Below are 57,671 nucleotides of genomic sequence, written 5' to 3'. Positions count from 1 at the left end.
ATCGTCGCCGCAGCGGCCAATGCCGGCCACTGGGCCGAACTCGCCGGTGGTGGCCAGGTCACCGAGGACATCTTCAGCCGCAACATCGCCAAGCTGACCGATCTCCTCGAGCCCGGCCGCGAAGCACAGTTCAACGCGCTGTTCCTCGACCCGTACCTGTGGAAACTGCAGCTCGGCGGCAAGCGTCTGGTGCAGAAGGCCCGCGCGCAGGGCGCACCGATCGACGGTGTGATCGTCTCTGCCGGTATCCCCGAACTCGAGGACGCCGTGGCGCTCGTCGACGAATTCGTCGAGGCGGGACTGCGTTTCGTGGCGTTCAAGCCCGGCACCGTCGAGCAGATCCGCTCGGTCGTGCGGATCGCCGCCGAAGTTCCGCACCACCCGGTCATCGTGCAGATCGAGGGTGGACGCGCGGGCGGCCACCACTCGTGGGAGGACCTCGACGACCTGCTGCTCGCCACTTACGGCGAACTTCGTGCGCGCCCCAACGTCGTCGTCTGTGTCGGCGGCGGTATCGGAACCCCGGAGCGGGCCAGCGAATACCTGACCGGTGAGTGGTCGAAGGCCTACGGGTATCCGACGATGCCGATGGACGGCATCCTGATCGGAACCGCGGCCATGGCGACGCTCGAGGCGACCACCACGCCCGAGGTCAAGCAGCTGCTCGTCGACACCGAGGGCTGCGACGCCTGGATCGGTGCCGGCCGCGCGAACGCTGGAATGGCTTCGGGCCGTTCGCAACTCGGTGCCGACATCCACGAGGTCGACAACACGGCCTCGCAGTGCGGCCGGCTGCTCGACGAGGTCGCCGGGGACGCCGATGCGGTCGCGCAGCGACGTGACGAGATCATCGCCGCGATGGTCGACACCGCCAAGCCCTACTTCGGCGACGTGCCCGACATGACCTACCGCGCATGGCTCGACCGCTACGCCCAACTCGCCGTCGGCGACGCGTCTGCCGACCGTCTGCCCTGGGCCGACATCACCTGGCAGCAGCGGTTCATCGACATGCTGCAGCGCACCGAGGCGCGGATGAATCCGCAAGACACCGGCGAGATCCCGACGATGTTCGCCGAGCCTTCCTCCTCCGACGATCCGCATGCAGCGATCGACGCGCTGGGCAGTGTGTACCCGTCGATCGACACCGACATCCTGCACCCGGCCGACGTGGCGTTCTTCCTCGAACTGTGCCGCACCCCCGGCAAGCCGGTGAACTTCGTTCCCGTCATCGACAAGGACGTTCGTCGTTGGTGGCGCAGCGACTCCCTGTGGCAGGCACACGATCCCCGCTACGGCGCCGACGCCGTCTGCATCATCCCCGGCCCGGTCGCGGTGGCCGGTATCACCCGGGTCGACGAGCCGGTCGGCGAACTGCTCGACCGCTTCGAGGCGCAGGTCGTGGCCGATTTGAGTGCCATCGGCGTATCGCCGGTCGGCGTGGATGCGCGCAAGCGCGCCGGACTCGTGGAGTCCGCCGGTTCCCTGAGCGCCGTCATCGAGGCCGACGACGTCGACTGGGCCGGTCGAATCGTGCCGAACCCTGTTGTGCTGCTGGGGGATCGCGACAGCTGGTCGGTGGTGAGCGGTGATCGTGCCGAGCACGCACCCTCCGGTTCGGTCCTCGAGCGAGTCGACGAGAACCGATTCGACTTGGTGGTGCCGATCTCGCAGGCATCCGTCCGCATCCCGCTCCATGTCTCGCCGGCACTGCTCGACGGCGGCAACCCGCTCGTCGGACTGGACGAGGCGTCCGGTGCGATGCGCGAGATCCTCGCCGTCGCCGCGGGTGGCGGCCTCGCCGACGTCGCCGATGGCGCGTCGGTGACCACCGTTGCCTGGCAGCCGGATTCGGTCGCCGACCACGCGGCTGTCACCGGCTTCTCGCTGCCGGCGAACCTCCGCCCGACCACCCCCACCGAGCCCGGCGGCTTCGCTGTGCCCGACACCCTGGTCGGCGCCTCCTGGCCCAGCGTCTTCAGTGTGATCGGTGCCGCGCGTACCGAATCCGGCGACCCCGTCGTCGAGGGGCTGCTCGACCTGGTGCACCTCGACCACGCCGTTGCGCTCATCGGAGCAATCCCGGCCGAACCGGCCGAACTGACGATCACCGCGCGTACCGGCGCCGTGCACGACACCGAGGTCGGCCGCGTTGTCGAGGTGTCGGTGAATGTCGCGGGCCCGGCCGGTCCGATCGCGACCCTCGAGGAGCGCTTCGCCATCCGCGGACGCCTGGGCGCTGACGAATTGACCGATCCCGCGCGTGCCGGCGGTGCCCTCTCCGACGAGCAGTCGGCGACGCGGAAGCTGTTGCGGCAGGCCAAGATCACCGCACCTGCCCGGATGCACGGCTTTGCCGTGGTGTCGGGCGACCGTAACCCGATCCACACCGACGCCTCGGCCGCCAAGCTGGCCGGCCTCGGCGAGCCGATCGTGCACGGCATGTGGCTGTCGGCGGCTGCACAGCAGGTCGTCACCGCGACCGACGCCAAGAATCCGATCCCGTCGCCGCGGCCGCTGATCGGCTGGACTGCGCGCTACCTGGGCATGGTCCGCACCGGTGACGTCATCACCGTCCGGGTCGATCGCGTCGGCCTCGACCATGGCCGCGAGGTCGTGGAGGTCAGCTGCAAGGTGGGCGACGACCTGGTCATGAGTGCGACCGGTCTGCTGGCCGCGCCGACGACCGTGTACGCCTTCCCGGGTCAGGGCATCCAGAGCAAGGGGATGGGCCTCGACGCCCGGTCCCGCTCGAAGGCGGCCCGCAAGATCTGGGACCGCGCCGACAAGCACACCCGCCAGGCACTCGGGTTCTCGATCCTCGCGGTGGTCCGCGACAACCCGACCACCCTGGTGGCCAATGGAACCACCTACAACCACCCCGACGGCGTGCTCTACCTGACCCAGTTCACGCAGGTCGCGATGGCGACCCTGGGTGTCGCACAGATCGCCGAACTCAAGGAGGCCGGTGGCTTCGTCGAGGGTGCGATCACCTGCGGCCACTCGGTGGGCGAGTACAACGCGCTGGCGGCATGTGCCGGCGTGCTCCCGCTGGAGGCCGTCCTGGAGGTCGTGTTCCAGCGTGGCGAGGCGATGCACCATCTGGTTCCGCGAGATGAGCTGGGACGCAGCGACTATCGGATGGCGGCGATCCGCCCGAGCCAGTTCGGTCTGGCCGACGACGAGGTCACCGACTTCGTCGCGGGCATCGGCGCCGAGATCGGCGAATTCCTCGAGGTCGTGAACCTGAATCTGCTGGGCTCGCAGTACGCGATCGCCGGCACGGTCCGTGGTCTCGAACATCTCGAGGCCGAGATCGACCGTCGCCGTGCCGAATTCGGCGGCAAGCGCTCGTTCATCCTGGTGCCCGGCATCGACGTCCCGTTCCACTCGACGGTGCTGCGTGCGGGTGTGCCGGAGTTCCGTTCGAAGCTCGAGGGTCTCCTGCCCGAGCACATCGATCCCGACATCCTGGTCGGTCGCTACATCCCGAACCTGGTTCCGCGCCTGTTCAATCTGGATCGCTCCTACATCGAGGAGATCGCCGCCCTGGTTCCCTCGGATCCGCTCGACGCGGTTCTCGCCGACTGGGACAGCTGGGCCGACAAGCCGAGTCAGCTTGTCCGCGTGGTGTTGATCGAGCTCCTGGCCTGGCAGTTCGCCAGCCCGGTGCGGTGGATCGAAACCCAGGAACTGCTGTTCGCCGGTCCCGAGCGCAGCGGCCTCGCGGTGCAGCGCTTTGTCGAGATCGGTCTCAAGGGCGCCCCGACGCTGGCCGGCCTGGCGTCGAACACGCTCAAGCTCGACGACTATGCCGCGGCGACCACCGAGGTGGTCAACGTCGAACGCGACAGCGACGTCATCCTGGCCAAGGACGCCGGCTCGGAGCCCGACGACGAGGACGACGCCGATGAGGCCCCTGCAGCCGAGGCGTCTGCGCCGGTCGAGTCGGCCCCCGCGGCTCCGGCCGCACCCGCCGCTCCGGCCGCACCCGCCGGCGGACCTCGCCCCGACGACATCACCTTCGGCCCCGCCGACGCGGTGAAGTCGGTGATCGCGCTGTGGACCAAGATGCGCGTCGACCAGATCGGTTCGGCCGACACCATCGAGGCGCTGTGTGACGGAGTGTCGTCGCGCCGCAACCAGTTGCTGCTCGACATCGGTGGCGAACTCGGACTCGGTGCCATCGACGGCGCTGCCGAGGCCGACATGGTCGCGCTCTCGTCCACGGTGTCGACGCTGGCCCGCGGCTACCGCCCGCTGGGTTCGGTGCTGACCGATGCTGTCTCCGACCAGGTCCGCAAGGTGCTCGGGCCAGTGGGCAAGCGGCAGAACTACATCACCGATCGCGTCACCAACACCTGGCAGCTCGGGCCCGGTTGGGCCTTGCACACCACCGTCGCACTCGCGCTGGGCACCCGTGACGGTGCCAGCGTGCGCGGCGAGGACCTGGGCAACCTGCTCGACGGTCCGCTGACGAGCCCGGATGCACTGGACGGTCTGATCGACCGGGCGGTTGCCGCGGTCGGTGCCACCAAGGGCATCTCGGTCAGCCTGCCCGCCGCCGAAAGCGGTGGCGGTGCAACGGTCGACGCGGCCGCGCTCGGTGAGTTCACCGAGCAGATCACCGGCCGTTCGGGGGCTCTCGCGTCGGCCGCCTACACGGTGCTCGAGAAGTTGGGGCTGGCCGAGGTGACCGATACCGCCGAGGCGGTCGAGGACGAGAACGCGGTGGTCGCGCAGCGCGTCAGCGCAGAGCTCGGCTCGGATTGGGCGCGCACCGTCGCGCCGGCCTTCGACGAGGCGAAAGTTGTTCTCGTCGACGATCGTTGGGCCACCAGCCGAGAGGATCTGGTTCGGATCTGGCTCACCGACGAGCTGGACCTCGACGTCGATTTCGAGCGAGTCGTCAATCGGTTCGAAGGCGCGGGCCACACGGTCGCGCAGCATGCCACCTGGTGGCAGGGCAAGGCGCTGGCCAACGGCAACGGCGTGCACGCACGGACCTTCGAGGCGATCGCCACGGCCGCCGAGAGCTCGGGCGTCGGAGCCTTCGCGGGTGAACTCGCGGTGGTGACCGGTGCGTCCAAGAACTCGATCGCGGCCGGTGTGGTCGCGGGTCTGCTCGCCGGTGGTGCGACGGTGATCGCCACCACCTCGCGGCTGGACTCTGACCGGCTCGGCTTCTACAAGAAGCTCTACCGGGAGAACGCTCGCTGTGGCGCGGCGCTGTGGGTCGCCCCGGCGAACATGGCGTCCTACACCGACGTCGACGACCTCGTCGAGTGGATCGGTGCCGAGCAGACCGAGAACCTCGGCGGCACAACGGCAGTGGTGAAGCCGGCGATGAAGCCGACGCTGCTCTTCCCGTTCGCGGCACCTCGGGTCGCCGGTGATCTGACCGACGCCGGTGGCCGGGCCGAACTGGAGATGAAGGTCCTGCTCTGGTCGGTCGAGCGGATGATCGCCGGACTGAGCGATCTGCACTCTGACCACGACATCGCCGCCCGACTGCACGTCGTGCTCCCGGGTTCGCCCAACCGCGGCATGTTCGGCGGTGACGGCGCGTACGGCGAGTCCAAGGCCGCGCTCGACGCTCTGGTGCAGCGCTGGTCGGCCGAAGAGTCGTGGGGCGCCAAGACCACGCTCGCGCACGCCCTCATCGGGTGGGTGCGCGGCACCGGTCTGATGGGACACAACGACGGGATGGTCACCGCAGTCGAAGCAGCAGGTGTGCGCACCTGGAGCACCGAGGAGATGGCCGGCGAGTTGCTCGGCCTGTGCACTCCGGAGAAGAAGGAGCAGGCGCGGTCGGCTGCGATCCTGGCCGACTTCACCGGCGGCCTGGACCCGGCGACGATCGATCTCAAGGCGCTGGCCGCGGTCGCGGCCGACGCCGCGGACACCGACGAGGAGGCCGACGCCGACGAGGTCGTGACCGTGGCTGCGCTACCGGCACCCGCACGTGCGCCAGAGGGTATGCGGCCGCAGTGGCCGACGCTGGATGCGCGACCGGAGGATCTGGTTGTCATCGTCGGTGCGGGTGAGCTCGGACCGTACGGTTCGGCACGCACCCGCTTCGAGATGGAGGTCGACGAGAAGCTCTCGGCGGCAGGCGTTCTCGAGCTCGCCTGGAACACCGGGCTGGTGCACTGGGACACCGCACCCAAGCCGGGTTGGTACGACACCGAGTCGGGTGACCCGGTGCCGGAGAGCGAGATCGCCGAGCGCTACCACGACGAGGTCGTCGCCCGTTGCGGCATCCGTCGCTACGCCGACGAGGGCGCGATGGTCGACAACACCTCGCCGCTGCTGACCTCGGTGTTCCTCGACGAGGACCTGACCTTCACGGTGAACTCGGAGGCCGAGGCGCGTGCGTTCGCGTCGGCGAATCCCGAGAAGACGCGAGTGGCGCAGAACGCCGACTCCGGCGACTGGCAGGTCACCCGCCTGGCCGGCACCGAGATCCGCGTTCCCCGTCAGTTCGCGCTCAGCCGCACGGTCGGCGGTCAGATCCCGACCGGCTTCGACCCCACCCGCTGGGGCGTGACGCCGGACATGGCGGAATCCATCGACCGGGTCGCGCTGTGGAATCTGGTGGCGACGGTCGACGCCTTCCTGTCGTCGGGCTTCACGCCGAGTGAACTGATGCGCTGGGTGCACCCCGGTCTCGTGGCCAACACGCAGGGCACCGGCATGGGCGGCATGACCTCCATGCGCGAGCTGTACATCAACACCTTGCTCGGTGAGGCGAAGGCCAACGACATCCTGCAGGAAGCCCTGCCGAATATCGTTGCGGCGCATGTCGTCCAGTCGTATGTCGGTAGCTACGGCGCGATGATCCACCCGGTCGCCGCTTGTGCGACCGCGGCGGTGTCGGTCGAGGAGGGCACCGACAAGATCCGTCTGGGCAAGGCGCTGTTCGCGGTCGCCGGTGGCTTCGACGATCTCGGCATCGAGGGGATCGTCGGATTCGGCGACATGTCCGCAACCGCGGAGTCGGCCAAGATGTCGGCGCGCGGGATCGACGATCGCCGGTTCTCCCGGGCCAACGATCGCCGACGCGGCGGCTTCGTCGAATCCGCCGGTGGCGGAACGATTCTGCTGGCTCGTGGCGACGTGGCCGCACAGATGGGCCTGCCGGTCCTCGGTGTGGTGGCCTGGGCCCAGAGCTTCGGCGACGGTGTCCACACCTCCATCCCGGCACCGGGTCTCGGTGCGCTGGGTGCCGCTCGTGGCGCGCAGAGCTCGCCCTTGGCCAACGCGCTGAATTCGCTGGGCGTCAGCGCCGACGACGTCGCGGTGGTGTCCAAGCACGACACATCCACGCGGGCAAACGATCCCAACGAGTCCGAGCTGCACGAGCGGCTGGCCGAGGCGATCGGTCGGGGTGATGGGGCACCGCTGTTCGTGGTGTCGCAGAAGTCGCTGACCGGTCACGCCAAGGGCGGCGCCGCGGCCTTCCAGCTGATCGGCCTGTGCCAGGTGCTCCGCGACGGCGTCATCCCGCCGAACCGCAGCCTCGATTGCGTCGACGACAAGATGCAGGAGTACCCGCACCTGGTGTGGGCGCGTGAGACGCTGCACCTCGGTGAGCGGTTCCCGCTCAAGGCCGGTCTGCTGACCAGCCTCGGCTTCGGTCACGTGTCGGGTCTCATCGCCGTCGTGCATCCGGAGGCGTTTGTCGCCACCCTCGACGAGGCCGACCGCGACGAGTACCGCCGCCGTGCCGCCGACCGGCTCCGCCTGGGCAACCAGCGCTTCCTGGAGTCGATGTGTGGGGGAGAGCCGGCTTATCGTCGGCCTGCCAACCGCCGGTTCGACGAGGCTGTCGACGAGCACGACGCCGAGGCCGGCCTGCTGCTCGATCCGGCAGTCCGCCTCGACGCGGCCGACACCTACGGCAACGTCCGGTGAGCGTGTTGGGAGTCGGGATCGACATCGTGTCGATCCCGGAGTTCGGCGAGCAACTGAAACAGCCCGGCACGACGTTCGCCGACCGGTTCACGGTCGGTGAGCGTCGGGACTCCTCCGCCGGAACCGGTGACGATGCACGCCATCTCGCGGCCCGGTGGGCGGCCAAGGAGGCCGTCGTGAAGGCGTGGTCGGTGAGCCGCTTCTCGCGCTCGCCGCTGTTGCCGCTCATCCGGCACAGCGACATCGAGGTGGTCACCGACAACTGGGGACGGCCGGCGATCCGCCTCGGCGGCGAGATCGGCGAACTGTTAGCCGAAGCCACTGTGCACGTGTCGTTGACCCACGACGGCGACACCGCCGCCGCGGTGGCGATCCTCGAGGGCAACTGATCCGAAGAGTTCGGTGGCTAGCGCTCTGACCTGCGCGTAAGCGTGCACCACCCCACCGCTCTCTGAGGTGCCCGAGGCGCCGGCCGAGGGATGCCTCGAAGGGCAGGCGAACGGGCCACGTCAGCGAGCCACCGGACCACTGAAAGTAGGGGAAGGTTCTTCCCCTACTTTCTGCCCCTGCTTGTTGAGTCGTCCGCGAGAAAATTCGCGGGGAGGACTCCAGGGGTAGGGGACGAGTTTCTTCCCCTATTTTTCGTGGATCATCGTCGCCGCGTCGCGCTCCATAGCCCTCTTCCCGCCTCCACGATCGCCGCCGCAGGCGGCGGGTGGGTCGCTGACTCGAAGAGTTAGGTGACCACCGCGCTGAACTGGGGAAATGCAGCATGCAGCGGAGGCGCTCCGGGACACTCTGTGTCCTGTTGGAGAATCTGTGTGCTGCAGCACACAGGTGAGCCGATTCGGCACAGGGTGTGGCCTGAGGGCACCCAGGGCGCATCACCGAGCGGGTCGGGTGCGGCTTGGGCTTGTGTCTGGTCACGCCCCTGGTCGAGCGGCGAGAACTCGAGTTGAGTTGGAGAACGCGAGTGCTGCAGCACTCGCGTTCTCCAACTCGGCACCGGTTGTCGCGGTGTTGGCACGCGGAAGCTCCCAGCCGCATGGGTGGCCACGTTCTTCCCGCTTCCATGAGCGCCGCCGCGGGCGACGGGTGGATCGCTGATCCGACGAACTGGGTGACCACCGCGGCGACCTGCGGAAATCTGTACCTGGGAGGCTGGCCACGTGCACAGTGCACGTGGTCGGGTTGAGGCGTAGAGATATCCGACGGGGTTACTTCGCGTCGAACATCAAGCGTCGCTGGTGGATTCCTCGAGTAAGAGGTAGCCGGCGAGCATGCGCTTGAGTTCGGCGACCGTCTCGTCGTGGTCGTGACCGTCTTGGACCGAGAAGCTGAGCAGCGAATAGGCGGTGTGCACCAGAACCTGCGACATCATTTCGCGGCGTTCGCGCTGCGACGGGGTGAGTGGGGCGATGATGCGTGCCACTTGCTCGGCGAGGACACGTTCGTTCAGCGAGGCGGTTGCCCGGGTGGCCGGAGTGGATTGCACGGCGAGCCACACGGCGCGACGCGACGGATCGGTCCGCCAGAGGGCGGCGAGGTGGTCGAGGAACTTCTCCAGCAGACTCGGCCACTCGAGTGAGGGCACTTCGGTGGAGAAGGCGGTCAGCTCCTCACGCACGTCGACGGTGTCCTGCCGGTCGAGCTCGCACACGATCACGTACTTGTTCGCGAAGTACTGATAGAGAGTGCCGATCGGAACCTCGGCGCGCGTCGCGATCTCCTCGCAGGTGAGCGATTCGAAACCCACGTCGATGAGTAGATCTCGGGCGGCCACCAGCATCGCCTCGAACTTGCGTTTGCTGCGTTCCTGCGTGGGCCGCTTGCGGGGCGTTAGTGGCTGCGGCATTTCCCTGAGTCCGGACTCTCGGTGAACAGACCTCTTGCGAGAGACCTTGGAGGCGGACAACTCGGACATGTCGGGGCCGTCTACACCGACAGATCGCGCCGGAGTTTTGCGACGTGGCCGGTTGCCCGAACGTTGTACTGGGCCAGCGCGATGATGCCGTCCTCGTCGACCAGGAAGGTCGAACGGATCACACCGGTGACTGTCTTGCCGTACATCTTCTTCTCGCCGAACGCGCCCCACTCGGCGAGGACCTTCTTGTCCGGGTCGCTCAGCAACGGGAAGGTCAGACCCTCGGCGTCGACGAATTTCTGCAGTTTCGTTGGCTTGTCGGGGGAGATGCCGATGACGGCGATGCCGGAACCCTCCAGTTCGGCGAGGTTGTCGCGAAAATCACACGCCTGCTTGGTGCACCCCGGCGTCGACGCGGCGGGATAGAAGTACACGATGACCTTGCGACCGGCGTAGTCGGAGAGGGAGACCGGCGACTCTTGCGCGTCGGGCAAGGTGAATGCCGGTGCCTTGTCGCCCACGGCCAGCCGGTTGTTCCCCGTTTGGGTGCTAGCAGACATGAGGCCAGGCTAGTCGATGACCAGCGCCACACGGGGCGAGCGTAGCGACGGGGGATTGCACGGGGCGAGCGTAGCGACGGGGGATTGCACGGGGCGAGCGTAGCGACGGGGGATTGCACGGGGCGAGCGTAGCGACGGGGGATTACACGGCACGGGCGAGCGCAACGCGCCGATCGATGCCGTAGCATCTAAGCGTTGTCGTTCGTGCGGCCGGGTTGTCCGGCGCCGACGGCCACAGTCATGGACGTCGAGACACTGCCGGGAGGGCCGCGTGGCCGGGGATACCGAACGTATCGAGCAGGAAATCGCGAAGGCTCGCGAAGACCTGGCCAGCACCCTGGACGCGCTGGCCGAGCGGACAAGTCCTCAGCGGCTGGCCGACGACGCCAAGACCACCGCCTTGGCCACTCTCAATCGCCCCGCGGTCAAGTACACGCTCGCCGGTGTCGGCGCACTCGTGCTCGTCCTCGTGATCCGCAAGGTAGTCGTCAGTTGAGCGCCGGTCGTCGCCGCTCCGTCCGCGGCGCGACCGCCGCAGCCTCCATCATCGCTCTGGTGTCCGTATTGTCTGGATGCTCAAGCGATCCCACGTATTCCGACGCGATCACCGATGCGCCGGCCGCGTCCACCTTGGGCCATCCGACCATCTCGGTCACCGGTTGGGGGCAGCGTCCGATGAAGGACGAAGCGGTCGGCGTGATGCCGGGAGCGCGAATCACGGTCACGCCACACTTCGGCAATCTGACCTCCGTCGTGGTTTCCGGGCCCAACGGCAAGGTCGACGGCCGCATCGCGCCCAACGGCATCGACTGGGTCACCGACGAGGCACTCGACTACGGCGCTCGGTACACGCTGACCGCGGCTGCCAGAGGCGTCGAAGGCGATGGCGCCCGGCAGGTGAAATTCAGCACCGCGTCGGCCGATTCCTTCGCATCGGTGTCCACGATCACCGGCGACGGTGAGAACGTCGGCGTCGGCCAGCCGGTGGTGATCAACTTCGATACCCCGGTGACCAACAAACTCAACGCGCAGCGTGCCATCTCGGTGACCACCAACCCACCTGTCGACGGTGCGTTCTACTGGGTCAACGACAGCATGCTGCGGTGGCGGCCGGAGCATTTCTGGGCGCCCGGAACCAAGGTGCGGGTCTCGGCACGGCTCAAGGGAATCGACCTGGGCGGCGGTGTGTTCGGCAGCAACGACCTCAACACCTCGTTCAAGGTAGGCCGGCGCTTTGTGGCGATCGCCGACGACAAGACCAAGATCATCACGGTGTACGTCAACAACAAGGTCGTCAAGACGATGCCGACCTCGATGGGCAAGGACTCGACGCCCACCAACAACGGCATCTACATCGTCGCCGAACGGGACCCGAGCGTGATCATGGACTCCTCGACCTACGGTGTCCCGGTCAGTTCGCCGGGTGGCTACCGTGAGGTGGTCTACGACGCGACCCGTATCTCCTTCAGCGGCATCTACGTTCACTCGGCGCCGTGGTCGCTCGGTGACCAGGGCAACTCGGACGTCAGCAACGGATGCCTCAACGTCAGTCCCGACAACGCCGAATGGTTCCTGAACCACGCGCTCCGGGGTGACATCGTGATCGCGAAAAACACTGTCGGGCCGCCGCTTCCGGGCGACGACGGACTCGGTGACTGGAACGTCCCGTGGTCGGTGTGGAAACGCGGGAACGCGAGCTGACCGGTCGTAGCAGGCGATTTCACTTCTGCGACGCGGGCATGTAAGGTTCCATCTCGCAACGGCACGCGCCATTAGCTCAATTGGCAGAGCAGCTGACTCTTAATCAGCGGGTTCGGGGTTCGAGTCCCTGATGGCGCACTCCATGACAAGACGCCCCAAGATTTCGGGGCGTCTTGTCGCGTCTGTGCCGTACCCCACACGGCGCATCGGACGAATGGCCGACTCGGACAATTCGGATGTCCGGGGTTTCTCGTACAATCGGTGCGAGAGCGGCGCTGGTGGCCGTTTTTGTCAGTTGGCAGGGCGACTCCGGGTGGGCACCGGGTCGGTAGAGACAGGTTGGTAAACGATGGGGATCGGTCGAAGCCGGCGGACGTCGCTGGTGGTCAGTGGAGTGCTGCTCGCAGTGGTGGCCCTGTTGACGTCATGCACAACCAAGGACCCCTCATACTCCGACGACGTGTCGAGCTCGAGTCTGCTCGGGGACATGCTCGTACCCGGGCTGGCATTCAGCGGGATTGCCGACAAGCCGCTCGGTGACAAGTCCGTGGGCATCCAGCCGGGCGCACCGATCACCGTTCGCTCCAGCGAGGGCACGCTGACGAATGTGGTCATCAAGAAGTCCAACGGCCAGCCGGTGCGTGGCGAGTTCAGCGCGGATCGCACCGAGTGGGTCAGTGGCGAGGTGCTCGGCTTCAACCGGACCTACACCCTGCAGGCCAACGCGACCGGCGTGGGCGGCGCCAGCACCAAGCAGGTGTCCTTCACGACCAGCGCACCGAGCAACCTGACGCAGGCATACGTGACGCCGACCGCAGAGGATCGGGTGGTCGGCATCGGTCAGCCGGTCTCCGTGAAGTTCGACGAGCCGATCCCGGACCGGATGGCCGCGCAGCGTGCCATCAAGGTCACCGCAAATCCGCCCGTCGACGGCGCGTTCTACTGGATCAGCGACACCGAGGTTCGCTGGCGTCCGCAGCACTTCTGGAAGCCGGGCACCAAGGTGACGGTCGCGGTGAACACCGAGGGCATCGACCTCGGCAACGGACTGTTCGGGCAGCAGAACGTCAAGCGTCAGTTCACCATCGGCCGGTCGATGATCATCACCGCCGACGACAACAACAAGCAGGTCGTCGTCAGGCGCGACGGTCGGGTCGTCAAGACGATGCCCACCTCGATGGGTAAGCCCGGCGACGAGACCGACAACGGCTGGTATCTGGTCGCCGACAAGCACGACAACATCATCATGGATTCGTCCACCTACGGTGTGCCGGTGAACTCGTCGAACGGCTATCGCACGCCCGTGGACTACGCGACCCGGATGTCCTACAGCGGCATCTTCTTCCACTCGGCTCCGTGGTCGGTGTGGGCGCAGGGCAATACCAACACCAGCCACGGCTGCCTCAATCTGAGCCCCGACAACGCACTGTGGATCATGAACAACACCCTCAAGGGTGATCCGGTGCTGGTGAAGAACACCACCGGCGGCACCCTGCCCGGGACGGATGGCCTGGGTGACTGGAACATCAAGTGGGCCGAATGGAAGGCCGGTAACGCCAACGGCTGATTTCTCCACACAGAGACCTCACTTCTGGTCAGAGACCGTCGGGATTGCCGACGGTCCGTGACTGCAGGTGAGGTCTCTGTCGTCGGCGGGTGGGTCGGCCCGCTCCCGGCGCCCGGTGCAACTCTGCCACTCATCACTGTTACGATCGCGGCTGACAATAACGCCGACGATGAGGGTGTACAACCATGGCTGATCGCTCTTCCTGGGAAACCGACGACCTGACTGCTCTGCGTGATCTTGCCCGCAGCTTCTGCGAGAAGGAGATCAAGCCGAACATCGGGAAGTTCATCGAGCAGCATCACGTCGACCGGGACCTGTGGAACAAGGCAGGCGAACTCGGGCTGCTCTGTATGTCGATCCCCGAGGAGTACGGCGGTGGCGGCGGGACCTTCGCGCACGAGGCGGTGTTGATCGAGGAGCAGGCCCGGATCGTCGATTCATCGTGGGGCGGAAGCCTGCACAACGGGATCATCGCGCACTACCTGCTCGCATACGGCACCGAAGAGCAGAAGAAGACCTGGCTGCCGAAGATGGCCAGCGGCGAGGTGGTCGGTGCGATTGCGATGACCGAGCCCGGCACCGGGTCGGACCTGCAGAACGTCAAGACCAAGGCGATCCGTCAGGGCGACGAGTACGTGATCGACGGCTCCAAGACGTTCATCACCAACGGGGGACAGGCCGACCTCATCATCGTCGTGGCCAAGACCGACACCGCCGAGGGCGCGAAGGGGATCTCGCTGGTCCTCGTCGAAGCCGACCGTGAGGGATTCCGGCGTGGCCGCGTGCTCGACAAGGTGGGGCAGCGCGGGCAGGACACCTCGGAACTCTTCTTCGACGGTGTGCGGGTGCCGGTGTCGAACCTGTTGTCCGCCGATGGGCAGGAGGGCCAGGGATTCGTCCAGCTGATGCAGCAACTCCCGCAGGAACGGCTCATCATCGCGGTCGCCTCCGTCGCCGGCATGGAAACCGCAGTTGCCCAGACGATCACCTACACCAAGGAGCGCACCGCGTTCGGTCGCCCCATCTTCGGGTTCCAGAACACCAAGTTCAAACTTGCCGAGGCAGCTACCGAGACCCGCATTGCACGTGTGTTCGTCGACGACTGCATCACCAAGCACCTCGAGGGCAAGCTCGACATCCCGACCGTCGCGATGGCGAAGTGGTGGACCAGCGACCGGGCGATGGTGGTGGCCGACGAGTGTCTTCAGCTGTTCGGTGGATACGGCTACATGAACGAATACCCGATCTCTCGCATGTGGGCCGACGGCCGCGTGCAGAAGATCTACGCCGGTACCAACGAGATCATGAAGGAGATCATCGCTCGCACGCTCTGAGCGGCTGCGATGATAGATTCCTCGTGATCGCGTGCGGTGCGCGATCACGAGGAGGGGACCGATGGCCGGCGATTGGGTGTACCGCGGTCTTGCGCCGATCTGCGCCGCGATGCTGGTCGCGGGTACGGCGTCGGTGGTCGGTGCAAGCCAGGCGTCGGGCGCACCCGAACGGCAACTACCGAGCTCCGGATGTGAGAACGATCTGCCGCCCAAGCCCAAGGGTGGTCCGTTCGATCCGCGCAGCCTCATCCCCAAACTGCCCGACCGCATCGGTATACCGCTTCCGTACCCGCGGATTCTCCCGGTCCCGGAGCCGGCGCCGCAGGTGAAGCCGGTGCGGATTCCCTCGCAGCTGCCGCCGCACGATCCGTGTTCGGATCCGTGCCCTGACATCACCGATCCGAAGAAGCCCAAGCCCAATGGGCCGGCGCTGAGTATCGAGTTCCCGAAGATCACGCTCGACCCGCGCCCGATCAACATCCCGATTCCCGTACCCAACCCGAATCCGCCGACCTTCCCGCCACCACCACCGGCCAAGGCGCCCGGATTCGAAGCCGGACCGGTGGCCCCGAAACCGACCCCGCCGCGGGTGACACGGGTGAATTTCGTCTCCACGCTCACCGGCAAGGGCTCGACGAGTCGCACGGACAAGCGCTGGCAGATCCAGGGCACCGATCTCGGCATCATGTGGGAGTCCAAGCCGGGGCAGGTCGCGATCGTGTTCGGCGACACGTTCGGCAAGGGCTTCAAGCCGCCGGGCGCGAACGGCGGAGACTGGCGGAGCAACGTGCTCGGATTCTCCTCCGACACCCATCTCGCCGACGGTATGTCGATCGACACGATGGTGCAGGACAGCCGATGCCATGCCGTACAGGTGCTCGATTCGCGCCACATCAACTACTACGAGATGACGACGATCCCCACGTCCGGGTTCGCCATCGGTGACCGCCAGTACATGAGTTACATGTCGGTGCGGTGGTGGGCACCGCTTCCCGGGGTGTGGCTCACCAACTACGGCGGGCTGGCCTACTCCGACGATGGCGGGTCCACCTGGGTCAAGGATCGATATGCGCGGTGGGACAACATCTTCGGGACAAGCCAGTTCCAGGTCTCCTCGATGGTTCCGCACGGCGACTACGTCTACATGTTCGGCACGCCCAACTCGCGGATCGGATCGGTCGGTCTCGCGCGGGTGCTCAAGTCGGACGTTCTGAACAAGACCGCATACCAGTATTGGCGCGACGGCCGCTGGGTGCCCGCCCGCAACGGGAACGTCGCGTCGGTGCTGTTCTTCGGTGTCGCCGGTGAGTTGTCGGCACGCTTCGACGACGAGACCCAGCGGTGGCAGCTGAGCTACCTCGACGCGCTTCGCGGCTCCATAGTCCTGCGCAAGGCGCGTGCGCCGCAGGGGCTGTGGTCGGAGCCGACAGAGCTGGTGCATTCCCAGCGCTACGCCCAGCTCTACGGCGGATTCCTGCACCCGTGGTCGCGCGGCAACGATCTGTACTTCACCATGTCGACATGGGCGCAGTACAACGTGTCGCTCATGCGGGCGCGCGTGTACTGATCTCCACCTCGTTGACCGTGCGTCGAAATTCGTTGACCGTGCGTCGAAATGCCCAGTCAACGATTTGGGACGCACGCTCAACGGGATGCGGTGGTCAGCCGACGCGGAACTCTCTTGACACGCCACTGAATTCGTGGATCTTTCCCTGCGCGTCTTTGCTGTTTCCGAAGTAGCGCACGCGGTAGGTTCCCGAAACCTCGGCCGGGCTCTTCCAGGTGATACGCACCTTGGAGGTGTCCGACGAGCCCGCCGGCCTCGACCAATGGAATTCGGTGGACCAGTCGTTGTCGTCGGCGACGACCTGCCAGCGCAGACCGTCGCGCCGTTGGATCTCGAGATATGTTCGGCCATGCCGGAAATCGTTGTTGGGATGAGCTCCGACGAACTCGGCCGACACCAATTGGCCTGGCCGGTATCGATTTCGGGGCTGCGTGAGAACGTCGCCGTAGCGGTGTCCGGGAATCGGACGATCCGGCGGTACCGCAGGCAGAAGGTCGGGCTGCAGTCCCGCCTTGTCCAGCGGCGCGGGTCCGCGGCCCAGGGTGCGGCCGGACGCCATGGCCGCGGCGAGACGGGCGAACTCTTGCATGTAGGCCGACAGGGTCCACCGGCCGTACTGGGTTTCGCCGCCCTCGTACTGCTGGGCGTCGTACTCCTCCGGCGTGGTCACGTACTGGGTGTAGGCATTCGAATAGCCTTGGATCAGAACGTCATCGATGTCCACGTGCAGAGCGTCGGCGACGACTCGTCGTAGTCGCAGACCGGCGACGATGGTCACCTCGGCGGGAATCGCGACCAGGACGAGTTCACCGATGCGCATGATCTGCAGCGGCACCACGTGTGGAATCCACGGAGACGGCGGAAGCAGACCGAGGGGGAACAGCGTCAGCTTGGGTGCCTGCATGTCGCGCATCCACGGGGCGATCGGTGGGTGCTTGTCACCGCCGAAAGCTGTCACGAGCGGATTGGTGACACCCTCTTTCAGAAATCCCAGCTGCGAGTAGTAGTTGTCCTCGGTGCTTGTCGCGGCAGCGGCGGCGCCCATCATCGCCGGCGTGGTGCGTGCCGGCCGCCCTTCCGGGGTGAATGCCGGATTGATGCTGACTGCCGACATGTCGACGTAGCGCACCGCCGAATCGACGCCGCCGCGTCGCATACCCTGCGCTCCGGCGAACGCGACACGGCCCGCTTGATACTGGCGTTCGCCGATGATCGCGCAGTTGAGGCGGTTGTCGTCGGTGGGCCCGCTCGGACGCATCTTTCTCAGTTTGAGGTTGGGCGTCATGTCGCCCGAGTTGGTCTGTGGGAACGCTGCGACGATGCCGGGTTCGTCGCGCTCCCAGCGATAACTGGCATACCCCTTGTTGTCGCCGGCGATCAAGTGATTCTTGTCGGTCAGTGACGTGCCGTGGGTGGAGAACCAGGTGATCGCTCCGACGTCCTTGGCGCCCTGGCGGAATCGCAGGACCGTGACGGCGGGGTCGATGGCATGCGGGAAGTGGCGACGGTCGGCGCGGGGATTGAGGTCGAAGGCGACCTTGGACCGGTTGGCGCTCGCGTTGTGCAGTTCGGACCGACCGAGGCCGATGGAGCCGGGCGCGAGGTTCTCGTGCGCGCGCACGATCGCGTTGAACAGTCCGTCGAGTTCGGCTTGGTAGGAGTTCTTCTTGAACCCGTAGGCGGCCAGCGAGTAGGCGTAGTCCCAGGCCGTCCCGCCACAGGACGCATGGGTGTGCGTCGCATTGAGGTTGACGTTTCGTTCGGTGTACAGCGCGCCGAATCGCTTGCGCAACTTGGGCATCAGGCCCATGTGATGGGACTGGAACAGGCACGCGATGTCGGCGGTGAGGAAGACGATGCGTTCGCCGGTGGACTGGTCGACGACGATGTAGGCCCGGGCCCAACAGCGTTGGAGCAGCCCCTCGGCGACCTGATTGGCGTCGGAATAGCCCATCATTCCCTGACCGGCGATGGCGCCGGTCATGTCGGCGATTCCGCACCCGACCAGATAGTTCGTGCTGTCCTCGCGAGCGGGTGTGGCCCCGCTCGGTGTCGCGCTGACTGTGGTTCCCACGGCCAGCGCGACACCGCCCCCGACTGCGGACGCAGCTGTGGTCTGAAGTAGTTTTCTACGGCTGATGTCCATGTAGATCTCCCCCTGAGTCGACCTCGTCGACGATGTGTGTCATCAACAGTGATGTGGTCGCCATTGCGATCGTGTCGCAGACCGAACGGTCGCGAATGTTGAGGTAGGCGAGCGTGATTCCGTCCGTGGCGGCAACCACCAGTGGGGAGAGCTCGCGTACCGGACGGTCCCACGTCACGCCCGCCATTGCTGCGGCCGCCGCGAGGCCGTTCGCGATGGCGTCGTAGTACGAGTGATACATCTGGGCCCCGAACGCACGAAGGCCGTCGGTCTGGCGCGCGTACTGATTGAGCGCGATCATCGCCTGCTCGCGATCGGGATCGGCTTCCACACCGTCGATATAGGCCGTTAGCGCGCCACTCAACATCAGCCCGACGCCGCGTCGCCCACGCGACCCGACGGTTGCGCCCTGCCCGAGTGCAGATGCCATCGCCTCGAGTTCCATCTCGATGCCGCGGTGCACGAGCGCGGCGAGCAATGCCTCGCGCGAGTCGAAGACGTAGTGGAAGGTGGAGAGCGTGACACCCGCTTCGGCGCAGATTGCACGCGTCGTTGCGCCGTCGACGCCGTTACGAGCGATGACGTGAAAGGCAGAGTCCAGCAACAGTTCTCGTCGGGTCTCGACGGGCATTCTCATTGCTGGTGTCCTCCGGTCACAGGGCCCCGAGAACTTCGCGGGCCGCGCGCTTGCCGGAACGAACGGCACCGTCCATGTATCCGGTCCAATAGTCGGCGGTCTCGGTCCCTGCCCAGTGGATGGGGCCCACCGGAGCGCGCAGCGCCGGCCCGAATCGGGTGAGGGTACCCGGTGAACTCACCGCGACCGGACCACCACGAGACCAGGGCTCGAGATCCCATTTGAAGATGCCGTAGTCGATGAAGTCGCGTGCCTCCGGACCGAAGTAGTCGACGAAGTTCCCGATGCACTCGCGTACGATCTGGTGCGCGGGTGCACGGTCGAGGCGACGCATCGCATCCGCGGAGATGAACCCCATGAGGATGTGCCGGTCCTCGGCATAGCTCTCGAACGTGACGTCGATCGGTCGGCCGTCGCCATATACCTGGCCGGACAGGCCCTTCTCGCGCCAGAACGGTCGCCGATACAGCGCCGCGAACTTGCTCACCGCACCCATGTGGTAGCCGCGTGTCAATCCCACGCGGGACGCGGGAAGACCTGGGCGGTAATCGATCTGGTCGCTGATGGCCGGCGACATCGCGACGATGACCTTCCGTCCGCGGAAGGTGCCCGCGTCGCTGGTGACGGTCGCGATGCCGCCCGAGGTCGCGATCGTGCGGACCGGTGCGTTGTAGACCATGCGACGACCGAGTGCCTTGGCCATGCGCAACGGGATGAGCGCGGCACCACCCTCGAAGAGTTTCTCCTGCGCGCCGCCATCGGTGCTCAGGAGGCGAATCAGGGTGCCGGGATTGTTCTCGTCGCCGGAGGCCGCGATGTAGTTGAGGAAGTACAGAGCCGAGACCTCGTCGGGACGGACGGACAGCGGCGCCGACATCGCGACCTGCATCAGGTCGCGAGCGGTCTGCGTGCTGACCATCTGGTCGGTGTACTGCTTCCAGGTGAGCGAATCGAGGTGGCGGGCGTTCGGGTGTTTCCACGGTTCGCCGACCGGGAATCCGGCCAGGGCATCGGCCGACGCCCGCGCGAGTGCCGGCCCTGCCTCCCCGATGTCCGGAACGAGGGGAAGCGGCACCGCTGCGGACATGCGTTGTGCGCGTCCGTCATTGAAGAAGATGCTGTCGCCGACGTTGTAGGTGCGCAGGGTGCGGACGTCGTACTCGCGCGCGAGGGCGGCGATGTGGTTCTGCGTCGGTCCGATGAATTCCGCACCTGCGTCGAGCGTGGCGCCGAGTCGAGGCGACTTGATGTTGTGGACGCGGCCGCCCGGCCGATCGCGTGCCTCCAGGACGACGACCGACGCGCCGCCCTCGCTGAGTGTCTTGGCTGCGGCCAGGCCCGAGAGGCCGGCACCGACGACGATCGCGTCGACCACGCCGTCGCGGGGTGCCGCGTTGGCCGGGTGATGCCCGAGCGCGAGCACTCCCGCCGTGGTCCCCGCTACCGCAGCGCTGCCGGCAAGGAACTGGCGGCGCGACACATTGCTACTCATGAAACCCCCGTTCGTCGACGCACCCCTGCGTCGTGATCACGAAACGAAACTACCGGCGACATGTTTAGGTCATTTGACCTGAAGTTACGCCAAGGTAACGAGATGGCGGGGCGAATTGGCCGAAAACGGGGAAGACCAGAGCCGCACAGTCGGGCAGGATGACGGTGGCGGCGGGTATCTGATCGAGTGAAACGGAGCGAGCATGCAGCAGACGGCGATCATCACCGGGGGAACCGGCGGCATGGGATTGGCGACCGCAAGGATCATCGGCGTCGATCACCGGATCGTGCTCGCCGACGTCGACGGCGGCCGACTCGATCGCGCCGTGGACGAGTTGACCGCTGCCGGTATCGAGGCGTCGGGCACAGTGTGCGACATCACCGACCGTGCCTCGGTCGATGCGCTGATCGACGATGCCGAGCGGGGTGGTCACGTCCGCGCATTGATCCACACCGCGGGGGTGAGTCCACAGATGGGCGACGCCAGGTTCATCGCGCGAATCAACGCGGTGGGTACGGTCAACGTCGTCGAGTCCTATCTTCGGGTCGCGGGCGAAGGCGACGCGATCGTGAACGTCGCGTCGATCGCCGGCCATATGAGTCCGCGGCTTCTCCAGCCCACCCGCGCATTCCGGTTGGCACGCAAGGACGTTGGCGCGATGGAACGCAAGTTGGTGGGTAGCACCCGAGTCTTGCCTGCCTCCGCGCGCGCTGGTGCCGCGTACAGCACCAGCAAGGCCTTCGTGATCTGGTACACCCGCGAGATGGCCGCCGACTTCGGTGCGAAAGGTGCACGCATCGTGTCGGTGTCGCCGGGCAGCTTCGACACCGCGATGGGCAGGCTGGAAGAGAAGAGCGGGTCGGCCAAGCTCCTCGACTACGCGGCGCTCAAGCGATTCGGTAAACCCGACGAGGTCGCGGAGATCCTCGCCTTCGTGGCGAGCACGAAACCCGGGTATCTCACCGGCACCGACATCCTGGTGGATGGCGGCACCAAGGCGGGCCTCGACCTGAAGGGCATGATCGCGATGGCGCGCGGCAACTGACTCAGCGCACGTTGATCGCGAAGGCGGCCAGCCGCGTCGACACCTGTTCCGGGCGGCCGTTGTTCTGGCGCGCGGCAGCGGTCAGGACGTCGATGTGGTTGTAGCCGGGCAAGCGGACGACGATGCCACGCGGATTGGCCGCCGGGGTGGGTTGCACACCGCCCGCGGCGATGAACGTCACCATCGGTGCGCGATTGGCGGCGCCGGGATAGAACCGGTGACGAGCCGCCGCGCCGCCGTTGCGGTTCGACAGTTCGGCAGGCAGCGCGGTGGGGAAGTACCACTCGGTGAAGTCGAGCGGCGGTTCGGACAGGTTACGCGCGAGTTCGTGGATCGAGGTGACCTCGTTGCTGGGCGTCGTGTATCGGTACAGGGATGGATCGATCTGGTCGTAGTCGCGCCAGGTATAGACGATGTCGGGCGCGAACCCGCTCGGTGCATACTTCGGTGCGTCGCCGAAAGAAGTGAGCGACAGGGGAATCCGCTTCGCCACGGCGTCCGGCAAGGGGAATGACTTCGGGACGACCGGACCGGAGCCGATGAACCCGACACTGGTCTGCAGGAAGCCGAAGGGTTGTGAGTTGTCGTCGAGGATGGCGCCGAGGACAGCGGTGTTGGTGGCGTGCAGGGTGTGGATGTCGGGTTGGCCGGTGAGGAACATCGGGTAGTCCTTGGCCAGCAGCGTGCGCAGCGTCATGTCGACGTTGAGGTTCTTGGGCAAGTGGGTGATGACGTCGTCGACGCCGTCGGGGTCGAGTCGGGCGGCGAGGCCGGTGAGGGCGAGCAGGTTCATCGTCTCCGGATTGATGACCGCGGGCAGCGCCAGCACCGGCAGTGCGGTGTCGACGATTCCGAGTGCGGCGTCGAGCACGGTGCCCACCGGTGCGGGGATGTCCGGAATGCGAACGCTGGTAGGAAGATTCAGCCCACCGGTGAGTGCGGTGAGGTCGGAGGTGATACCGGTGTCGAGCGCGACGTATCCCGCGCACTGATTGAACCCGGCGTCCTGCGTGGTCCGTCGATCGCCGTCGAAGTCCCACTCGGCGAAGAACCCGGTGATGAAGCCGCCGAGCGAATGGCCGCCGCAGATCACCTTCTGCTTGCGGAGTCGCTGGTCGGGAAGCTCAGCGCGGAGAAGGTCGTATTCGTCGCGGAGGGTCTGCTCGACACCCTGGTGCCGCAACCAGGCGTACTGCGGGCCGTTCGCCGGGAAGTCGGGGAATCCAGCGAATCGGCGACCATTGACGGTCTTCCCGGACACGTAGTAACCGGCTGCGGTCTCGAAGGAGCCAGACTTCAGCGCGGCGTCGATGCCGGTGTGGTCTTCCATGCAGTTGGACCGACGGTCGAGGGCCCAGAACTCGATCGACGACCCGGCCCGCGCAGCGGCGGCCACCGTGTTGCGCGCAACGCTTTCGAATGCGCCTGCGCCCTCGAAGATCCCCGGTTGAGCCACCACGATGCGATCGGCGTCGGCCGACCGTACTGGGCCGGCGGAGGATCGGAAACGCAAGTACGACAACCAGTCACACGCCTCGGGGTGTCTTCCGGCGGTCGGCGGCAACGGTATGCGTACCCGAACGACGGTCGCGACGACCCACGACACCGCGGACGTGGAGGCGTAGGTGGTCTCCGATCGAGCGGGCGCGGCCTCCGACGTCGGTGCGCCGGTCCACGTCAGCGCCAACGCTGTCGACAACACCATGGCCACCACGACACTTCTCCGACGCGCCACCATCGCATGACCCCCCAAGTTGTGACCGACGACACTTTCGCCAGAGGCTACTCGTCCGGGAGATCCACGATGCGCGGTTCGGCGTCATGCGCAAGCGCTGCCGCGGTGCGGCATCATCGGACGATGAGTTCGTGGTGTGGTGACGTGCGATGATCGCGCGGCTCGTCTTCTTTCATGGCCCGATGGGTGCGGGCAAGTCGACCTTTGCCCTGCAGACGCACTTCAACCAGAGTCGGCAGGGGCGCCGTGGCGTTCTGGTCAGCACTCTGGACCGGTCGGGTGCGCCAATGGTGACGAGCCGGATCGGTCTGACTGCCACCGCGGTCATCGTCGGGCCGGGCGATGACGTGTTCGCCGCTGCCATGGACGACGGATCGGCAGGCGAACTCGACTACGTGGTGTGCGACGAGGCGCAGTTCCTGACGCCGTCACAGGTGGAGGCCCTGGTGCGTCTCGTCGACGAGGCGGGGGTGGATGTGCTCGCGTTCGGTCTGCTCACGGACTTTCAGGCGCGGCTGTTCCCGGGGTCGGCACGGCTCATCGAAGTCGCCGACGAGGTGCACCGCATGCAGGCGATCGTGCTGTGCTGGTGTGGTCGCCCGGCCACGCACAATGCCCGCGTGGCCGACGGTGTGGTGGTGCGCTCGGGTGATCGCGTGGCCGTCGGGGATGTGGTTGTGGGGGAGATTGCTTCAGGCGATACACAGGTCCACTACCAGGCACTATGTCGGCTTCACCATCGGCAGGGCCGGCTCGGGTGATTGGATCGGAGCATGATCGATCGGATCGTGAGTGCGCAACGTGTCATCCATGCACCCGCGGCGGTGATTTTCGAGTTGATCGCCGATCCGGCGCGGCAACCCGAATGGGACGGCAATGACAATCTCGCCACGGCGGCTCCTGAACAACGGGTGCGCGCGGTGGGTGACGTGTTCGCGATGACCCTCACCACGGGTGCCGTCCGGGAGAATCACGTCGAGGAATTCGACGAGGGCCGTCTGATTGCGTGGCGTCCGTCGGAGCCGGGCGGTCCGCCTCCCGGACATCTGTGGCGATGGGAACTCGAACCCGCCAACGATCAGGTGCTGGTGACCCACACCTACGACTGGACAAGGCTCACCGATGAGAAGAGGCTTCCGCGTGCACGGGCGACCACGTCGGAGAAGTTGAGCGCGTCTTTGGACCGCTTGGCCGCGGTCGCGGAAGCATCTGTGTGACAGTCAGTTTCGGCTGCGGAGATCAGCTGTCGAGGCCGCGGGCGACTTCTGCGACGTGGTCGAACGGTATTGGGTGCACGAGAGCGTCTGCGTGGCGGTGGATGATCTGCCAGCCGTCGGCGTGACGTCGGAACACCAGCGTGAGGCGCAGCGACCAGTCTTGCGGTTCTCGACCGTCGATCACTCCGCTTTGGCGTTCCACACCGACCAGCACGACCATGTCGCCCGACACATACGTGGCCTCCGTGACCCAGGTCGCTTCGCCAGGGCCGGCGAAGAAGGCGCTGACCGCGTCGATCGCCTCGTCGGTTCCTTCGGATCCGTGGATTGTTGGCCCTCCGCCCGGCGGCATCAACGTGTAGTCGTCGGAGTGCTCGAGCAGGGCCAGATATGTGCGGGCATCACCTCGAATGAAGGCGGCCGCGGCCTCGTCCACGCGGGCGATGAGCTCCGCGAGGTCGGCGTCGGTGATCGGGTCATTCTGGCCGGTGGCCATGGTGTGAATATACGCCCGCGGCGACGGTCGGCCCAGGTCGTGATTGGTGGGCGAAAGCAGAAGGTCGGAGGGCGAAAACGCCCTCCGACCTGCTAGGGGTGGATGACGGGACTCGAACCCGCGACAGCCAGGATCACAACCTGGTGCTCTACCAACTGAACTACATCCACCATCGGCGTCGGAAACCCAGGTGTGATGCGCCGGGTCCCAGAGCCAAGGTCATACTCTAGCGGGTGGCCGCCATCCAACACCAATCGGTTGATGACCAGCGCGTTCAGGCGGGGCCGAGTTCCTCGACGATGGCGGTGAGGGCGTCGGCGTCGGGGCCCGGCTGCGGAACAAACGCGGCCGCACGGTAGTAGCGCAGCTCGCGGATCGATTCCTTGATGTCGGCGAGGGCGCGGTGGGCCAGACCTTTCTCCGGCTGCCCGAAGTAGATGCGTGGATACCAGCGGCGGCACAGTTCCTTGATGGAGCTGACGTCGACCATGCGGTAGTGCAGGTAGGCGTCGAGTTCGGCCATGTCCCGGGAGATGAACCCGCGGTCGGTGGCGATGGAGTTGCCGGCGAGTGGAACCGCTCCGGCGGTGGTCACGTGCTTGCGGATGTACTCGAGCACGCGATTCTCGGCTTCGGCCAAGGTGACCGTGGATGCGCGCACTTCCTCGGTGAGCCCAGACGCCGCATGCATCTTGGTGACAACGTCGGGCATGCCGGCCAGAGCGTCGTCGTCGGCGTGGATCACGATGTCCACACCCTCGCCGAGAACGTTGAGGTCACCGTCGGTGACCAGAGCAGCGATCTCGATGAGCTTGTCGGACCCCAAATCCAGGCCGGTCATCTCACAATCGATCCACACCAGTTTGTCCTGCACGCATCGAGCTTAACCAACAGGTGTCGATCGCTATTGTTGCTCTCGAGGATGCTCGTCGACGAGAGGACGCCCGTGACCGACGCCAATGGCCCAGACCAGAGCACGAATCCGCCTGCCGAACCCAGCCCGGCCCAGAAGATCGCCGCCGGGTACGCGTTCGGGTCGACGTCGCTGGAACTGGGGACGGTGTCGGTCGACGGCCAGGTCGACCCCGCAGCCAGGGTGCGCATCCCGCTCGCGATGATGAATCGGCACGGTCTCGTCGCGGGTGCGACCGGCACCGGTAAGACAAAGTCGCTGCAGCTCATCGCCGAGCAACTCTCGGCCAACGGGGTGCCGGTCGTGATGGCCGACATCAAGGGTGACCTGTCGGGCCTCAGCCAACCGGGGGTGACCAATGACAAGATCACGGCGCGTGCGCAGCAGACCGGCGATGACTGGCAGCCGTCTGCATATCCGGTCGAGTTCGTGTCGCTCGGCTCGACAGGTATCGGTGTGCCGATCCGCGCAACGATCACCTCTTTCGGGCCGATTCTGTTGAGCAAGGTGTTGGGGCTCAACGAAACCCAGGAATCCACGTTGGGACTGATCTTCCACTGGGCGGATCAGAAGGGTCTGCCGCTGCTGGATCTGAAAGACCTGCGCTCGGTCATTGCCCACCTCACCAGCGACGAGGGCAAACCGGAGTTGAAGGCGATCGGCGGTGTCTCGACGCAGACGGCCGGGGTGATCCTGCGCGCCCTCACGAATCTGGAGGCCGACGGTGGCGACACCTTCTTCGGCGAACCGGAGGTCGAGCCGGCCGACCTGCTCCGACTGGCGCCGGACGGCCGCGGCATCGTGACGCTCTTCGAACTGGGTGCGCAGGCCGCGCGACCGGCGCTGTTCTCCACCTTCCTGATGTGGATTCTGGCCGACCTGTTCGAGTTCCTGCCGGAGGTCGGCGACATCGACAAGCCCAAACTGGTGTTCATCTTCGACGAGTCCCATCTGCTGTTCGACGACGCGTCGAAGGCCTTTGTCGACCAGGTGGTGCAGACCGTCAAACTCATTCGCTCCAAGGGGGTCGGCGTGTTCTTCTGTTCGCAGCTGCCGACCGACATCCCCAACGAGGTCTTGTCGCAGCTCGGCGCTCGAATTCAACACGCGCTGCGCGCATTCACGCCCGACGACCAGAAGGCGCTCAGCAAGACCGTCAAGACCTACCCCGTCTCCGATGTCTACAAGCTCGACCAGGCGCTGACCTCGTTGGGCACCGGCGAGGCCGTCGTCACCGTGCTGTCGGAGAAGGGTGCACCGACCCCGGTTGCGTGGACGGTCATGCGTCCGCCGCGTTCATCGATGGAAGCCGTTGGCGCCGAGGGTATTACCGCTGCAGCCAAGGCGAGCTCGTTGTACGCCAAGTACGGTCAGTCGATCGATCGGGAATCGGCATACGAGAAGCTGACCGCAAAGGTGTTGGCCCCGAACGAATCACCGGACGCACCACCGCCGCCGCCCGCACCCGCGCCGGCTCCTGCGCCCAAGCCAGCGCCTGAGGAGCCCGGAGTGCTCACCGAGGTGCTCACCAGCAAGCCGATGCAGAGTTTCCTGCGATCGGCGGCCAGTGCTGCGGGGCGAGAGTTCAGTCGCGCGATCTTCGGGACGGGTAGGCGACGGAGGTAGAGCCACCCCCCGCTGATCGAGCCGGTACCGAGCCGCTAGGCGAGGCACCGTGTCGAGATCACCTAACGCGACCCGCGCTAACCGAGTCCGAGATGTCCTTCGAGTAACCCGACGAATCGACGCTCGATCACCGACTCCGGGTTCGATCAGTGTTCGTCGTTACCGAGCTTCTTGTAGAAGGAGCCGACAATCGGCGCGACGATTGCCCGCGGGCTGTAGCCGCCGGCCACCGACATGGCCTTGGACAGGGTGCCGGGGACGACGCGCATCTTGTTGTGCGCCAAGGCATCCAGACTCATCTCGGCAACCTTGGTGCTCGAGTGCCAGAGGAAGTCGGGCACCATCCGGTCGACGATCGACGCGTCGTCGGCCGATGGTGTCTCGGTACGCACGGGTCCTGGGGCCAGCAAGGTTACGTGCACGCCCTGCCCGGCCACCTCGCCGCGCACCGACTCGCTGAACGTGTTCACGAAGGCCTTGGTGGCGGCGTAGGTGGCGTTGTTGGGAATCGGCATGTTGCCCGCGGCAGACCCGACCATCAAGATGCCCCCCGATCCACGCTGGACCATCTGGGGGAGAACCGCGAGGGTCAGGTCGTGAACCGCGTTGACGTTCAAGAGAACCTGCGCACGCTCATATGCGGGGTCGAGCTCGCTCACGGCGCCGAACGTGGCGATCCCGGCGTTGTTGCACAAGATCGAGATCTCTCGGTCGGCGAACTCGGCGACCAGAACCTCGACAGCGGGCGGCTCGGAGAGATCCACCGCGCGAACTTCGGCAACAACGCCGTGCCGATCCTGCAGCTCGCCGGCGAGGTCTTCGAGAATGTCGCCGCGGCGGGCGACCAGGATCAGCGAATGGCCACGCGCAGCCAGTGCGCGCGCCAGTTCCATGCCGATCCCGGATGATGCCCCGGTGACGACGGCTCGAGCGGATTCGGTGGGTGACGGCAACGGCATGGCGGCCATCGTAGCCGCCAGCCGTATCGGGCCCGGTCAGCCGATGCCCGCCGCCACCTCGGTACCCTGCCGGATGGCCCGTTTGGCGTCGAGTTCGGCGGCCAGGTCGGCACCGCCGATCACGTGCGTGGTGACGCCGGCGAGGGTGAGCGGGTCGATCAGCTCGCGCACCGATTCCTGGCCCGCACACACGACGACGTTGTCCACCTCGAGAATCCGGGTATCGGTGACATTGCCTTCCTCGTCACGGAAACTCAGGTGCAGTCCGGCGTCGTCGATCTTGTCGTAATGGGCACCCGAGATCTGCTCGACGCCCTTCATCTTGATCGTCGCGCGGTGCACCCAGCCCGTGGTCTTGCCGAGCGTCTTGCCCTGCTTGCCGGACTTGCGCTGCACGAGGTACACCTCGCGGATGGCCGGCAGCGGCCGCGGCTTGGTGACGAAGCCGGGTTTGGAGCCGTCCTCGGTGACGCCCCATTCCTGTTCCCACTCTTTGAGATTCAGCGACGGCGACTCGTCGGTGGTGAGGAATTCACTGACGTCGAAGCCGATGCCGCCGGCACCGATGACGGCCACCCGCTTGCCGATCTCGCGGCGTCCGAGCACGGCGTCGGCGTAGGACATCACCATCGGGTGGTCGACGCCCGGGATGCTCGGGATTCTGGGTGTGACGCCGGTCGCGACGATTACGTCGTCGTACTTCGCGTCGATGATCTCATCGGCGGTGACTCGCTTGTTCAGCAAGACGTTGACGTTGTTGATCTCGAGTTGCCGGGTGAAGTAGCGGATGGTCTCCCGGAACTCTTCCTTACCCGGGATGCGCGACGCGATCGAGAACTGGCCGCCGATGCTGGGTCCGCCTTCGTACAGGTCGACCTTGTGGCCACGCTTGGCCGCGGCGACCGCGGCAGACAAGCCGGCCGGTCCTGCGCCGATGACCGCCACCCGCTTGGCCCGACGCGTCGGACCGAGAAGCAATGTGGTCTCGCGTCCGGCCTGCGGATTGACAAGGCACGAAACGTGTTTGCCGACGAAGGCGTGATCGAGGCACGCCTGGTTGCAGCCGATGCAGGTGTTGATCTCGTCGGAACGTCCCTCTTGTGCCTTGATCGCGAGTTGCGGATCCGCGAGGAACGGGCGAGCCATCTGGATGGCGTCGACGCGGCCACGCTCGAGGACTTCCTCGGCCAGTTCCGCGGTATTGATGCGGTTGGCGGCGATGAGGGGGATGGACACCTGGTCGCGGAGTCGTTCGGTGAACTTCACAAACGCGCCGCGGGGCACCGAGGTGACGATTGTCGGGACCTGCGCCTCATGCCAGCCGATGTCGGTGTTGATGGCGTCGACGCCATGCTCCTCGGCCTTGCGCGCCATGAGCGCGACCTCGTCCCACGTCTGGCCCTTGCGGATCAGGTCGGCGATGGACTGGCGCAGGATGATCGGGAAATCGCGCGGCACCTGGCGACGCATCTCCTTGATGACCTCCACCAGGAAGCGTTGCCGATTCTCGGTGGTTCCGCCCCACTTGTCGGTGCGGTCGTTGGTGTGCGGGCACAGGAACTGGTTGATGAGATAGCCTTCGCCGCCCATGATCTCGACGGCGTCGTACCCAGCTTGACGCGCCAGTTTGGCCGAGCGGCCGAAGGTACGGATGACGTGCCAGATGATCGGCTCGGTCATCTTCAGATGCTTGAACGGGTGGATGGGCGACGGTTCGGACCCGGCGGCGACCTTGAACGGGTTGTAGCCGTAGCGACCGGCGTGGATCAGCTGCATCGCGATCTTGCCGCCCTCGTCGTGCACGGCCTGGGTCACCTTCTTGTGACGCTTGACCTCGAGGACGTTGGTCAGCTTGCCGCCGGCCGGGGAGAGCACGCCCGTGCGGCTGGTGGCGAAGCCGCCGGTGATGATCAGACCCGCACCGCCTTTCGCGCGCTCGGCGAAGTACGCGGCGAGCTTGTCGGCGTCCCACACCCGGTCTTCGAGTCCCGTGTGCATCGACCCCATGACCAGGCGGTTCTTGATGGTCATGCCGCCGATCTGCAGCGGCTCGAAAAGGTGGGGGAAGTGCGGATTGCGCTCGGCCGTGTGGGCTGACATGGCGTTGCCTTTCATCTCAGGGGATTGATCGGTCGGGTGGTGGTCAGGATGAGAGTTCGCGTTCGAGGGCCTCGATGACCTCGTCGCACCAATCGACAAAGCTCTGCTCCTGGCGAAGGCCGCCGCGGAGCACCAAGTACTGGTGCAGCTTTCGTCCGGTCAACGACGTCGGGTCGGGGTAGTAGTCGGCGGCAAAGCCTTGGTAGATGGCCAACTGGGCGAGATGCTCGTCCCGATGCGCCTTGAGTTCGCCGATGATGGCAGCCAGATCGCCGAACTCGGCGGCCCGGAGCTTGACCCCGAGGTCGCTGTGCAGTGGTTGCAGGGGTGTGGGGCTCATCGCCCAGTCCGCCAACACCTTTCGGCCGTCGTCGGAGATGGTGTAGAGCTTCTTGTCCGGCCGTCCGTTCTGGGCCACCGACTCGAAGCTGACGAGTCCGTCGGTGTGCAGCTTCTTCAGGGTTCGGTAGATCTGCTGATGGGTTGCCGACCAGAAGTAGCCGATCGACCGGTCGAACTGCTGACCGATCTCGTACCCCGTGCCGGGGCGTTCGGCCAGGGATACGAGGATCGCATGCTCGAGCGCCATGATCCGACGCTAACACTGCAACAGCGCACTATGCAACTGTGTGTATATAAACTCGGGTGCATATAGGTGTCCGTACGCATCGCGTTCGGACAGCTCAGTGTCGCGGCCCTGTGGGTGCCCTCAGGCCACACCCTGTGCCGAATCGGCTCACCTGTGTGCTGCAGCACACAGATTCTCCAACAGGACACAGAGTGTCCGGAGCGCCTCCGCTGCGGGCTGCATTTCCCCAGGTAAGCGCGGTGGTCACCCAACTCGACGGATGGACGCGGGAAGGGCCACCCCACGCTGCCTGAGGCGCCGCCCAGAGGAGCGAGCTTGCGAGCCTCGACGGCCGGGCGAGCTGACAATGTCCTCTCACCAGCTCTTCGAGCCACTCGGCTGGCGCCTCGGGCACCTCAGGGAGCGGAGTGGCCGAACGCGTTACCGCAGGTCAGAAGCCCTGGTCGCCGAGCTCTTCGAGTCAGCGTCCATTCGACGGCGTCGCCGACGATCGTGGAGGCGGGAATAGGGCTGTGGAGCGCGGCGCGGCGACGATGATCCACGAAAAATAGGGGAAGAAACTCTTCCCCTACTCCTGGAGTCCTCCCCGCGAATCTTCTCGCGGGCGACTCAACAAGCAGGGGCAGAAAGTAGGGGAAGAACCTTCCCCTACTTTCAGTGGTCCGGTGGCTCGCTGACGTGGCCCATTCGCCTACCCTTCGGGGCCATCCCTCGGCTGGCGCCTCGGGCACCTCCGGGAGCGGAGTGGACGAACGCGTTACCGCAGGTCAGAATCCTGGTCGCCGAGCTCTTCGAGTCAGCTGGCGGCAAGCACTGCCATTCCCAACCACAGCAGCGCGATGACCTTGACGACCTCGAGGGCGACGTAGGCGAGGTGTGCCCGGCTGCGCGGTGCTTCCTCTCCGGCCAGGATGTGGTCGGACCGTCGAGTGAGAACGGGCCGCACCCCGACCAGCTGCAGGGCCAGTGCACCGCACGCCACACCGGCGGCGATCGGGACGGTGACTCCGGCCCACGATCCGATGGCGACGGCCACGATGACGAGTACCGCCCACACCAGCTCGGCCGCGTTCAGTGCCCGGAAGACGATCCGGCCGATTCCCAGCCCGAGTGGCACGGTCACGCCGGGCGCGCGGAATTTGAGCGGTGCCTCCATGAAGGAGATCGCAAGGACCATGCCGAGCCAGACGAACGTCGCTGCGACGACGATCGCGCCTGAGGAGCTCATCGCGCGCCGGCCCGAAGGAGTTCGGGCCCAAAGGTCTCGTAGTGAATGCGCGCCTCGGTGAAATCGCGATCGAGCAGCTCGTCACGGACCGACGCCATGAATCCGGTAGGGCCGCAGAGCATCACATGCGATGTCGGATCGACGTCGATCCCGCTCAGTGACATCTGACCGACGCGGATCTGCTCGGAAGTCAGATGACCCGCACCGTGCTCGTACCACTGGATCAGCCGGCCGTTGGGCAGCGATTCGACCAGAGCGGCGAGCTGCCCTCGATGCGGTTGCCGATTGCGCGAGCGGTCGGCGTGGAGCACCGTTATCGGCCGTGTATCACGGTCGGCGCTCATCGAGGTCAACAAGCCGATCACCGGTGTGCATCCTATGCCGGCCGACGCCATCACGATCGGCGAATCATCCTCGGGGAGAACCAGATCGCCGAATGGCGTGCTCACGCGGAGGATGTCGCCTTCGAAGACCTGCTCGTGCAGTTGGCCGGACACCTCACCCGCGAGCTTGACGCTGAACGTCCAGGTGGTCGCGTCGGGCGAGCCCGTGAGGCTGTACTGACGGATCTGGTGGGCGCCGTCTGCGAGTTCGACCTGGACCGAGATATATTGACCCGGACGGAATGTCGGTAGCGGCTCGACACCCGCGACGGTGAATGCGATGGTGTCCGGTGCAACCTGTGTCCGCTCGACGACCCGCGCGTCGCGCCATACCGCGCCGGACTCGACCCCGGCGCCGGCGTACAGATCGGCCTCGGCGGTGATGAGGAGATCGGCCATGTCCCAATACAATTGGTCCCACGCGTCGGCGACGGGCGGCGTCACTGCCGAACCCAGTACCTCGACGATCGCGGCAAACAGATGCTCGTGCACCACGTCGTACTGCTCGCGGGTCACACCGAGCGAGGCGTGTTTGTGCGCGATGCGGTCAATGATGAACCGTTGGCGTCGCACGTCGGGCTCGAGTTGAAGTGCGGCGAAGGCGGCGATCGAGCCGGCCAGCGCTTGTGGTTGTTCTCCCGTCTTCTGGTGCGTCCGGTTGAACAGGTTGTCGAGCAACCCGGGGTGCGCGGCGAAGAGCCGTCGATAGAACGTGGGCGTGATGTCGCCGAGCGCGCCTTGGACCGCGGGCAGGGTGGCGGCGAGGGTTTCGCGTTGAGAATCGGTGAGCACTGCTGTCTCCGTTCCATCTGGCCCGTCCACGGTGGATCGGGTCGAGTCTCGTTGTGGGTGCGGGCGTCAGTCTGCGGTGTGGTCCCGCGCTCGCGCGGCGGTGTGGTCTGGGGTCACTTGGGGTGCGCGCAGCGCGAGCAGTACTGCGCCGGTGGGGTCGGCGACGAGGTCGGCGATGACCTGATCGTCGAGGCTTCGAAAGAAGGCTGTCCGCGCCTGCGCCAATGCCCCACGCAGGCGACAGGCACCGCGTAGCGGGCATGGTTCGGGGCTGTTGCAGTCGACCACCTCACCCGGACCCTCCAGGGTTTCCGCGAGCCATCCGACCCGGGCGTCGCGCCCCAGCTCGGTGATCATCAGACCGCCGCTGCGGCCGCGCCGCGAATGCACGACGCCCATCTCCGACAGCCGGCTGACCACCTTGGCGACATGTGTGTACGGCACCGACAGCTCGGTGGCGAGATCACGCGTGGTGAGAGTTCTTCTGTCGGAATGCTTCTTGGAATCCGCACGGTCGGCAGCCGCGAGGCGCATGACGACCCGGAGTCCGATGTCGGTGAACCGGGTCAGCTGCATGATGCGAGTCAACCATAATTGGAATCTGAAATGCATATTTAACTCAGGTGATCCCGGTCACTCCATGACGTTCTGCGCAGACGCGGCGTAACGGACGGCGATACCGCAGACTGAGGCGATGAGCGATGGCCCAGGGCAGTTCTTCCGGTGGCAGCGGATAGACGAGATCGGGGTGGGGAAGGTGGTGGGGCCGGGGGAGCGGCTCAGCTGGCCGCGGACGGTCGGGATCGGATTGCAGCACGTCGTGGCCATGTTCGGCGCGACCTTCCTGGTGCCGGTGCTCACCGGATTCCCGCCGTCGACAACGCTGCTGTTCTCCGGTATCGGCACCGTGCTGTTCCTCGTCATCACGCGAAACCGGTTGCCGAGCTACCTCGGCTCGAGTTTCGCGATCATCGCGCCGGTCGGTGCCGCCACGGCGTCGCACGGTCAGTCGTCGGCACTCGGCGGAATCGTCTTCGTCGGAGCATCTCTCGTGATCATCGGCGTCGTCAGCCATGTCGCCGGCACCGGCTGGATCGAAGTGCTGATGCCGCCGATCGTCACCGGCACCATCGTCGCCCTCATCGGACTCAACCTCGCGCCGAGTGCAAAGAACAATTATGCGCAGGACGCGGTCACGGCGACCGTGGTGCTCGTCTTGCTGATCTTGTGCGTCGTCTTGTTCCGTGGCCTGATCGGTCGTCTGGCGATCTTCGCGAGCGTCGTTCTCGGCTATCTGTTCGCGCTCGCGCGCGGTGAGGTGGACACCGCTCCCATCGGCGCCGCGTCGTGGGTTGGGTTGCCGGACTTCCAGACTCCGACCTTTCACCTCTCGGTGGTCCCGTTGTTCTTGCCGGTGGTGTTGGTGCTCGTGGTGGAGAACATCGGCCACGTGAAGTCGGTCGGCATGATGACCGGTGTCGACTACGACCGCCGCATCGGGCGTGCGCTGGCGGCCGACGGTCTGGCCACCATGCTCGCCGGCAGTGGCGGCGGATCGGCCACCACCACCTACGCGGAGAACATCGGCGTGATGGCGGCAACCAAGATCTACTCGACGGCGGCCTATTGGGTTGCCGGTCTCGCGGCCATTCTCCTCGGGCTGTCGCCCAAGGTCGGTGCCGTCATCAACTCGATTCCGGCCGGTGTGCTCGGTGGGGTCACCACGGCGCTCTATGGTCTCGTCGGCGTGATCGGTGTGCACATCTGGGTGACGAACCGAGTCGACTTCGGTCTGCCGATCAACCAGTTCACCGCAGCAATCCCGCTGGTCATCGGTATCGCCGACTTCCAGTGGAAGATCGGTGATCTCGAGTTCGGCGGGATCGCGCTCGGTTCGATCGCCGCACTCGTCATCTATCACGTCATGCACCAGATCGGCGGGTGGCGTGGCACCGCGGGCGTCAGCGTTCGGAAGACCTGAGCAGCCTCGACCATTCGGGACTGAGCAATCCGTACGCGGTGTCGCGTCCGTTCAGGACATCGAGCAGCTTGTCGACGGGGTTGAGCACGTCATGCCCCAACCGTTGCGGGGTGACGGTGTCGGGCTCCCGGTAGATGTAGAGATCCGGCTGCTGCCCGGTGATGACCTTCACCATGTTGCGGAACGCGGTGGAATTCGGATCGTCCCAGTAGTCGCCGTGTGCCCGTGCTCCCGAGTCGTGGGTTACGCCGTCACGTTCATACGTGCCGGTGTCGAGTCGTGTGATGCCCGGGGCCGAATCAGGGTCGGCGCCATGGGGATTGCCGGGCAGTGATTGCACGTGATGGATGAAATCCCCGGGAAACGTCAGCGAGAATCTATGCGTATCAGGACTTGTCGGATTGCCGTCGTAGAGCCCGGTGCCCGCCGACGATGCGTAGATGATGTTGTCGGCGCGCAATCCGAGTTGGTCGGCAGTACCCACGATCGACCCGCCGTACGAATGCCCGATGTAGGTGGTCTTGGCGCCCGGTGCATGCTCGGCCAGTTCGACGTCGAGCTCGTGGCCGAAGGAGACCAGCCGTGGTGCCATGTCCGCGGCGAAGTGCGGGTCGACGGCGCTGCCGGACAGACCTGCCGTGGCGTGCAGAAGGGCTTGTCCGGCGCCGAGTTGCGGGACGGCGGCCACTGAGGAGCCCAGACCCTTTCGCAGGGAATCCAGAAGGTGTTCGTGGCCGATGCGCTGCGGGAGGTCGCCGTCCATGTACACGATGACCGGGCCGCCCGTTTGGTGTGCGAGGTTCCACGCGGCCTTCCGGTTGCTCCGGTCCGGCGATGCCACGCCGCTGAGGTTGCTTCCGGTCCCCGGCACGTACACGGTGGCGTTGCGCGTGCCTGGTCGTAGGGCGCCGATCATCTCGACGACCCGGCCGTTCGCGGTGTTCTCGAACACGAGGAACTGGCGCTCCGATGTCCCGTCCGTGCCCGTCGGGTACGGGTCCGCGGTTTGTTCCAGCATCTTGCGGAGTTGATCCGCGCGGCGTCCGGTGCCGCGTCCGGCCTGGATCTCGTTCGCGAGCGCGTTGCGAATGTTGGTCTCGTTGGCCGTGATTCGATACTCGAATCCGACGCCGTCCATGTTCCCCATCGCCTCGGGGTCGGCCTGGATCACTCGACGAATGTCGGTCGGGCTCATCTGGCGCAGGATCGCCCGACGCTGATCCGGCGTCAGATGGCGCAACATGTCCACCACTTGATCGGGGTCGAGCCTCTCGCCGCCCGGAATGGTCACATCGGGCTGGCCGTTCACCATGGCGGCGAGATCGCTTGCAAGGTCGGAGATCTGACGTCCGTACGCGGTGTCGGACTTCTCGAGCGAGTCGAGTCCACCGCTGATCGCGGTGGCGAACTGCTCGGTGTCGGTGGTGGTCGAACCGTCGGGCAGGGCGACGTCGCCCGCGTCGGACACGCGGTAGCCGAGGAATTCGGCGATCTGCACGTTGCCCAGCACGTGGTCACGCATGTGAGCGAGATCTGTGCAGGCATCGGCGGCCGAGTCGGCAATCTGCTGGAGAACGTTACGCACCTCGTGAGCGTGGTCCTGTTCTTGGGTCACGCGAGTAGACGCTGCGCGTTGCGTGGCACCGAACCACAAGCGGGCGTCATCCATCGACCGCACGACCGTGTCGAGCGAGGTGTCGAGGGCGAACGCGGCATTGCCCGCAGCGGCGGCAGCTCTGCCGATCGAGTTCGTATCCCATTGCTGGAGCTGAGAAATGGTCGGCCGCATCAGCGTGTCCGGAGTTGGTCGAATCCGGCTGCGGCACGTGCGTCGGAATCGGTCGCCTCGACGTTGAACGCCCGCAACAGACCGCTCATGTCCCCGAGCCGTTTGCCGATCGACGCCGTGGCGCTCGCCGCCGGCTGCCGCGCGGCACCCAGAGCGTCGACAACGGCGCTCGACGGACCGACGCACGATCCGAATGCCTCGAAGCTGATGGCGTGCACCGCCACGTGCTGACGATGCCAGGTGTCGGCGATCTCGGTGATCTCCTGCTGATCGATGCCGAAGTGGAATATCGAAGTGAACGGGCTCATGAATGCTCCATCGAGACGTCGGAAGGTGGAGACGTCGCCGGGTATCCGGCTATGTCAGTTCGACGCTTGCGAGTGGCCATCCGGTTCCACCGTCGATTCACAAGGGGAACGGCCGTGGCCGGAACTGTCTACGGCGCGCCCGCGTGAATCTCTTTCAAACGACACAGTGGGCGCACACCGGCCGGAGGCCGGCAAGGGTGTCACGGTGCCCCCGGCAGGACTCGAACCTGCGACCTAGGGATTAGAAGGCCCTTGCTCTATCCACCTGAGCTACGGAGGCGAGGCCGGGGGACCCGGCCGCCGTCCGGTGGCAGGCCGGACGAGCAGTTGGAGTCTACGACATCGGTGAGCGGATCAGCGCAGGCCGGGCGGCAGAGTCGCGCACGGATGGACCTACAGTTGAGGGATGACCCGCACGAGCCCGACAGTCCAGGCGGACGCGGCTCGCGACGCGATGCGCGAGCCGCGTGGCGTGGTCGCCGGGATTCTCTGGGCGGCGACCTGGATCGCCGCGATCGTGGCGATTGCGGTCACGGGGGTGTCTGCCGCGTCCGCGCTGCGCCTGACCGGCGTGCCCGACCCGGGGGCGCTGACCACCTACGGCCTGCCCGCGGTCACCGCGATCGGGGAGGTCGCCGCAGCCGTCGCGCTGGGGTGTGCGGTGTTCGCCGCCTTCTTCGTGCCGCCGCAAGGCGACGGGGTGCTCGACGTCGGAGGCTTCCGCGCGATTCGGATCGCGTCGACCGCCGCATTGATCTGGTCGATCAGCGCGTTGCTGCTCATGCCGCTGTCGGTGTCCGACGTGAGTGGACAGCCGCTGTCGACCACGATCAGGCCCGCCAACCTCATTCGGGTCTACGGCCAGGTCGCCGACGTTCGGACCTGGTTCTGGACCGCGGTGTTCGCGCTGGTGGCGGCCGTCATCGCGCGGGTCACCCTGCGCTGGGGTTTCACCTTCGCCACCGTACTGTTCGTGCTGCTCAGCCTGATGCCGCCGGCGCTGGCAGGGCACTCGTCGACCGGCGGTAACCACGACGTCGCGACCAACAGTCTGATCCTGCACATCGTCGGCGCGACGTTGTGGCTCGGCGGTCTGGTCGCGGTGGTGTGCTACGCGCTCGCCGACGGACGCTGGCGCACCCTTGCGGTGCGGCGGTATTCGCGTGTCGCGTTCTGGTGCATCGTCGTGGTCGGAGTGAGCGGCGTCGTCAATGCGCTTGTTCGGGTGCCGATCGGCGATCTGTTCACCGACACCTACGGACGACTCGTGTTGTTGAAGACCGCAGCACTGGTGGTGCTCGGCGCGTTGGGCGCGTGGCATCGGCGGTCGACCATCGCGCGGCTCGAGACCGAGTCGGGCAGCCGGTCGACGTTTGTCCGCTTCGGACTCGCCGAGATCGTGGTGTTCGCGGTCACGTTCGGCCTCGCGGTCGGGTTGTCGCGAACCCCGCCGCCAGATCTTGCCAATCCCGACATCAGCGTGGTCGAGAGCGAGATCGGGTACCGCCTCGACGAGCCGCCTTCCTTCGCGCGGATATTCACCGACTGGCGGTTCGACCTGATCTTCGGCACGCTCGCGATCGTCCTCGCGGTGGTGTATTTGCGCGGGGTGTGGCGGCTGCGGCGGCGTGGCGACGAGTGGCCGATCGGCCGGACCGTGGCCTGGCTGCTGGGGTGCGTGCTGCTGCTGTTCGCGACGTCGTCGGGTCTGGGGCGCTATGGACCGGCGATGTTCAGCGTCCACATGATCGCGCACATGTTGTTGTCGATGATGATCCCGGTGCTGTTGGTGCTCGGCGGCCCCGTGACCTTGGCTTTGCGCGCATTGCGGCCCGCCGGGCGTGGCAATCCACCCGGTCCGCGGGAATGGATTCAGTCGGCCATCCACAGCCCGGTTTCGCGGTTCCTCACCCACCCGGGGATCGCCGCGGTGATGTTCGTCGGCAGTTTCTACCTGCTCTACCTCGGGGGATTGTTCGAAGCGGTGGTGCCCTTCCACGCCGCGCACCTGTTGATGAACCTGCACTTCCTGCTAAGCGGGTATCTCTTCTACTGGTTGGTCATCGGTATCGATCCCGCACCCAGGCAGGTGTCACCGGTGGCCAAACTCGGAATCGTCTGGGGCTCTTTACCGTTCCACGCATTCTTCGGGGTGGCGTTGATGATGACGAGCGCCGTCATCGCCGAGTCCTACTACCGCGGACTCAACCTGCCGTGGCACGACGACTTGTATGCAGACCAACGTGTCGGCGGCGGAATCGCTTGGGCTGCAGGCGAAATACCGCTCGTCGTCATCATGCTGGCGCTGCTCGTGCAGTGGCGTCGGTCCGACGACAAGCAGGCCCGGCGCTACGACCGTCGTGCCGAACGTGACCACGACGCCGAACTCACCGATTACAACGACATGCTGAAGGAACTCAACAGCCGACGTTGACTGTGCGGTTCGCGGCGTGAGTTGTCCACAGATCCACGCGGATCGGCGTAGATGGTGAACTGATGGCCGATGCTGTTGTGCAGCCGCAGATCGCGGCTCCCACAACTCAGGAGACCGGCCATGTACGAGACCTACACGACAGTAATCGGAACCGTGGTGTCGGAGCCGAGGCGGCGCCAGACCACCACCGGTGAGGACGTGATCTCGTTCCGGGTCGCGTGCACGTCACGTCGTGTGGACAAGCAGACGCAGGAGTGGGTGGACGGGCCGACGCTGTATCTCACCGTCAGCTGCTGGCGACGCCTGCTCGCGGGTGTGGGTCAGGCGATCGCGAAGGGACGTCCGATCATCGCGCACGGACAGATCAAGACGAACGAATTCGAGGCTGCCGACGGGTCGCGGCGCAGCGACCTGGAGATGACCGCGGTGTCGGTCGGGCTCGACCTCAGCAGGTGCGTGGTCGAGTACCGGGGCGTTGCCGCTCACCCACGGTCGGTGTCCGAGAACACGCGAACAGTCATCGAGCACCCCCGCCGCGACGCGACCGCCTCGACCCACCGTCGTCCGGCGGCCTGATTCCCGGTCGTCTCATTGGTGGCGGGTCACTGCGGGAAGATCGACTGCACGACACCGACGACGACGTTGCCGACGAAGAAGCGTGCTCCTGTACCAAATGCTCCGGCGAGCAGGATGCCGAGCGCGCTGTCGAAGGGCGCCGGCTCGACCACGGTTGAGACGAGCCCCGCCATTCGCAGTTCGTCCGACCACTCGACGCCGATATGGTTGTCGGTGCTGGTGAAGACGCCGATCTCGTTGCGTCCGCCGTACTTCGACCCCGAGACGAGACGATGGCCCGTCGAACTCGACGGCGTGAAAAGCCTTGTGTTGCCGAGGCCTTCGACACGGACTCCATAAGATCGTCGGGACAGCTGACCGGGGGAGGGCACTATGTCGCATTCGACGTCGTCGACGAAGAGTCGAAGGCGCTCGGGATCGCGAGTGCCGATCGGGACGTCCGTACGGGATGGCTGCGCTCCCGAGCGGACCAGGCGAGCAATCGGAACGTGATCGCCGGAGGCGGTCAAGGTGACGTCGTCGTCGGTGTGTCGCCACGTCAGCGTGATGTCGCCGAAGACAGGGTCGACGACCGACTGATCATGGTCGCCTGCGTCGGACCCGTTATCCAACGCGGGTCATCGTCGCCCGGGTGACCGGTACGCCGTACGAGTAGGTCGTCACGTCATAACCAGAGGTGTTCTTGCGGTACACCTTTCGGCCATTCTCGGCCCCGAGGACGGCAAACGCCCGGTACCCGCCGGTCGGGGTCGAGACGAATGCGCCATACCCTCCGTGGCTGGTGTCTGCGGCAAGGAATGCTTGCGCAGTCGCGGTCGTGCACTGTGGCCCGGCGCCGGGGGCAACGGGGAACGTCATGCACTGGCGATAGGTGCCCGGATTCAGAGCAGCGCTTGCGTGACCCGCGCCGAGCACGGTTCCGGACGAGATGATTGCGACACTGGCTCCTGCGATGGCCAGACCCCCGACGAGTCGAATTTTCATGCCACCGATGCTAAGCACACCGTCGTTCCAAAGCCAGGAAAGTCGATCATCTGTGCACGGTCAACGGTTTGGGACGCACGGTCAACGGGGCGCACGGTCAGGACGGGCTACCCAGGATCGACCGGGCGCGGCGCTCGACGAGGAGCGGGACGTAGTCGCGAATGCGCACCCCGTCGAAATGAGTCACGCACTCGTCGATCGTCGCCTGAACGTCGGCGGTCGGATGGTCGCGGTAGTCGGCCTGCAACTGGCTACCGACTTCGGCAAGGAGGCGAGCTTCGTCGGTGTTCTTCACAACTACGATGGTACGTCGGTTCGAATCCGTCCCATCGGGCACAAATACCTGATCAGGCTGTGATTTGCGCAACCGCGAAGGTGTCGCCGACCCCCACTCCCGAGGCCGCGGGCGCGGTCATCGGGGACTCGGCGACCGGAGTCCCTCGCCGACCACTAGGCTGGTTGGGAGTCAGACGGCGCCCATGTGCCCATCCGCGGATGCGCCCACGAGGCGATGAGATCAGAGCCTGAAGGAGATTTCGTAAGTGGCTGAGTTCATCTACACCATGAAGAAGGTGCGTAAGGCGCACGGCGACAAGGTGATTCTCGATGACGTCACGATGTCCTTCTTCCCCGGCGCCAAGATCGGCGTGGTCGGTCCGAACGGCGCGGGTAAGTCGTCGATCCTCAAGATCATGGCCGGCATCGACCAGCCGTCGAATGGCGAGGCCTTCCTCGACCCCGACGCGACGGTCGGCATCCTGCTGCAGGAGCCGCCGCTGAACGAGGAGAAGACGGTCAAGGAGAACGTCGAGGAGGGGATGGGCGAGATCAAGGTCAAGCTCGATCGCTTCAACGAGGTGGCCGAGTTGATGGCCACCGACTACTCCGACGAGCTCATGGAAGAGATGGGCAAGCTCCAGGAGGACCTCGACAACGCCGACGCCTGGGACCTCGACTCCCAACTCGAGCAGGCGATGGATGCGCTGCGTTGCCCGCCCGGCGATTCGCCGGTCACCCACCTCTCCGGCGGCGAGCGGCGCCGCGTGGCGTTGTGCAAGCTGCTGCTGGCCAAGCCCGACCTGCTGCTGCTCGACGAGCCGACCAACCACCTCGACGCCGAGAGCGTTCTGTGGCTCGAGCAGTTCCTGGCGTCGTACCCGGGCGCCGTCCTCGCCGTCACCCACGACCGCTACTTCCTCGACCACGTCGCGGAATGGATCTGCGAGGTCGACCGCGGAAAGCTGATCCCCTACGAGGGCAACTACTCCACCTACCTGGAGAAGAAGGCCGAGCGTCTCGAGGTCCAGGGCAAGAAGGACCAGAAGCTGCAGAAGCGGCTCAAGGAAGAACTCGCCTGGGTCCGGTCGGGTGCCAAGGCCCGCCAGACCAAGAACAAGGCGCGTCTGGCCCGCTACGAGGAGATGGCGACCGAGGCGGAGAAGACCCGCAAGCTCGACTTCGAGGAGATCCAGATCCCGACGCCGCCGCGCCTCGGTGACGTCGTCGTCGAGGTCAGTCATCTCGACAAGGGCTTCGAGGGTCGCGTGCTGATCAAGGACCTCTCGTTCACCCTGCCGCGAAACGGCATCGTCGGCGTCATCGGACCCAACGGCGTCGGAAAAACGACCCTGTTCAAGACCATCGTGGGCCTCGAGCAGCCGGATTCCGGAACCGTCAAGGTCGGCGAGACGGTCAAGCTCAGCTACGTCGACCAGGGGCGCGCCAACATCGACCCCAAGAAGACGGTGTGGGAGGTCGTCTCCGACGGCCTCGACTACATCGAGGTCGGACAGAACGAGATGCCGTCGCGCGCGTACGTCAGCGCCTTCGGCTTCAAGGGCCCCGATCAGCAGAAGCGGTCCGAGGTGCTGTCCGGCGGTGAGCGCAACCGCCTCAACCTCGCGCTGACCCTGAAAGAGGGCGGCAACCTGATCCTGCTCGACGAGCCGACCAACGACCTCGACGTCGAGACACTCGGATCGCTGGAGAACGCGCTGGAGAAGTTCCCCGGCTGCGCCGTGGTGATCAGCCACGACCGCTGGTTCCTCGACCGCACCTGTACCCACATCCTGGCGTGGGAGGGCAACGTCGAGGAGGGCCAGTGGTTCTGGTTCGAGGGCAACTTCGAGGCCTACGAGGCCAACAAGGTGGACCGACTCGGTGCCGACGCGGCCCGGCCGCATCGCGTGACACACCGCAAACTGACCCGCGACTGAAACTCGCCCGCGATGGGGTAGGTCTCGCGGCGCGCGGTCGATAGCATCGAAAGCGTGACGTCGCTCGTGCCGGATGCGGTGAATCGCTACTTCAAACAACGTGCCGATGGGTCGGCGGCCGCCTACGACCAGGATGCCGAACAGGTGTTGCGCCATCTCGAGGTCGCGCAGGTGCGGCGGCCCGGGGAGGCGCTGGTCGAGGTGACCGTCGGCGACAGCGGCGGCATCGACATCGTCGTGGTCAACGACGACATGCCGCACCTGGTCGAGGCCGTCCTCGCGACCGTGGAAGCGCACGATCTCACCGTTGACCGGATGGACCATCCGGTGATGCCGGTGCAGCGCGACAATGGGCGTCTCGTCGCGATCGACGACGTCACCGGGGCCGTCTGGGAGTCGTGGATCTTCGTCGGTGGGCTGGGCCGCCACCAGGACATCGACGCGCAGGCGCTACGAGCCGACCTGCTCGAGGTGGTCGGGCGCGTTGCCGATGTGGAGCGCGACGCGGCGGACATGCGTGCAAGCCTGAGCCGATGCGCGACCGAGGTGTCGCTCGCTCCGGTGCGCGAATCGACCGGTATCCGCGCGACCGATCGCTACGAGTATTCGAAGCTGCTGGAATGGTTCGCCGGCAACCACTTTCACCCGCTCGGCTACGCCCGGGTGGGCAACGACGACACCTTGGAGCAGCGTCGAGGAGTGTGGCGGACCGATGCGGTGAGCAGCGAGTTTCCTGCCGTCGTGGATTCTCCGTTGTTGCCCAGGGTGTGTCGTGTGCACATGGAGACCGGCATTCAGCGGTCGAACTTTCCGGTGCTGCTGCAGGTCCCCGCCTTCGATCGGCAGGGCAACTACGACGGCGAACACCGATTCCTCGGCGTCTTCACCTCGTCGGGACTGCACCAAACGGTGCTCGACGTTCCCGTGCTGCGCGTCAAGGTGCACGACGTGCTCCAGCACGCGGGTGTCGACGAGGACTCGTTCGCCGGTCAGTCGATGATCGAACTGCTGCAGAACTACCCGCTGGTGGAGATGTTCTCCTCGACGGAAGCCGAGCTGGGCCGGCGGGTCAGCGAGATGCTCGACGCCGTCGCCACACGGTCGCTGCGGCTGTTCGTCCGCGCCAACCCGGCCGGGCATACCGCGGTCGCGCTCATCTACCTGCCGCGCGATCGCTATAACACCCAGTCCCGACTCGCTCTGGAGAACGCCCTGGTGGACACGCTCGGGGGCAGCGACCTCGAGTACACGGCGCGGGTCAGCGAGATGCCACTCGCGCTGCTGCAGGTGCTGGTTCGGGTCGACGCGGACACCGCCCGGGAACTGGGGCCGCTCGATACCGGATCGGCCACCCACGCACGAATGCAGGCAGCGCTGACGTACGCGATCCGGGGCTGGGACGAACGGGTCCGCGAGATCGCCACCGACCCCGAGCTCTCCGGCGTGGCCGGGGCCGACGCCGACCTCGTGCTGCGTCAGCTCCCTGCCCTCGCCGGCGACTACAAGGAGCAGCGCGCACCGCGCGACGCGGTCGACGACCTGATCAATGTGCTCGGGCTCGAGCCGGGACAGACGGCGGTCACCCTGCGATCGGACCGCGACGGCGACCACATCGTGGACAGTCGTTGGTCGTTCACCCTGTATCTGTGCGATGAGTCCGCGACGCTCACCGATGTGCTGCCCGTCCTGCACAGCCTGGGACTCGAGGTGCTCGACGAACATCCCTACGAGATCAGCCGGGCCGACGGAACGGTCTGCTGGGCTTACGAATTCGGGGTGACGCTCGCGACCGGGATGACCGTCGACACCGAGGCCGTCGATGATCTGGATGCCCGATTCACCGACGCCTTCCGGCAGATCTGGGCTGCGGGCGCCGAGGTGGACGCCTTCAACGAATTGGTCATCCGCTGTGGGCTGGACTGGCGGGCCGCAGCCATGCTCCGGGCCTACGGCCGCTACCTTCGGCAATGCGGATTTGCCTACAGCGCAACCCATGTGGCACGCGTTCTGGGTGAGTATCGGGATGTGACACGAGGTCTGGTGGCGGCGTTCGGCGCCTCCTTCGACCCGGCCAGCGCGGACGAATCGGCGCGTGCACGGGCGCTTTCGCAACTCGAGACCGACATCGGCGCGGTGCTGAGCCTCGACGCCGACCGGATCGTGTCGGCATTCGCATCGGTGATCACCGGAACCTCGCGGACCAACTACTTCGTCGCCGACGAGAACGGCGATCATCAACCGGTGATGTCGTTCAAGCTGCGTCCGCGCGACATCCCGCAGGCCCCCAAACCTCGTCCGCTGCACGAGATCTTCGTCTACTCACCCCGAGTCGAAGGTGTGCATCTGCGCTTCGGTGCCGTCGCGCGCGGCGGTCTGCGCTGGTCGGATCGTCGGGAGGACTTCCGCACCGAGATCCTCGGCCTCGTCAAGGCTCAGGCCGTGAAGAACGCCGTGATCGTCCCGGTCGGCGCCAAGGGTGGATTCGTCGTCAAACGACCGCCCACACCGACCGGTGACCCGGCCGCCGACCGGGATGCCCAGCGCGCGGAGGGAATCGCGTGCTATCGGCAGTTCATCGCCGGCCTGCTCGACGTCACCGACAACATCGACCGTCAGTCGGGAGAGGTGGTCCCCGCTCGGTCCGTCGTTCGGCGCGACGGTGACGACAGCTACCTGGTGGTCGCCGCGGACAAGGGGACCGCGGCGTTCTCCGACATCGCCAATGATGTTGCGGCACAGTATGGATTCTGGCTCGGAGATGCCTTCGCCTCGGGCGGGTCGGCGGGATACGACCACAAGGCGATGGGCATCACCGCCCGCGGAGCCTGGGAGTCGGTCAAGCGGCATTTCCGGGAGATCGGCGTCGACACCCAGTCGCAGGACTTCACCGTCGTCGGCATCGGTGACATGAGCGGTGACGTCTTCGGTAACGGAATGCTGCTCTCCGAACACATCCGGCTGGTTGCAGCGTTTGATCATCGCCACATCTTTGTCGATCCCGACCCCGATGCCGCGTCGTCCTTCGCGGAGCGCACTCGGCTGTTCGAGTTGCCGCGGTCATCCTGGGCCGACTACGACGCAGACCTGATCAGTGCGGGTGGTGGGGTGTGGGCCCGGGATCGCAAGAGCATTCCGATCAGCGCCGAGATGACATCGGCGCTCGGCCTTCCCGACGACACGACGGAGTTGTCGCCGCCCGAACTGATCCACGCCATCCTGCAGGCGCCGGTGGATCTGCTCTGGAACGGTGGCATCGGAACCTATGTGAAATCCAGCGCCGAGTCCGACGCGGATGTGGGGGACAAGTCCAACGACGCCATCCGGGTCAACGGAGATCAGGTGCGCGCCAAGGTCATCGGTGAAGGCGGCAATCTGGGTGTCACCGAGCGGGGGCGTATCGAGTTCGACCTTTCCGGTGGTCGGGTCAACACCGACGCCCTGGACAATTCGGCGGGCGTCGACTGCTCCGACCACGAGGTGAACATCAAGATCCTGCTCGACTCGGTGGTGTCGAACGGACAGTTGCCCGCCGACCAGCGGAATCCGTTGTTGGAGTCGATGACCGACGAGGTGGCCGACCTCGTTCTGGCAGACAACATCTCACAGAATGCCGAGTTGGGGTTCAGCCGCACCTTCGAACATGAGCGCCTCGAAGTGCACGCGCGGATGCTGTATGCGATGTCTCGGGAGCGTGGCATCGACCTGCGGCTCGAGGCGCTGCCCGACGCGATCGAACTGCGCAAAAGGGCTCAGGGCGAACTACATCGAGGACTCACCTCGCCCGAGCTCGCCACGCTGATGGCCCACGTCAAACTGCTGGCCAAGGCCGACCTGCTGGCCAGCGACCTGCCGGACAACGATGTGTTCTCCGCCCGCGTCGGACGGTATTTCCCGCAGGTGCTGCGCGGTGAGTACCAGTCTGCGATCCATCATCACCGGCTCCGTCGTGAGATTGTCACCACGACGCTGGTCAACGACGTGGTCGATCAGGCAGGCATGACCCATCTGTTCCGACTCAGTGAGGGCACCGGTTGCACCACCGAGGAGGGTGTGCGTGCATATGTGGTGTCCAACAAGATCTTTGGGATGTCCGAGCTGTTCTCCCGGATCGGGCGCACCGATGCCCCCGCGGAGACCGTCGACCAGATGATGCTCTACGCGCGCCGACTGGTGTTCCGCGCCTCGCGGTGGATGCTCGCCTTCCGCCCGCAGCCGCTGGCGATCGCTGCCGAGATCACGCGCTATACCGAGCGAATCGGCCGGCTGTCGGCGGTGATGGACGAGTGGTTCGGCGAGAGTTCGGCTCGCGACGTCGACGACCGGGTGGCCGGATACCGCGACCGGGGTGTCCCCGAGGAACTCGCGCGGGACGTTGCGGTGAGCCTGCATCGGTTCTGTTTGCTGGACATCATCGACTCCGCCGAGATCTCCGACCGCGACCCGGTGGAGGTCGGCGAACTCTACTTCGCCGTGATGGAACATTTCGGTCTCGAGGATCTGTTGACGGCGGTGTCGAACCTCGACTTCGGGGATCGATGGCATGCACTGGCACGCTTGGCATTACGCGATGACATGCACGGTGCGCTGCGGGCGCTGACACTCAAGATCCTCGAGGTCAGTGAACCCGAGGAGTCGTCGGCGGAGAAGATCGACGAATGGGAATCGTCGCAGTCGTCGCGGCTCGCCCGGGTGCGGACCGTGCTGTCGGAGATCGACGAGTCCGGGACACAGGACCTGGCGACGCTGTCGGTCGCGGCCCGGCAGTTGCGCAGCGTCATTCGCTGACGGCGGCGGCCGACTGACTCGAATTACGGACACAGTGTGGATGATGGGGAAGGGGTAGGCGAGTGCGCGTCGAGGATGAGGGGGAGGCCATCGACCGCGGCTACGTGGTGCGGGTGCCGGTGCGGTGGTCGGACATGGATGTGTTCGCCCACATCAATCACGCCCGCATGGTGACGTTGCTCGAGGAGGCCCGCATTCCGTGGCTCTTCTACGACGGGCGGCCGACCGCTGATCTGCGTCACGGTTGCGTGGTTGCGGACCTGCATGTGAAGTATCAGGCGCAGTTGCGACACGACGAGGGTCCACTCGAGGTGACGATGTACGTGTCCCGGTTGCGGGCAGTCGATTTCACCGTCGGCTACGAGGTGCGGCCGGGACGGGTGCGCTCGGGTGCGGGTGACGGCGAACCGACGGCGGCACCCGATCGGCCGGCCGTCGTGGCGAGCACACAGCTCGTCGCCTTCGACGTCGACGCCCAGCGAATACGGCGCTTGAGTCCCGAGGAGAAGGCGTACCTCGAGTTGTTCACCAGAACCGACGAGTCGCGGTGAGTGTCGACGAGCGGTTCGTCTCGATCAGCGGCAGCGATCGGACAGATGCGATCGCGTTCCTCGCCCACGCACAACGCCTCGACGACGCGGCGGTCGTACGCCTCGCGTCGCGTCCCGACGGACTGATCGCGCTGTGGACCCACACCGGATTCGATGTGCTGGCAACGCGATCGGTGGTGGGATCGATGGCGCCCGACGACCTCGTCTGCGACGCTGCGGCCCTGCACGCTGTGCTGAGTTCCGAGGCGCCGGGACCGGTCGATCCCGGATTCGGCCTCGACAGTGCTTGGCGCGGAGCACTTCCCGCACGTGCCGGATACCGTCATGTCGACGACGTGCCGGCGCGCAGCGTGGTCGAGTTGTCGCGCGAGGGTGCCCGTGTGGCCCGGTCGGAAGGTAGTGCCCATGGCCCGGCAACGGGCCTGCTCGATCAAAATGTCCTGAGTGTGTCCGGCGACGACGAATCCCTCACCGCGAGCATCACCATGCGTTCGGTGTTCGCGCTCACCGGGATGGGGTTCATTCGCGACGCCGACGGTCGGGCGGTCACCGAGACCTCCGAAACCGATCGCATCGATCCGCAGGAGCCGGTCCGAATCAGATTGTCGCCCAGCTGGATACGAATCGACGCCCGATTCGGCTCCGTTTACCAGCGACGGCACCGAGACTTGTCGGTGTCGGTGCTCTGAAACTTGGTCAGGCCAGCCAGGCCGCGGCGTTGGGTGGTAGCTGTCCTTCGACCAGCGGGGCACTGGTGAGCAGGAGTTCGCCAGGCGGCAGCGGGACGGGTGCGTCGCTGACGTTGAGCGCACAGATCACCCCGCCGGTCGAGCGGCGGAAGGCCAGGCAGCCCTCCGGTGCGCCGTACCATTCGACGGTGTCGCCGGTGAATTCCGGTCGGTCGTAGCGCATCTCGATTGCCTGCCGATACAGGGACAGGGTCGAGTCGACGTCTTCGAGCTGGGCTTCCACGGTGAATCTCGCCCAGTCCTCGGGAATGGGCAGCCAGGTGCGTTCGGCCGTGGTGAAGCCGAACGGCGGCTTGGTGCCCTCCCACGGCAGCGGCACCCGGCAGCCGTCCCGGCCACGCTCGGCGTGGTCGGAGCGCTCCCACACCGGATCCTGCAGGGCGTCGTCGGGAAGATCGACGTTGGGTAGACCGAGTTCGGCGCCGTTGTAGATGAAAACGCTTCCCGGAAGCGCCATCTCGACGAGCAACATGGCCCGGGCCCGCGCGATGCCGAGTTCGACGTCGCCGTCGCCGTAGCGGCTGACCTCTCGTTCCACGTCGTGGTTGGAGAGGGTCCAGGTGGGCGTACCGCCCACGGACAGAACGGCATCCAACGAGTTCTCGATGGCCGTGCGGATGGCGGCCGGTTCGAAGCCGGCCTTGGCCAGCCGGAAGTTGAACCCGAGGTGCAATTCGTCGGGGCGAAGGTATTCGGCGAAGCGTTCGTTGTCGTCGACCCAGATCTCGCCGACGTTTGCCGCACCAGGGTATTCGTCGATCACCTTGCGGATCTTGCGGTGGATCTCGTGCACCGCGTAGTTGTTGAACCGCGGGTCGTCGTCGCTGTTCTGCAGCAATCCCACAGTGGACAGATCCATGTCGGGCAGGTCGGCCGGCTTGGCCATCCCGTGGGCGACATCGATACGGAAGCCGTCGACACCCCGGTCCAGCCAGAAGCGCAGGGTGCGTTCGAGGTCCTCGAAGACCTCGGGGTTCTCCCAGTTGAGGTCGGGTTGTTCGGCGGCAAAGATGTGCAGGTACCACTGGCCGGGTGTGCCATCGGATTCGGTGACGCGCGTCCAGGCGGGACCACCGAAAACGCTGTGCCAGTTGTTGGGTGGTTCGTCGCCGTTGTCACCACGGCCCTCGCGGAAGATGTAGCGCTCTCGGGCCGGGCTGCCGGGCTCGGCCGCCAGTGCCTCGACGAACCAGGCGTGCTGATCGCTGGTGTGATTGGGAACCAGGTCCATGGTGACCCGGATGTCGCGGTCGTGGGCTTCCTCGATCAGTTCGTCGAAGACTGCCAGATCGCCGAAGAGGGGGTCGATGTCCCGCGGGTCGGAGACGTCGTATCCGTGGTCGGCCATCGGCGAGCGCATGATCGGACTCAGCCAGATCGCGTCGATTCCGAGCAGCTCGAGGTAGCCGAGCTTGTCGATCACGCCCGGGAGGTCACCCACCCCGTCGCCGTTGAGGTCGGAGAACGACCGGGGATAGATCTGATAGAACACGGCCGAGCGCCACCAGTCGGTATCTTCCGGGTCGAGCTGCCCGGCACCCGGTGGCGGTGGCAACACGGTCGATGTGTCGACGTCGGTGAGATCGTCGGGATGCTCGTCGAGATCTGTTGGCAGTTCCGCAGGGGCCTGGTCCTCGGTGGCCTGTTCCTCGTGGGCCTGATCGTGATCCGGTGTTTGCTGATCCGGGGCGTCGGGGGCGGAGATCTGGTCGTCTGGTGCCTGGTCGTCGAGTGTGGCTACAGCGTCATCGGCGTCGGCGGTCTCAATGCCGCGCACCGCCGCGTCGGCGTCCGAGATCGAGTCGGCATCTGTGTCCACACCGCTGGGCTGGTTGGCGTCGCCTTCCTCAGCGGGGACATCATCACCATGTGTCTCATCGCTCACTCTGGTCATTCTGCCCTACCTGGGTTTTCGGTGAGAAATCCAGGTCAAGTCGGCGCGTCGGGTGCGACGCGCCGAGGGCACGTCAGATGGGCGAATTCATCATCGACTGCGCCGCCATCTCCATGTAGTCGGTGAGCGCTCGCCGGTGTTCGGAATCCAGCGTGGCGTCATCGATGGACGCGATCGCCGTGTGCATGCAGCGCAGCCAGGCGTCGCGTTCGATCGGCCCGATGCGATACGGATGGTGCCGCATGCGCAGCCGGGGGTGTCCGCGTTCGTCGGAGTAGGTGCGCGGACCACCCCAGTACTGCTCGAGAAACATGCGGAGACGACGTTCGGCCGGTCCCAGATCGGCCTCGGGATACAGCGGTCGGAGGACGTCGTCCTTGGCCACCTCGCGGTAGAACACCGCCGTGATGCGGTCGAAGGTCTCGGCACCGCCGACCGCCTCATAGAAGCTGCGCGGTTCGGGTGCCTGCTGCCTGCCCGAGTTGGCGGGCTCGATGCCGCCCGGGATCTCGCCACTCATGTCTCCACCTTTCACCACCCATTGTCACGGGCGTCCGACGGTCCCTCAACATCGAGGTTCTCCGGCCGTGCGCATGTCGGGGTTCCGTGGTGAACTGTGACCACGTCCGGTGTTGACGGGAGGCGCAATGGCACGCAGCGCACAGCAGGCGATCAAACCGCAGGCAACGACCGAATCCGGCTCCTCGCTGTGGAGTCGTCGCCGGGTGCTGCTACTCAACGCGACCTTCGAGCCGCTCACCGCGATCTCGGTCCGTCGCGCAATCGTGTTGATCCTGCGTGAACGCGCCGAGGTGGTGCACACCGACGACGCAGGCCGCGCGGTGCACTCGGTCGACACGGTGGTCCCGATCCCGTCGGTGATCCGGCTACGTACCTACATTCGGGTTCCCTATCGGGCCGTCGTGCCGATGACCAGAGCCGCGCTCATGCACCGCGACCGATTTCGATGCGGCTATTGCAGTGGCCGGGCGACCACCATCGACCACGTCGTACCGCGTAGCCGGGGCGGCGCGCATGGATGGGACAACTGCGTCGCGTGTTGCGCGAGCTGCAACCACCGCAAGGCCGATCGGCTGCTCGCCGAGCTCGGCTGGACTCTGCACCACAATCCGACCGCGCCCAAGGGACATCATTGGCGTCTGTTGTCGACCATCAAGGAGATCGATCCGTCGTGGGAGCAATACCTTGCCGTCGGCGCAGCCTGAGACGGTCCGAAGAGTTCTACGACGCGCTGTAGGGGTCCGCTGCACCAGACCGTCCTAGGTGGGCTAGATTGTTTTCACGACCTGCGCCGGAGCGTTCATGACCACGTCCGCGCCGCGCAGGCACAACCGATCGAAAGGGTGACATGGACATCGACAGCCTGATCGTCCCCATCGGAGTGCCGGTCACGATCATCACGGTTTTCTTCGTCGTGCTGTGTGTCGTGTCGATGGCGTTTTCGTTCGGGGTGAAGTACCCGAAGGTTCAGGAGTACACACTCGACGAGCCGTGGGATCGCGCGCCGCTGCTGTTCAGTGCCACCGACATCGAGCCGATGGCCCTGCCGCGACACGCAGAACCCGGCGATGTGGATGGAGGTTCGGCAAGTGGCAAGTGGTGAGGTAACCCAACCGATCTCGCACGGCGAGCTGACGGTCTCGTCGCCGGCCGAGCTGCCCATCGGCACCGTGATCACCAACAGCGGACGCGTCTCGGCCACCCGCTACCCAGGCCAGGCGCCCACCACGCCGCCGTTCAGCCGCGACGAACTGATCGCGCTCGACGACGCACTCAAGGCCGCCAGCGAGAAAGCGCTCGTACGGTTCTCGGTGTACCTCGGCGACCTGGGCGACGACGCCGTTGCCTCCGCCCGGGCCGTGCTCGCCAAGGCTCCGGAACCCGCGTACGGAACCCTTATCGCGGTCTCGCCGAGCTCGCGTGATGCCGTGGTGGTTTCCGGTGTCGCCGTGGCCGACCGGGTCAACGATCGTGTCGCAGCGCTCGGCGTCACCGCAGCCGTCACCAGCTTCCGGCAGGGCAAGCTGATCGACGGACTCATCGCAGCACTGCATGTGATGGCGACAGCCGCCGCGTCGAGCTGACATCGAGGGCCGATCCGGCCCGTTCTGAGAGCACACAGCGCAAAGGGCGCTCCCACCGAGGTGGGAGCGCCCTTTGCGTGTGCTCGCTACTGTTTGACCAGCTCCGGCGCATCGTCGGTCTGGGTCTTCGTGCTGGGTAGATGGTCGAGGTCGTCGTCGACCATGTTGGCCTCGTTGAAGGGTTCGCGACCCGACAGCACATCCTCCACCCGATCCGGGTTGTAGGTGTGGGTCCACGATCCGACGAGCAGGGTGGCCACCGCATTGCCGGAGAAGTTGGTGACCGCCCGGGCTTCCGACATGAATCGGTCGATGCCGACGATCATGCCGACGCCGTCGAGCATTTCCGGCCGATGTGCCTGCAATCCGCCCGCCAGAGTGGCCAGTCCGGCGCCCGTGACACCGGCGGCGCCCTTGGAGGCGATGATCATGAACGCCAAGAGCCCGATCTGCTCACCGATCGACAGCGGATCGCCCATGGCGTCGGCGATGAAGATCGAGGCCATCGTGAGGTAGATCGCGGTGCCGTCGAGGTTGAACGAATAGCCGGTGGGCACCACCACGCCCACGGTGGTCTTGTCCACGCCGAGATGCTCCATCTTGGCGATCAGCCGGGGCAGCGCGGATTCCGACGACGACGTCGCGAAGATCAGCAGATACTCGCGCGCCAGATAGCGCACCAGACGGAAGATCGACACCCCGGCCATGGTGCGCAGCAGCACACCGAGAATGCCGAATACGAACACGATGCAGGTGATGTAGAAGGCCAACATGAGAACGGCCAACTGTTTGACGGCTTCCCAGCCGGTCTGTCCCACGACGTTGGCGATCGCGCCGAATGCGCCGATCGGGGCGACCCACAGGATCATGGTGAGCACCTTGAACACCAGCTTCTGGAAGTAGGCGACCGCGGTGAGGATCGGCTCACCGGTGCGTCCCATCGCCTGGATCGCGAAGCCCACCAGCAGCGCGACGAACAGCGCCTGAAGCACGCTGCCCTCCGTGAGGGCTGAGAGCATCGATTCCGGCACGATGCCGCGGATGAACTCGATGGTGCCGCCCGACTCGTGGGCCTCCTCGGCCAGTTCGGCGCCCTTGCCCGCATTGGCGTCGATGTTGAGTCCCTCGCCCGGCTTGATGAGGTTGCCGACGACGAGACCGATGGCCAACGCGACGGTCGACATCACGAGGAAGTAGACGAAGGCCAGGCCACCGACCTTGCCGACGGTCGCGGCCTTCCGCACCGACCCGATGCCGAGCACGATGGTGCAGAAGATCACCGGAGCGATCATCATCTTGATGAGGTCGATGAACATCGAGCCGAGGAACGCGATGTCCTTGCCGAACTCCGGCCACACGAGACCGACCACGATGCCGGCCGCAACCGCGACGATCACCGCGATGTAGAGCCAGTGGGTCCGGTCGCGCTTCTCGATGCGCTTGTCCAGCGGTGGTTCGGCGGACGGGGTCTGCGCTCGCGATCTGAAGGTCATCGGTCTACCTCTCGGGTTGTCGCATGTCCTGCGGTCGTCGTTGTCGGGGGTTCGGTAGAAATGGTGATGGTTGGTTGTGACTCGGGTCACCCTTGCGTTCATTACGTTCACACGGCCCGGTCGGGAACCGAAAGCGGTCGGGACACCGTGAGGAGTCGAGATGGGCAAGCTCCTGCCGCGAAGCCTGGCGGGACAGGCGGTCGCACTGCAGGTGGCAGTGGTCGCGGTCATCGTGATCGGGGGCAGCGTGCTGGCCGTCATCGACAGCCGCATCGACGAGGAGCGCGCCGCGCGCGACCAGGTCACCGCCGTCGCGGTCGCCTTGGCCGATGCGCCGTCGGTGGCCGCGGCGCTCGAGGCACCTGACCCGACGGCGGCACTGCAGCCGGTCACCGAGCAGGTCCGAGCCGCGACCGGGATCGCCTTCATCACGATCATGTCGACCGACGGAACCCGATTCACCCACACCACGCCCGCCCTGATCGGGCAGAAGTACATCGGTGCGACAGCGCAGGCGTTGCGGGGGGAGGTGTACACCGAGGAGGAGACCGGCACCCTCGGGCCGTCGATCCGCACGATCGCACCGGTGCGTGCGCCCGATGGTCGCATCGTCGGGATGGTCGCTGCGGGCATCACCATCGAGAAGCTCACCGAGGCGTGGATGGGTCAGCTGCCGCTGATCCTGACCGTCGCCGTGGCGAGCCTGGTGGTCGCGTTCGGTGGACTATGGCTCATCCGGAGGAGGTTGCGAGCGCAGACCGGAGGCCTCGCGCCCGCCGAACTCCGCCTGATGTACGAGCACCACGACGCCGTACTGCACGCGATCAGAGAAGGTCTCATCGTGCTCGACGACGGGCGTGCGGTGCTGGCCAACGACGAGGCGAGGCGGCTTCTCGGATCTGTGGCCGACGCCGGCGAGAACCAGCTCGACATGCCGGGCTTCCTCACCGACGGGGTCGGATCGCTCGACGACGTCCTGACCGCGCATCGGGGCCGCGTGCTGATGATGAGCAGATCGCCGGTGCCCGGCCGCGAGGATGGCGCGGTGGTCACGATCCGTGACCGCAGTGAGGTCCTCGAGGCACTCGGTGAGCTGGACACGATGACGCGGTTCGCCGAGACGCTGCGTTCGCGGGCGCACGAGTCCGCGAATCGGCTGCACACCATCATCACGCTCATCGAGATGGGCCGAGCAGATGAGGCCGCACGATCCGCCACCACCGAACTGGAACTGTCCCAACAACTCATCGACCACATGACCGACGCGGTCGTCGAGCCCACGCTCGCGGCGCTGCTGTTGGGCAAGATCGCCCAGGCATCCGAACGGGGGATCACGCTGACCCTGACCGAGGACTCACATCTCACCGACCGCACGGCCGGCCTGCTGCAGCCGAGCGAGATGATCACGGTGGTCGGCAATCTCATCGACAACGCCCTCGACGCCGCCGACCCCGACGATCCCTGGGTGGAGGTGACCATCGTCGGGGACGCCGCGTCGTTGGAGGTCACTGTCGCCGACAGTGGTCCGGGAATGGACCCGGATGTGTTCACCAAGGCGCAGGAGCGTGGGTACTCGACCAAGAACGGCGGCGACGAGGCGGGACGTGGGTTGGGACTCGCACTCGTCGCGCAGGTGGTCGCGCGCCACCACGGCACGCTACGTGCGGAGAATACCTATGGCTCGGTGGTCACGACCCGGTTGGGTCGGGCCGTCAACACCGGATCGGCGGGCGCCCCGTGAGCGAGTCTGGGGATCGTCCGATCCGGGTGCTGATCGTCGAAGACGAGCCGGTGATCGCCGAGGCGAACGGTGAATATCTGGCTCTTCTGTCATGGATGTGGGTGGGTGTGGGTGTGGTATGGGAGTTCGAGGGTGACCGGTCCGCAGGCGAGCAGGATCATGGCGAGTGCGTTTTCGGCGGTGCGGAATCCGTAGGCTCG

General features: G+C 66.0%; 44 protein-coding genes and 3 tRNA genes (1 of these 47 running past the window's edge). 23 read left to right on the top strand and 24 right to left on the bottom strand.

Annotation, left to right across the window (positions count from 1 at the left end; all coding sequences use genetic code 11):
• Together ABZW74_RS10810 and ABZW74_RS10805 are read left to right on the top strand one after the other, a co-directional pair.
• The coding region annotated (locus tag ABZW74_RS10810) for a fatty acid synthase subunit beta domain-containing protein (RefSeq protein WP_355276144.1) crosses the window boundary (this coding region is incomplete at its 5' end): on the top strand, positions 1–7,914 show 7,914 of its 8,128 nt. 214 nt of the annotated region lie to the left of the window's left edge.
• Positions 7,911–8,303: a holo-ACP synthase gene (locus tag ABZW74_RS10805; protein WP_240861684.1), complete on the top strand. Its 393-nt coding sequence runs from the start codon at positions 7,911–7,913 to the stop codon at positions 8,301–8,303. The genes ABZW74_RS10810 and ABZW74_RS10805, both read left to right, overlap by 4 nt.
• Before the next feature lie 845 nt (positions 8,304–9,148).
• Here ABZW74_RS10805 and ABZW74_RS10800 read toward each other — a convergent pair.
• Positions 9,149–9,769: a TetR family transcriptional regulator gene (locus ABZW74_RS10800; protein ID WP_240861681.1), complete on the bottom strand. Its 621-nt coding sequence runs from the start codon at positions 9,767–9,769 to the stop codon at positions 9,149–9,151.
• An 80-nt stretch (positions 9,770–9,849) separates the two neighbouring features.
• Positions 9,850–10,338: a thioredoxin-dependent thiol peroxidase gene (gene bcp, locus ABZW74_RS10795; protein WP_240861679.1), complete on the bottom strand. Its 489-nt coding sequence runs from the start codon at positions 10,336–10,338 to the stop codon at positions 9,850–9,852.
• A 271-nt stretch (positions 10,339–10,609) separates the two neighbouring features.
• On the opposite strand from bcp, the gene ABZW74_RS10790 reads away from it, so the two are divergent.
• The 6 genes from ABZW74_RS10790 (at position 10,610) to ABZW74_RS10765 (ending at position 16,507) form a co-directional block, all read left to right on the top strand.
• Positions 10,610–10,834 carry a DUF3618 domain-containing protein gene (locus ABZW74_RS10790; protein WP_240861677.1) on the top strand — a complete coding sequence of 75 codons (225 nt, stop codon included), beginning with the start codon at positions 10,610–10,612 and terminating at the stop codon, positions 10,832–10,834.
• A 50-nt stretch (positions 10,835–10,884) separates the two neighbouring features.
• Positions 10,885–12,039, top strand: a complete 1,155-nt coding sequence (locus tag ABZW74_RS10785; protein WP_308221080.1) for an Ig-like domain-containing protein — start codon at positions 10,885–10,887, stop codon at positions 12,037–12,039.
• A 65-nt stretch (positions 12,040–12,104) separates the two neighbouring features.
• Positions 12,105–12,177 (top strand) — tRNA-Lys (locus ABZW74_RS10780).
• 211 nt (positions 12,178–12,388) lie between these two features.
• A complete protein-coding gene (locus ABZW74_RS10775) occupies positions 12,389–13,606 on the top strand; it encodes an Ig-like domain-containing protein (protein ID WP_355276141.1) in 1,218 nt (405 codons plus the stop codon).
• A 185-nt stretch (positions 13,607–13,791) separates the two neighbouring features.
• Positions 13,792–14,940 (top strand): acyl-CoA dehydrogenase family protein, encoded by a 1,149-nt coding sequence (locus tag ABZW74_RS10770; protein WP_355276139.1) that lies wholly within the window; start codon positions 13,792–13,794, stop codon positions 14,938–14,940.
• A 61-nt stretch (positions 14,941–15,001) separates the two neighbouring features.
• Positions 15,002–16,507: a DUF4185 domain-containing protein gene (locus ABZW74_RS10765; protein ID WP_240861669.1), complete on the top strand. Its 1,506-nt coding sequence runs from the start codon at positions 15,002–15,004 to the stop codon at positions 16,505–16,507.
• A gap of 94 nt (positions 16,508–16,601) precedes the next feature.
• Here the strand turns inward: ABZW74_RS10765 and ABZW74_RS10760 are convergent, their stop codons facing one another.
• From ABZW74_RS10760 to ABZW74_RS10750, 3 genes are read right to left on the bottom strand one after another with little or no spacing between them, the layout of a single operon-like run.
• A complete protein-coding gene (locus ABZW74_RS10760) occupies positions 16,602–18,653 on the bottom strand; it encodes a neutral/alkaline ceramidase (protein ID WP_240861667.1) in 2,052 nt (683 codons plus the stop codon).
• Positions 18,637–19,290: a TetR family transcriptional regulator gene (locus tag ABZW74_RS10755; RefSeq protein ID WP_240861664.1), complete on the bottom strand. Its 654-nt coding sequence runs from the start codon at positions 19,288–19,290 to the stop codon at positions 18,637–18,639. The genes ABZW74_RS10760 and ABZW74_RS10755 overlap by 17 nt, the downstream gene beginning before the upstream one ends.
• A 16-nt stretch (positions 19,291–19,306) precedes the next feature.
• Entirely contained in the window at positions 19,307–20,782 is a 1,476-nt protein-coding gene (locus tag ABZW74_RS10750; RefSeq protein ID WP_240861662.1) for an FAD-dependent oxidoreductase, read from the bottom strand.
• A gap of 202 nt (positions 20,783–20,984) precedes the next feature.
• On the opposite strand from ABZW74_RS10750, the gene ABZW74_RS10745 reads away from it, so the two are divergent.
• Complete coding sequence (locus tag ABZW74_RS10745; protein WP_240861659.1) at positions 20,985–21,827, top strand: SDR family oxidoreductase; 843 nt, start codon at positions 20,985–20,987, stop codon at positions 21,825–21,827.
• 1 nt (position 21,828) lies between these two features.
• Here ABZW74_RS10745 and ABZW74_RS10740 read toward each other — a convergent pair whose 3' ends face one another.
• The gene (locus tag ABZW74_RS10740) at positions 21,829–23,532 is read right to left on the bottom strand and encodes a hypothetical protein (protein ID WP_355276136.1); all 1,704 of its coding nucleotides are present in this window, start codon (positions 23,530–23,532) and stop codon (positions 21,829–21,831) included.
• A 179-nt stretch (positions 23,533–23,711) separates the two neighbouring features.
• Between ABZW74_RS10740 and ABZW74_RS10735 the strand changes: the two genes are divergently transcribed.
• Together ABZW74_RS10735 and ABZW74_RS10730 are read left to right on the top strand one after the other, a co-directional pair.
• Positions 23,712–24,323, top strand: coding sequence for a thymidine kinase (locus ABZW74_RS10735; RefSeq protein ID WP_240861656.1), 612 nt, complete (start codon positions 23,712–23,714; stop codon positions 24,321–24,323).
• A 12-nt stretch (positions 24,324–24,335) separates the two neighbouring features.
• Positions 24,336–24,779 (top strand): SRPBCC family protein, encoded by a 444-nt coding sequence (locus ABZW74_RS10730; RefSeq protein ID WP_240861654.1) that lies wholly within the window; start codon positions 24,336–24,338, stop codon positions 24,777–24,779.
• 22 nt (positions 24,780–24,801) lie between these two features.
• Here the strand turns inward: ABZW74_RS10730 and ABZW74_RS10725 are convergent, their stop codons facing one another.
• The 3 genes from ABZW74_RS10725 to orn all read right to left on the bottom strand — a co-directional run bounded on the left by ABZW74_RS10725 (position 24,802) and on the right by orn (position 26,149).
• Entirely contained in the window at positions 24,802–25,275 is a 474-nt protein-coding gene (locus tag ABZW74_RS10725) for a nuclear transport factor 2 family protein (RefSeq protein WP_355276133.1), read from the bottom strand.
• A 97-nt stretch (positions 25,276–25,372) separates the two neighbouring features.
• Positions 25,373–25,445: transfer RNA gene (locus ABZW74_RS10720), tRNA-His, on the bottom strand.
• A 104-nt stretch (positions 25,446–25,549) separates the two neighbouring features.
• On the bottom strand, positions 25,550–26,149 hold the full coding sequence (gene orn, locus ABZW74_RS10715; RefSeq protein ID WP_355276131.1) for an oligoribonuclease: 600 nt from the start codon (positions 26,147–26,149) through the stop codon (positions 25,550–25,552).
• Positions 26,150–26,197: 48 nt separating this feature from the next.
• On the opposite strand from orn, the gene ABZW74_RS10710 reads away from it, so the two are divergent.
• A complete protein-coding gene (locus ABZW74_RS10710; RefSeq protein ID WP_355276129.1) occupies positions 26,198–27,814 on the top strand; it encodes a helicase HerA-like domain-containing protein in 1,617 nt (538 codons plus the stop codon).
• A 146-nt stretch (positions 27,815–27,960) separates the two neighbouring features.
• Here ABZW74_RS10710 and cmrA read toward each other — a convergent pair whose 3' ends face one another.
• From cmrA to ABZW74_RS10680, 6 genes are all read right to left on the bottom strand, one after another.
• Positions 27,961–28,773 (bottom strand): mycolate reductase, encoded by an 813-nt coding sequence (cmrA, locus tag ABZW74_RS10705; RefSeq protein ID WP_240860049.1) that lies wholly within the window; start codon positions 28,771–28,773, stop codon positions 27,961–27,963.
• 36 nt (positions 28,774–28,809) lie between these two features.
• Positions 28,810–30,873 (bottom strand): NADPH-dependent 2,4-dienoyl-CoA reductase, encoded by a 2,064-nt coding sequence (locus ABZW74_RS10700; RefSeq protein WP_240860048.1) that lies wholly within the window; start codon positions 30,871–30,873, stop codon positions 28,810–28,812.
• A gap of 43 nt (positions 30,874–30,916) precedes the next feature.
• Positions 30,917–31,462: a PadR family transcriptional regulator gene (locus ABZW74_RS10695; RefSeq protein ID WP_240860047.1), complete on the bottom strand. Its 546-nt coding sequence runs from the start codon at positions 31,460–31,462 to the stop codon at positions 30,917–30,919.
• Positions 31,463–32,258: 796 nt separating this feature from the next.
• Positions 32,259–32,690 carry a hypothetical protein gene (locus ABZW74_RS10690; RefSeq protein WP_240860045.1) on the bottom strand — a complete coding sequence of 144 codons (432 nt, stop codon included), beginning with the start codon at positions 32,688–32,690 and terminating at the stop codon, positions 32,259–32,261.
• Positions 32,687–33,865, bottom strand: a complete 1,179-nt coding sequence (locus ABZW74_RS10685) for a globin domain-containing protein (protein WP_240860044.1) — start codon at positions 33,863–33,865, stop codon at positions 32,687–32,689. Before ABZW74_RS10685 ends, ABZW74_RS10690 begins: the two co-directional genes overlap by 4 nt.
• Positions 33,866–33,931: 66 nt before the next feature.
• Positions 33,932–34,441 (bottom strand): Rrf2 family transcriptional regulator, encoded by a 510-nt coding sequence (locus ABZW74_RS10680; protein WP_240860041.1) that lies wholly within the window; start codon positions 34,439–34,441, stop codon positions 33,932–33,934.
• A 118-nt stretch (positions 34,442–34,559) separates the two neighbouring features.
• Here ABZW74_RS10680 and ABZW74_RS10675 point away from each other — a divergent pair, with 118 nt between their 5' ends.
• Positions 34,560–35,846 carry a solute carrier family 23 protein gene (locus ABZW74_RS10675; protein ID WP_355276125.1) on the top strand — a complete coding sequence of 429 codons (1,287 nt, stop codon included), beginning with the start codon at positions 34,560–34,562 and terminating at the stop codon, positions 35,844–35,846.
• On the opposite strand, the gene ABZW74_RS10670 is transcribed toward ABZW74_RS10675, so the two are convergent.
• The 3 genes from ABZW74_RS10670 to ABZW74_RS10660 form a co-directional block, all read right to left on the bottom strand.
• Positions 35,827–37,635 carry an alpha/beta hydrolase gene (locus ABZW74_RS10670; protein WP_355276123.1) on the bottom strand — a complete coding sequence of 603 codons (1,809 nt, stop codon included), beginning with the start codon at positions 37,633–37,635 and terminating at the stop codon, positions 35,827–35,829. The genes ABZW74_RS10675 and ABZW74_RS10670 overlap by 20 nt on opposite strands.
• Positions 37,635–37,943 (bottom strand): hypothetical protein, encoded by a 309-nt coding sequence (locus ABZW74_RS10665; protein WP_240860037.1) that lies wholly within the window; start codon positions 37,941–37,943, stop codon positions 37,635–37,637. The genes ABZW74_RS10670 and ABZW74_RS10665 overlap by 1 nt, the downstream gene beginning before the upstream one ends.
• Positions 37,944–38,149: 206 nt before the next feature.
• Positions 38,150–38,223: transfer RNA gene (locus ABZW74_RS10660), tRNA-Arg, on the bottom strand.
• Positions 38,224–38,349: 126 nt separating this feature from the next.
• Between ABZW74_RS10660 and ABZW74_RS10655 the strand changes: the two genes are divergently transcribed.
• Positions 38,350–40,377, top strand: coding sequence for a cytochrome c oxidase assembly protein (locus tag ABZW74_RS10655; RefSeq protein ID WP_355276120.1), 2,028 nt, complete (start codon positions 38,350–38,352; stop codon positions 40,375–40,377).
• 120 nt (positions 40,378–40,497) lie between these two features.
• Entirely contained in the window at positions 40,498–40,953 is a 456-nt protein-coding gene (locus ABZW74_RS10650; protein ID WP_240860018.1) for a single-stranded DNA-binding protein, read from the top strand.
• A 26-nt stretch (positions 40,954–40,979) separates the two neighbouring features.
• Here ABZW74_RS10650 and ABZW74_RS10645 read toward each other — a convergent pair whose 3' ends face one another.
• The 3 genes from ABZW74_RS10645 to ABZW74_RS10635 all read right to left on the bottom strand — a co-directional run bounded on the left by ABZW74_RS10645 (position 40,980) and on the right by ABZW74_RS10635 (position 42,232).
• On the bottom strand, positions 40,980–41,564 hold the full coding sequence (locus tag ABZW74_RS10645; RefSeq protein WP_240860016.1) for a hypothetical protein: 585 nt from the start codon (positions 41,562–41,564) through the stop codon (positions 40,980–40,982).
• Complete coding sequence (locus tag ABZW74_RS10640; RefSeq protein ID WP_355276118.1) at positions 41,557–41,937, bottom strand: hypothetical protein; 381 nt, start codon at positions 41,935–41,937, stop codon at positions 41,557–41,559. Before ABZW74_RS10640 ends, ABZW74_RS10645 begins: the two co-directional genes overlap by 8 nt.
• A gap of 97 nt (positions 41,938–42,034) precedes the next feature.
• The gene (locus tag ABZW74_RS10635; protein ID WP_240860012.1) at positions 42,035–42,232 is read right to left on the bottom strand and encodes a three-helix bundle dimerization domain-containing protein; all 198 of its coding nucleotides are present in this window, start codon (positions 42,230–42,232) and stop codon (positions 42,035–42,037) included.
• A gap of 247 nt (positions 42,233–42,479) precedes the next feature.
• Here ABZW74_RS10635 and ettA point away from each other — a divergent pair, with 247 nt between their 5' ends.
• The 4 genes from ettA to ABZW74_RS10615 all read left to right on the top strand — a co-directional run bounded on the left by ettA (position 42,480) and on the right by ABZW74_RS10615 (position 50,178).
• The gene (gene ettA, locus ABZW74_RS10630; protein ID WP_240860010.1) at positions 42,480–44,153 is read left to right on the top strand and encodes an energy-dependent translational throttle protein EttA; all 1,674 of its coding nucleotides are present in this window, start codon (positions 42,480–42,482) and stop codon (positions 44,151–44,153) included.
• Positions 44,154–44,207: 54 nt separating this feature from the next.
• The gene (locus ABZW74_RS10625) at positions 44,208–48,938 is read left to right on the top strand and encodes an NAD-glutamate dehydrogenase (RefSeq protein ID WP_355276115.1); all 4,731 of its coding nucleotides are present in this window, start codon (positions 44,208–44,210) and stop codon (positions 48,936–48,938) included.
• 62 nt (positions 48,939–49,000) lie between these two features.
• A complete protein-coding gene (locus ABZW74_RS10620) occupies positions 49,001–49,489 on the top strand; it encodes a thioesterase family protein (RefSeq protein WP_240860007.1) in 489 nt (162 codons plus the stop codon).
• Positions 49,486–50,178, top strand: a complete 693-nt coding sequence (locus tag ABZW74_RS10615) for a hypothetical protein (RefSeq protein WP_355276113.1) — start codon at positions 49,486–49,488, stop codon at positions 50,176–50,178. Before ABZW74_RS10620 ends, ABZW74_RS10615 begins: the two co-directional genes overlap by 4 nt.
• 7 nt (positions 50,179–50,185) lie before the next feature.
• Here ABZW74_RS10615 and ABZW74_RS10610 read toward each other — a convergent pair whose 3' ends face one another.
• Together ABZW74_RS10610 and ABZW74_RS10605 are read right to left on the bottom strand one after the other, a co-directional pair.
• Entirely contained in the window at positions 50,186–52,132 is a 1,947-nt protein-coding gene (locus ABZW74_RS10610; protein ID WP_355276111.1) for an alpha-amylase family glycosyl hydrolase, read from the bottom strand.
• A 73-nt stretch (positions 52,133–52,205) separates the two neighbouring features.
• On the bottom strand, positions 52,206–52,652 hold the full coding sequence (locus ABZW74_RS10605) for a globin (protein WP_355276109.1): 447 nt from the start codon (positions 52,650–52,652) through the stop codon (positions 52,206–52,208).
• Positions 52,653–52,779: 127 nt separating this feature from the next.
• Here ABZW74_RS10605 and ABZW74_RS10600 point away from each other — a divergent pair, with 127 nt between their 5' ends.
• The 3 genes from ABZW74_RS10600 (at position 52,780) to ABZW74_RS10590 (ending at position 54,237) form a co-directional block, all read left to right on the top strand.
• Entirely contained in the window at positions 52,780–53,358 is a 579-nt protein-coding gene (locus ABZW74_RS10600; RefSeq protein ID WP_355276107.1) for an HNH endonuclease, read from the top strand.
• A 149-nt stretch (positions 53,359–53,507) separates the two neighbouring features.
• The gene (locus ABZW74_RS10595) at positions 53,508–53,756 is read left to right on the top strand and encodes a hypothetical protein (RefSeq protein ID WP_240860059.1); all 249 of its coding nucleotides are present in this window, start codon (positions 53,508–53,510) and stop codon (positions 53,754–53,756) included.
• Positions 53,743–54,237, top strand: coding sequence for a DUF5130 family protein (locus ABZW74_RS10590; RefSeq protein ID WP_240859998.1), 495 nt, complete (start codon positions 53,743–53,745; stop codon positions 54,235–54,237). Before ABZW74_RS10595 ends, ABZW74_RS10590 begins: the two co-directional genes overlap by 14 nt.
• An 86-nt stretch (positions 54,238–54,323) precedes the next feature.
• Here ABZW74_RS10590 and ABZW74_RS10585 read toward each other — a convergent pair whose 3' ends face one another.
• Entirely contained in the window at positions 54,324–55,730 is a 1,407-nt protein-coding gene (locus ABZW74_RS10585) for a cation:dicarboxylase symporter family transporter (RefSeq protein WP_355276104.1), read from the bottom strand.
• Between the two features lie 160 nt (positions 55,731–55,890).
• Between ABZW74_RS10585 and ABZW74_RS10580 the strand changes: the two genes are divergently transcribed.
• Entirely contained in the window at positions 55,891–57,471 is a 1,581-nt protein-coding gene (locus ABZW74_RS10580) for a sensor histidine kinase (RefSeq protein ID WP_355276102.1), read from the top strand.
• The last annotated feature ends 200 nt before the right edge of the window (positions 57,472–57,671 follow it).

It is taken from the genome of Gordonia sp. NPDC003585 (assembly GCF_040610755.1).
GTDB lineage: Bacteria > Actinomycetota > Actinomycetes > Mycobacteriales > Mycobacteriaceae > Gordonia.
The sequence above is the reverse complement of the archived record's forward strand: the minus strand, read 5'-3'. Positions and strand labels throughout refer to the sequence as shown.

Coding starts and splice junctions, on each gene's coding strand:
- ABZW74_RS10800 (WP_240861681.1), bottom strand. CDS start 9,769: ATGCCGCAGCCACTAACGCCCCGCAAGCGGCCCACGCAGGAACGCAGC.
- bcp (WP_240861679.1), bottom strand. CDS start 10,338: ATGTCTGCTAGCACCCAAACGGGGAACAACCGGCTGGCCGTGGGCGAC.
- ABZW74_RS10775 (WP_355276141.1), top strand. CDS start 12,389: ATGGGGATCGGTCGAAGCCGGCGGACGTCGCTGGTGGTCAGTGGAGTG.
- ABZW74_RS10770 (WP_355276139.1), top strand. CDS start 13,792: ATGGCTGATCGCTCTTCCTGGGAAACCGACGACCTGACTGCTCTGCGT.
- ABZW74_RS10765 (WP_240861669.1), top strand. CDS start 15,002: ATGGCCGGCGATTGGGTGTACCGCGGTCTTGCGCCGATCTGCGCCGCG.
- ABZW74_RS10760 (WP_240861667.1), bottom strand. CDS start 18,653: ATGGACATCAGCCGTAGAAAACTACTTCAGACCACAGCTGCGTCCGCA.
- ABZW74_RS10755 (WP_240861664.1), bottom strand. CDS start 19,290: ATGAGAATGCCCGTCGAGACCCGACGAGAACTGTTGCTGGACTCTGCC.
- ABZW74_RS10750 (WP_240861662.1), bottom strand. CDS start 20,782: ATGAGTAGCAATGTGTCGCGCCGCCAGTTCCTTGCCGGCAGCGCTGCG.
- ABZW74_RS10745 (WP_240861659.1), top strand. CDS start 20,985: ATGCAGCAGACGGCGATCATCACCGGGGGAACCGGCGGCATGGGATTG.
- ABZW74_RS10740 (WP_355276136.1), bottom strand. CDS start 23,532: ATGGTGTTGTCGACAGCGTTGGCGCTGACGTGGACCGGCGCACCGACG.
- ABZW74_RS10735 (WP_240861656.1), top strand. CDS start 23,712: ATGATCGCGCGGCTCGTCTTCTTTCATGGCCCGATGGGTGCGGGCAAG.
- ABZW74_RS10730 (WP_240861654.1), top strand. CDS start 24,336: ATGATCGATCGGATCGTGAGTGCGCAACGTGTCATCCATGCACCCGCG.
- ABZW74_RS10725 (WP_355276133.1), bottom strand. CDS start 25,275: ATGGCCACCGGCCAGAATGACCCGATCACCGACGCCGACCTCGCGGAG.
- ABZW74_RS10710 (WP_355276129.1), top strand. CDS start 26,198: ATGCTCGTCGACGAGAGGACGCCCGTGACCGACGCCAATGGCCCAGAC.
- cmrA (WP_240860049.1), bottom strand. CDS start 28,773: ATGCCGTTGCCGTCACCCACCGAATCCGCTCGAGCCGTCGTCACCGGG.
- ABZW74_RS10700 (WP_240860048.1), bottom strand. CDS start 30,873: ATGTCAGCCCACACGGCCGAGCGCAATCCGCACTTCCCCCACCTTTTC.
- ABZW74_RS10695 (WP_240860047.1), bottom strand. CDS start 31,462: ATGGCGCTCGAGCATGCGATCCTCGTATCCCTGGCCGAACGCCCCGGC.
- ABZW74_RS10690 (WP_240860045.1), bottom strand. CDS start 32,690: ATGAGCTCCTCAGGCGCGATCGTCGTCGCAGCGACGTTCGTCTGGCTC.
- ABZW74_RS10680 (WP_240860041.1), bottom strand. CDS start 34,441: ATGCAGCTGACCCGGTTCACCGACATCGGACTCCGGGTCGTCATGCGC.
- ABZW74_RS10675 (WP_355276125.1), top strand. CDS start 34,560: ATGAGCGATGGCCCAGGGCAGTTCTTCCGGTGGCAGCGGATAGACGAG.
- ABZW74_RS10670 (WP_355276123.1), bottom strand. CDS start 37,635: ATGCGGCCGACCATTTCTCAGCTCCAGCAATGGGATACGAACTCGATC.
- ABZW74_RS10665 (WP_240860037.1), bottom strand. CDS start 37,943: ATGAGCCCGTTCACTTCGATATTCCACTTCGGCATCGATCAGCAGGAG.
- ABZW74_RS10655 (WP_355276120.1), top strand. CDS start 38,350: ATGACCCGCACGAGCCCGACAGTCCAGGCGGACGCGGCTCGCGACGCG.
- ABZW74_RS10650 (WP_240860018.1), top strand. CDS start 40,498: ATGTACGAGACCTACACGACAGTAATCGGAACCGTGGTGTCGGAGCCG.
- ABZW74_RS10640 (WP_355276118.1), bottom strand. CDS start 41,937: ATGAAAATTCGACTCGTCGGGGGTCTGGCCATCGCAGGAGCCAGTGTC.
- ABZW74_RS10610 (WP_355276111.1), bottom strand. CDS start 52,132: ATGACCAGAGTGAGCGATGAGACACATGGTGATGATGTCCCCGCTGAG.
- ABZW74_RS10605 (WP_355276109.1), bottom strand. CDS start 52,652: ATGAGTGGCGAGATCCCGGGCGGCATCGAGCCCGCCAACTCGGGCAGG.
- ABZW74_RS10600 (WP_355276107.1), top strand. CDS start 52,780: ATGGCACGCAGCGCACAGCAGGCGATCAAACCGCAGGCAACGACCGAA.
- ABZW74_RS10585 (WP_355276104.1), bottom strand. CDS start 55,730: ATGACCTTCAGATCGCGAGCGCAGACCCCGTCCGCCGAACCACCGCTG.
- ABZW74_RS10580 (WP_355276102.1), top strand. CDS start 55,891: ATGGGCAAGCTCCTGCCGCGAAGCCTGGCGGGACAGGCGGTCGCACTG.